Below are 57,671 nucleotides of genomic sequence, written 5' to 3'. Positions count from 1 at the left end.
GATTGAAGTCGTGGTCAGAAACTTTGCCGCCGGAAGCATGTCGAAACGCCTCGGCATCCCGGAAGGAACTGAGCTTCCGCAGCCGATTATCGAATTTTACTATAAAGACGACGCACTCGGTGATCCGCTCATTACCGAAGATCATATCTGGCTCTTGAAAGCGGCGGTTCCTGAGCAGGTCAAAACGATCAAATCGATTACAAAACAAGTGAATCCAGAACTTCAGCATATTTTTGAAGACTGCGGTGTCAGATTAATAGATTTTAAGCTGGAATTCGGCTTAGACGCAGAGGGACGGGTGCTTTTAGCAGATGAAATTTCTCCTGACACGTGCCGTCTGTGGGATAAAGACACGAACGAAAAGCTTGATAAAGATTTGTTCAGACAGAACCTGGGAAGCTTAACCGACGGATATGAAGAGATTTTCAAAAGACTGGGAGGCATTTCATCATGTATAAAGTGAAAGTTTATGTCAGCTTAAAAGAAAGTGTGCTCGATCCTCAAGGAAGCGCGGTGCAGCATGCATTGCACAGCATGACCTATAATGAAGTGCAGGACGTGCGAATCGGAAAATACATGGAGCTGACGATCGAAAAATCTGACCGTGATCTTGACGCGCTCGTGAAAGAAATGTGTGAGAAGCTCCTAGCCAATACAGTCATTGAAGACTACCGATATGAAGTTGAGGAGGTTGTCGCACAGTGAAATTTGCGGTGATTGTGTTACCCGGCTCCAACTGTGATATTGATATGTTCCACGCCGTGAAGGACGAACTCGGCGAAGAAGTCGAGTATGTCTGGCACGAGGAAACAAGCCTTGACGGATTTGACGGCGTGCTCATCCCCGGCGGCTTCTCTTACGGCGATTACCTGAGATGCGGCGCCATCGCCAGATTCGCAAACATCATGCCGGCGGTGAAAAAAGCGGCTGCTGAAGGCAAACCGGTTCTCGGCGTCTGCAACGGATTTCAGATTTTGCAGGAGCTCGGACTTCTGCCCGGCGCCATGAGACGCAACAAAGATTTAAAATTCATCTGCCGCCCGGTTGAATTAATCGTGCAGAACGGCGAAACAATGTTCACATCTTCTTATAAAGAGGGACAATCGATTACGATTCCGGTTGCCCACGGCGAAGGCAATTTCTACTGTGATGACGAAACGCTTGAAAGTTTAAAAGAAAACAATCAAATCGCCTTCACATACGGAAGCGATATTAACGGAAGCGTAAGCGGCATTGCCGGCGTCGTGAATGAGAAAGGCAACGTATTAGGCATGATGCCTCACCCGGAGCGTGCGGTCGATGAACTGCTCGGCAGCGCAGACGGTCTTGCATTGTTCCAGTCTATTGTGAAAAATTGGAGGGAAACTCATGTCGCTACTGCTTGAACCAAGTAAAGAACAAATAAAAGAAGAGAAACTCTATCAGCAAATGGGTGTCAGTGATGACGAGTTTGCACTGATTGAATCGATTATCGGAAGATTGCCGAACTATACGGAAATCGGGATTTTTTCCGTGATGTGGTCAGAGCACTGCAGCTATAAAAACTCAAAACCGGTTTTACGCAAATTCCCGACTAGCGGCGAACGCGTGCTGCAGGGTCCCGGAGAAGGCGCGGGAATCGTTGACATCGGTGACAATAAGGCGGTCGTGTTCAAAATTGAATCGCATAACCACCCGTCAGCGCTTGAGCCATACCAAGGTGCTGCGACGGGAGTGGGCGGCATCATCCGTGATGTTTTCTCAATGGGCGCCCGTCCGATAGCTGTATTAAACTCTCTTCGATTTGGTGAACTCACTTCACCTCGAGTGAAGTACTTGTTTGAAGAAGTAGTGGCGGGAATCGCGGGATACGGAAACTGTATCGGCATTCCGACCGTCGGCGGAGAAGTGCAGTTTGACGCAAGCTATGAGGGCAATCCGCTTGTCAATGCAATGTGCGTCGGCTTAATCGATCATAAGGATATTAAAAAAGGCCAGGCGAAAGGTGTCGGCAACACGGTCATGTACGTGGGCGCTAAGACGGGGCGCGACGGCATCCACGGCGCTACTTTCGCATCAGAAGAAATGTCTGATTCGTCTGAGGAAAAACGATCCGCGGTGCAGGTCGGCGATCCTTTCATGGAAAAACTTCTCTTGGAAGCCTGCCTTGAAGTCATTCAGTGCGACGCGTTAGTCGGCATTCAGGATATGGGGGCGGCCGGTCTGACCAGTTCAAGTGCGGAAATGGCAAGCAAAGCCGGCTCCGGCATTGAAATGAACCTTGACCTCATTCCGCAGCGGGAAACAGGTATGACCGCTTACGAAATGATGCTTTCCGAGTCTCAGGAACGCATGCTTCTCGTCATTGAACGCGGGCGTGAACAGGAAATTGTCGATATTTTTAATAAATATGATCTAGAAGCGGTTTCCGTGGGTCATGTTACGGATGATAAAATGCTCCGCCTCCGCCATAACGGAGAGGTTGTTTGCGAACTTCCGGTCGACGCGCTGGCGGAAGAAGCGCCTGTGTACCACAAGCCGTCAGCGGAACCCGCGTACTACCGAGAGTTTCAGGAAACGGAAGTTCCCGCGCCTGAAGTGAAAGATGCGACAGAGACGCTTTTTGCCCTGCTGCAGCAGCCGACAATCGCCAGCAAAGAGTGGGTGTACGATCAATATGACTACATGGTGCGTACAAACACGGTGGTCGCTCCGGGATCTGATGCGGGAGTGCTCAGAATCCGCGGCACAAAAAAAGCGCTGGCGATGACGACGGATTGCAACGCCCGCTATTTATATCTTGATCCGGAAGAAGGCGGAAAAATCGCTGTTGCCGAAGCAGCGCGCAACATCATTTGCTCAGGTGCAGAACCGCTTGCGGTCACAGACAACCTTAACTTCGGAAATCCGGAGAAACCGGAAATCTTCTGGCAAATCGAAAAAGCAGCCGATGGCATCAGCGAGGCGTGCAATGTGCTCAGCACACCGGTTATTGGCGGTAACGTATCACTTTATAATGAATCGAACGGAACGGCTATCTATCCGACGCCTGTTATCGGCATGGTCGGCTTAATTGAAGATACGGCTCATATTACGACACAGCATGTCAAAGCGGCCGGAGACTTGATTTACGTCATCGGTGAAACGAAGCCTGAGTATGCAGGCAGTGAACTTCAGAAAATGACCGAAGGAAAAATCTATGGCCGAGCGCCTGAAATTGATCTGGACGTTGAAAAAGCCCGCCAAACATCACTTCTTAACGCCATTAAACAAGGTCTGATCCAATCCGCCCATGACGTGTCAGAAGGCGGCTTGGGCGTGGCGATTGCGGAAATCGTCATGACGACGGAACACCTTGGCGCGAACGTGACTGTAGAAGGGGAAGCGGCGTTATTATTCTCTGAGTCTCAATCCCGCTTTGTCGTTTCCGTGAAGAAAGAAAACAAGGCGGCGTTTGAAGCGGCTGCGGCAGATGCCGTTCATATCGGTGAAGTGACAGGAGACGGACAGCTGACGATCCGAAGCCAAGAAGGACAACAATTGGTTCACGCGCAAACGAAAGAACTTGAGCGCGCGTGGAAAGGAGCTATTCCATGCTTGCTGAAATCAAAGGCCTGAATGAAGAATGCGGTGTGTTTGGCATCTGGGGTCATGAAGAGGCTCCGCAGATTACGTATTACGGCCTGCACAGTCTGCAGCACAGAGGACAGGAAGGCGCCGGCATCGTGGCGACCGACGGCGAAAAACTGACGGCGCATAAAGGGCAGGGGCTTATTACCGAGGTTTTTCAAAACGGCGAACTGAGCAAAGTGAAGGGAAAAGGCGCGATCGGCCACGTCCGCTATGCGACGGCCGGCGGAGGCGGATATGAAAATGTCCAGCCGCTCCTGTTCCATTCGCAAAACAACGGCAGCCTCGCGCTCGCCCATAACGGCAACTTGGTCAACGCTACACAATTGAAGCAGCAGCTTGAAAACCAAGGGAGCATCTTTCAGACTTCCTCCGATACGGAAGTGCTGGCTCATCTGATTAAACGCAGCGGCCACTTTTCGCTGAAGGATCAGATCAAAAATTCGCTGTCCATGCTGAAAGGCGCTTACGCCTTTTTAATCATGACAGAAACAGAGATGATTGTAGCGCTTGATCCGAACGGACTCAGACCGCTCTCGCTCGGCATGCTCGGCGACGCTTACGTCGTGGCATCAGAAACATGCGCATTCGATGTGGTCGGCGCGGCATACCTTCGCGAGGTAGAGCCGGGCGAAATGCTGATCATCAATGATGAAGGCATGAAATCAGAGCGTTTCTCCATGAATATCAATCGTTCCATCTGCAGCATGGAGTACATTTATTTCTCAAGACCTGACAGCAATATCGACGGCATTAACGTGCACAGCGCCCGGAAGAATCTCGGGAAAATGCTTGCCCAGGAGTCCGCAGTTGAAGCGGATGTCGTCACAGGCGTGCCTGATTCCAGTATTTCTGCCGCCATCGGCTATGCCGAGGCAACGGGCATTCCGTACGAACTCGGTCTCATTAAAAACCGTTATGTCGGCAGAACGTTTATCCAGCCGTCACAGGCTCTCCGTGAGCAAGGCGTGAGAATGAAGCTGTCGGCCGTACGCGGTGTTGTTGAAGGAAAACGGGTCGTCATGGTTGATGATTCCATCGTGCGCGGAACGACAAGCCGCCGGATTGTTACAATGCTCAGAGAAGCGGGAGCAACAGAGGTGCACGTCAAGATCAGTTCACCGCCGATCGCCCATCCGTGCTTCTACGGCATTGACACATCAACCCATGAGGAACTGATCGCTTCCGCCCATTCCGTGGAAGAAATCCGCCAGATCATCGGTGCCGACACGCTGTCTTTCTTAAGTGTAGACGGATTGTTAAAAGGAGTCGGCCGAAAATTTGAAGACACCAATTGCGGACAATGCCTCGCTTGTTTTACGGGCAAATATCCGACGGAAATTTATCAGGATACAGTGCTTCCTCACGTAAAAGAAGCGGTGCTGACAAAATAAAGTTTGAAAATGATATAAAGGCAGCGCGAGTTCAGGCTGCCTTTCTCTTTCTGCCTTTAAGGAGAAACGAATTGACAAGGAGTGATAGGGATGTCTGATGCTTATAAAAATGCCGGAGTCGACATCGAAGCCGGATATGAAGCCGTCAAACGAATGAAAAAACACGTGGAGCGCACGAAAAGGCTCGGCGTTATGGGAAGCTTGGGCGGTTTTGGCGGAATGTTTGATCTGTCAGAGCTCCCGTATCAAAAGCCCGTTTTAATTTCAGGAACAGACGGTGTCGGCACCAAGCTGAAACTCGCATTTTCAATGGATAAGCATGACACGATCGGCGTCGATGCGGTCGCGATGTGTGTAAACGATGTGCTCGCCCAGGGAGCGGAGCCGCTGTTTTTCCTTGATTATTTGGCAGTCGGCAAGGCCGATCCGGTGAAAATTGAGCAGATCGTTCAAGGTGTGGCAGACGGCTGTGAGCAGTCAGGATCAGCGCTTATCGGCGGTGAGACGGCGGAAATGCCGGGGCTGTATACAGCTGATGAATACGATATTGCCGGATTTTCAGTCGGTGTTGCGGAAAAAGACGAAATCGTCACCGGTGAACATATCGAAGAAGGGCATCTCTTAATCGGACTTACTTCAAGCGGCCTTCACAGCAACGGGTTTTCCCTTGTGAGAAAAGTGCTTCTTGATGATGGCGGACTTGATTTGGATACTGTCTATGAACCGTTTGCGCGGCCTCTCGGAGAAGAATTGCTGGAACCGACGAGAATATATGTGAAACCGGTGCTTGAGGCGGTGAAAAGCGGTAAGGTGGACGGCATGGCGCATGTGACAGGCGGAGGATTCATCGAGAACATCCCGCGGATGCTGCCGGACGGATTGAGCGCGGAAATTGATCACGGATCATGGCCGATCCCGCCGATTTTTCCGTTTTTACAGGAGCACGGCAAGCTGAAAGAAGAAGACATGTTCAATGTCTTTAACATGGGCATCGGTTTTGTCCTTGCCGTTAAAGAAGAGGACCTGACAGACGTTATCGAAACGCTTGAAGCTCAAGGCGAAAAGGCTTATTTGATCGGACGGGTCAAACGCGGCGAAGGCATTTCTTTCGGCGGTGCGGCTCTTTCATGAAGAAATTTGCGGTATTTGCTTCAGGAAACGGATCGAACTTTGAGGCCATTGCCAAACGTATGAGAGAAGAGAAGTGGGACGCGGAGCTCTCCCTTCTCGTGACGGATAAGCCCCAGGCAAAGGCTGCGGAAAGGGCGGAGGCTTTACATATCCCGTCATTCGCCTTTGAGCCGTCAGCTTTTGCAAACAAGGCCGCCTTTGAACGGGCCATTATTGAACAGCTTCGTCTGCACGGGGCGGAACTAATCGTTCTCGCCGGCTATATGAGACTGATCGGAAATACGCTCCTTGAAGCTTACGGAGGCCGCATTGTTAATATACATCCCTCGCTTCTTCCGGCATTTCCGGGAATTGACGCTGTCGGACAGGCGTATCGGGCCGGTGTGAAAGTGGCGGGCATTACCGTTCATTACGTCGACGAAGGCATGGACACCGGACCAATTATCGCGCAAAAAGCATTCGAGATACAGGAAAACGATACGCTTGAAGATATAGAACATACGATACACGAGCTTGAGCACAAATGGTATCCGAGCGTTGTGAAACAGCTGCTGGGACTAAATAACAGAGGTGAAAAGGCATGACAATCAAACGCGCACTAATCAGTGTTTCTGATAAAACAAATCTCGTACCTTTCGTAAAGGAACTGACAGAGCTCGGCGTCGAAGTCATTTCGACCGGAGGAACAAAAAAACTTCTCCAGGAAAACGGTGTGGATGTCATCGGCATTTCGGAAGTGACCGGATTTCCTGAAATCATGGACGGACGGTTAAAAACGCTCCATCCTAATATTCACGGCGGACTGCTTGCCGTAAGAGACAATGAAGAGCATATGGCGCAGATCAATGAGCACGGCATTGCCCCCATTGATCTTGTGGTCGTCAACCTTTATCCGTTTAAAGAAACGATTTCAAAAGAAGACGTAACATATGATGAAGCGATAGAAAACATTGATATCGGAGGCCCCGGCATGCTGCGCGCCGCATCGAAAAACCATCAGGATGTGACGGTCATCACAGATCCGGCCGATTACAGCTCAGTGCTCAATGAGATTAAAGAACACGGCGGCGTTTCGCTTAAAAGAAAACGCGAGCTTGCGGCAAAAGTATTCCGCCACACCGCGGCATACGACGCATTAATCGCTGATTACTTAACACGCGAGGCCGGTGAGAAAGACCCTGAGCAATTCACCGTTACATTTGAAAAAAAACAATCGCTCCGCTACGGCGAAAACCCTCACCAAGAGGCTGTTTTCTATCAAAGCGCACTGCCTGTCTCCGGCTCCATCGCGGCGGCAAAACAGCTTCACGGCAAAGAGCTTTCTTACAATAATATTAAGGACGCGGATGCGGCCGTTCAAATCGTCCGGGAGTTTGCAGAACCCGCGGCTGTTGCCGTTAAACATATGAACCCGTGCGGAGTCGGTACGGGAGCTTCAATTGAGGAAGCATTCAATAAAGCGTATGAAGCTGATAAAACGTCCATTTTCGGCGGCATCATCGCGCTGAACCGTGAAGTTGATCAGGCAACGGCTGAAGCTCTTCACGGCATCTTTTTAGAAATCGTTATCGCCCCTTCTTTCAGTGAAGAAGCGCTGAACGTGCTGACGGCGAAGAAAAATCTTCGTCTGCTCACGCTTGATGTGAACGCCTCAGGAAAGAAAGAAAAACAGCTGACTTCTGTACAGGGTGGTCTTTTGATTCAAGATTTAGACGTCCATGGATTTGATGACGCCGACATCAGCATTCCGACAAAAAGAGAGCCGAACGAGCAGGAGTGGGAAGATCTGAAGCTTGCCTGGAAAGTCGTTAAACACGTGAAATCCAACGCAATCGTTCTTGCAAAAGACCATATGACGGTCGGTGTGGGCGCAGGACAGATGAATCGCGTCGGTTCAGCCAAAATCGCCATTGAGCAGGCCGGAGAAAAAGCAAAAGGCAGCGTGCTCGGTTCAGACGCGTTTTTCCCGATGCCGGATACAGTCGAAGAAGCCGCAAAAGCGGGCGTCACGGCAATTATCCAGCCCGGCGGATCGGTTCGCGACGAAGATTCAATTAAAAAAGCGGATGAATACGGCATCGCCATGGTATTCACCGGCATCAGACATTTCAAACATTAAGGGGAGGAACGAAGCGTGAATGTATTGATTATCGGTAAAGGCGGCAGAGAGCATACACTGGCTTGGAAAGCAGCGCAAAGCCCGCTTGTTGACACGGTGTACGCCGCGCCCGCAAATGACGGTATGGCGGATTGCGCAACGCTGGTCAGCATCGAAGAAAGCGATCATGCCGCACTCATCGCCTTTGCGAAAGAACATCATGTCGGCCTGACGATTATCGGCCCCGAAGTTCCTCTGATCGAAGGGATAGCGGATGAGTTTGAAAAAGCAGGACTGCTTGTTTTCGGACCGTCCGAAAAAGCGGCAATCATTGAGGGAAGCAAACAGTTTGCCAAGGATTTAATGAAAAAATACAGCATTCCGACGGCGGAGTATGAGACATTTACTTCATTTGAAGAGGCGAAAGCTTATGTGCGGCAAAAAGGCGCGCCGATTGTCATTAAAGCCGACGGGCTTGCGGCCGGAAAAGGTGTAACGGTCGCGATGACGGAAGAAGAAGCGATCGAATGCCTGCACGATTTTCTTGAGGATGAGAAATTCGGCGAGGCGAGCGCATCTGTTGTCATTGAAGAGTTCCTCGCCGGCGAAGAATTTTCCTTAATGGCGTTTGTGAAGGGGGAGACCGTCTATCCGATGGTGATCGCCCAAGACCATAAGCGCGCCTTCGACGGAGACAAAGGGCCGAACACGGGCGGAATGGGCGCCTATTCACCGGTGCCGCACATTTCCGATGATATCGTCAAAAGCGCTGTCGAAACGATTGTGAAGCCGGCGGCAAAAGCAATGGTGAAAGAGGGGCGCTCCTTCACGGGCGTGCTGTACGCGGGGCTGATTCTAACGGAAAACGGATCAAAAGTCATTGAATTCAATGCGCGCTTCGGAGATCCGGAAACGCAGGTCGTCGTGCCGAGAATGGAATCAGACCTTATTCAGGTGCTTTTGGATCTGCTGCATGAGAAAGATGTTGACCTAAGATGGAAGGATACGGCCGCCGTCAGCGTTGTGCTGGCTTCTGAGGGCTATCCTGAAAGCTATGCGAAAGGCACACCGATCGGCAGTTTGACGGCCGCTGAAGACGGGATCGCCGTTTTTCATGCCGGAACGAAAAAAGCCGGCGGCCAATTTGTCACAAACGGCGGCCGGGTCGCCAATGTCACAGCATTTGCTGAAACATTTGAAGCGGCGAGGGATAAAGTGTACAGCGCCGTTTCAGGGCTGACAAAACCCGGACTGTTTTACAGAAGCGACATCGGCGCCCGTGCGCTGAAAGCTTCGCAGCGATAAAGAGGGAAACCCGCGTCATATAAGACGCGGGTTTTCTTCTGAAAGGACGACTAAGGTTGTTGATTTACTGTGAGAGATGATTCTTCTCGGAATAACAAGCCGTTGCGGCTTGTTATTTTTCTTGCTGATGGCTGTCATCCTGATTCATTCCGGCTTGGAACATATATGTCACCGGACAGAAGCGGAGGATGCCGGACGCCGCTTTCATCGCGCCCATCATCATACAGAAGAGATGCATCTTGCACCAAGGTTTCCTCGTATATTTCGCTGACGCAGCAGACAAAATGGTGAGGCCGCAAGTGATGCGCATAACGGCGTTCAATAAACTGATATTCGGTTTCATCATTTCAGCTCCCTTAGAAAAAGTTTTTTCGTTCATCTTCAATAATTTGTAACGTTTCAGCCGTGCGATAATTGTGCGGATGTGATACGATGGGTCTAATATAAGCGAAGGAGAGTATGTGAATGTCCGAACGTACCTTTAACTGGAAAAATAAAGACATCAGATCACAGGCGGATGTTGTAGACTCAAAGCTGCTTCCAACGCTGCTTTTACGGAACGCTCTCGTTTTAAATCCTTTTTTAAAACAATGGCTGAATAAGAATATCTGGATTTACGGAGACCGAATCGTATATGTTGGTGATGAGCTTCCTGATGCAGCAGAGCACATTCATACCATAAATTGTGAAGGAAAATACATTGTGCCAGGTTACATTGAACCGCATACACATCCTTTTCAAATATATAATCCCCAAACGCTCGCCGAATATGTGTCTCAATTCGGAACAACGACGTTTGTTAATGATAACTTGTTTTTTCTTTTGAACAGCGGTAAAAAGAAAGCGCTTACTATATTAGAGGAACTGAAAAAACAGCCGGTGCAATATTTCTGGTGGTCCAGATACGACCTGCAGACTGAAGTGCTGAATGAGGATCAGCTGCTTTCTTTTGATGTCCGCAAACAATGGATTGAGCACCCGGATGTCATTCAAGGCGGAGAATTGACCGGGTGGCCGCGTCTGATGGACGGCGATGACTTAATGCTTCATTGCATGCAGGCGACGAAAAAACTGCGCAAGCGGATCGAAGGGCATTTTCCCGGCGCTTCTGAGAAAACATTGACGAAGATGAAACTGTTTGGAGCTGATTCCGACCACGAGGCCATGAATGGTGACGAGGTGATGAGACGGCTTGAATTGGGCTACTATGTCTCACTCAGGCATTCATCCATCCGCCCTGATTTGAGAACGATATTGCAGGATCTCCATCAAAAAGGCTTCCGGCATTATGATCATTTCTTTTACACGACGGATGGGGCGGCGCCGCATTTTTATAAAGGCGGCATGACGAATGAATTGATCAAAATCGCTTTGGAAGAAGGGGTTCCGGCGATTGACGCCTACAATATGGCGTCTTTTAATATCGCGAAGTATTATCAGATGGATGACTTTCTCGGGGTGGTCGGTCCGGGACGGCTTGCCTCATTGAATATTCTCGACGACCCGATTGATCCGGACCCGGTCACGGTGATCTCCAAAGGCATCCTGCTGAGGGAAGACGGCCGAAATATGAAGGCGTTTACAAAAACGGATTGGAAAAGAGGCGGTCTTGTCCCTCTTGAGCTTTCATATGATATGACGATGGATGATTTACAGTTTTCAATGCCGATGGGTGTGAAAATGCGCAACGCGGTCATTATGGAGCCGTATATGATTGCGATTGATAATTCTGTTGACCAGCTTTCTTTTGATCATGATGAAAGTTACCTCACGCTTCTCGATAAGCATGGAAAATGGCGGGTCAATACAATGCTGAAAGGTTTTGCCGAGCGGGTGCAGGGCTTTGTCAGTTCTTACACGACAACCGGAGATATTATCGCAGCGGGAAAAAATAAGGAAGATATCCTGCTTGCTTTCTCACGGATGAAAGAAATCGGCGGCGGAATCGTGCTTGCCGAAAACGGGAAGATTCTTCATGAAATTCCCCTTGCCTTAAACGGTTCTGCATCTGCGGAGAGTTTTGAAGACGTCCTTGAAAAAGAGCATAAGCTGAGGACTTTGCTGGAGGAGCGGGGCTACCGATTCTGCGATCCGATCTATACGCTGCTCTTTTTGCAGAGCACACACCTGCCTTATATTCGCATTACGCCGAGAGGAATATTCGACGTGATGAAAAAAACTGTACTCTTTCCATCGATAATGCGTTAAAATATAAAAGCAGGGAGCCGACATATGAAAAGATGGAAAACCGTTTGTATGCTTTGTTTTGCGTTTTTGCTGCTTGCCGCCTGCCGGCAGAATGATGCCGATCAGGTGAAGCCGAAAGAGGCGGAAGCTCCTTTAACGGGGTTAAAAACTGACCGGAAACTTGCAGAACGCCGTCCGATTGCAGTGATAGTGAACAATCATCCGAAGGCAAGGCCCCAATCCGGGCTGTCAAAGGCGGATATTGTCATCGAAGCGCTTGCGGAAGGCAGGATTACGCGGTTTCTCGCGATTTTTCAGAGTGAGATGCCGGAAACGGTCGGGCCTGTGCGGAGCGCGAGGGAATACTTTGTCACCCTCAGCAGCGGGTTTAACAGCATATTTATCCATCATGGCTGGAGTCCCGGCGCTAAAAAGCAGCTGGAGTCCGGTGCTTACGATTATATAAACGGTTTGGATTTTGACGGAAGCCTGTTTTGGCGGGCCGATTTCAGCAAGCCGCCCCACAATTCCTACACGTCTTATGACAATATCAGAAAGGCGGCGGAACAAAAAGGATACAAGCTGAACGGAAAAACAAAACCGCTTCCATTTCAGACATCAGAAGCAAAACCTGGAAACGAAACCTACAATATTCAGATAGATTATGGAACACAAAACGTTACAAATCTTGTCGAATACGATTATGATAAAAAAGCTGATACTTATACAAGAAGCTCTGATGGTGTGAAAGCGACAGACCGGGAGACCGGAAAGCCTTTAGCCATGCGCAACATTTTTATTGTTGAAGCCGGCCATCGCATGACAGACAAAGATGGAAGGCGGGCCATCGATATTCAATCAGGAGGGAAAGGCCTCCTGATTCAGCACGGCGATGTTATTGAGTCAGACTGGGAATACAAAGACGGCCGTATTCTGCCCGTTAAAGGCGGTGAGATTCTTCCGTTTGTGCCGGGAAAGACATGGATTAATATCGTTCCTGATCTCGATGCAGCTTCCATTAGTAAAGGAGAAGGTGTTTGACGATGCAAATCGATAAATTACGCGGAAAAGAACTGGACCAGTTATTTTTATCTATTTTATCGCTGAAAGATCTGGAGGAATGCTATCGTTTCTTTGACGATCTTTGTACGATTAATGAAATTCAATCGCTGGCGCAGCGTTTGGAAGTGGCAAGAATGCTCCGCGAAGGAAATACGTATCACAAAATTGAAAGCGAAACGGGTGCTTCCACAGCGACGATTTCCCGAGTGAAGCGCTGCTTAAATTATGGAAATGACGCCTATGAAATGGCGCTTGACCGTGTAAACAAAGGAGAATCCTCCTCAGCAACGTAAAAAACCGACCTGCCGGTGACGGCAGGCGGTTTTTTTTATGCGTGCTGATCCATAAGGCTGGGAAGTTCCCTCAGGCTTCCGTCTTCCTCCCGGTATACGATGTGTTCAGCTGAGAAATGAATCGGCGAGCTGATGCCGGCTGCTGCGGCAAGGTGAAACAGCCCTTCACGCAGGGAAAGCACGTAGTTGCAGACGCGGTGCTGTTTGTCTTCGATACTGAGCGCGCGCTGAAGCTTCGGATCGGTTGTCGCTACACCGACAGGACAATGGTTGGTGTGGCATACTTGAGCGCGGATACAGCCGACTGAAAACATCATTCCCCGGGCAATATTGACAAAATCCGCGCCTAACGCGAGGGCGACGGCAATCTTATCCGGAGTGAGCAGCTTTCCGGATGCGAAAATTTTCAACTTATTTCTTATACCGTATGTCTTCAAAAGGCCGTCAACAAGGGGGAGGCCGGTCAGAATCGGCAGGCCGACGGAATCCGCCAGCTCATGGAAAGAAGCCCCGGTTCCCCCTTCACTGCCGTCAATCGTAATAAAGTCGGGATGCTTGCCTGATGAACTCATGCAGGAAATAAGGTCTTCAAGGTCTTTGCGGCTGCCGGGGACAATTTTAATGCCGACCGGTTTTTCACCGACAGTCCTTAATTTCTCAATGAAATCAAGCATGTCCGGAACATTTGAAAATTCGTTGAAGCGGTTGGGACTGTCAATGGATTGTCCGGGCTGCACATTCCTGATGGCGGCAATTTCTTCGGTCACCTTTGAGCCGTCAATATGCCCGCCTCTTGCTTTCGCCCCTTGGGCAAGCTTTAATTCAAAGGCTTTAATCTGCTTGAGACGGCTTTTTTTCTTAAATTCTTCCCATGAGAATTCTCCTTCTTCGGTGCGGACGCCGAACAGCCCCGGGCCGATTTGGCAAATAATATCCGCGCCGCCTTTCAGGTGATACTCTGACAGGCCGCCTTCGCCTGTATTCATCCATGTGCCTCCGGCTTGGTGCAGCCCTTTTGACAGGGCGGTAATTGCCCGGTCGCCAAGTGAGCCGTAGCTCATCGCTGATTGTCCGATTAATCCTTTTACATAAAACGGCTTTTTGCATGTGTCACGTCCGATTATTTGCACATCGTCCGGATGCAGGTAATAAGGGTCTGCTTTCGCTTTTTCACGGTGCTCGCTGCGCTTCAGCAGATTGTCCTTGTCAATTTTGTATACCATCGTCTCGATCTTCGGCGTCTGATCCGTGCGCAGTTCCTCCCTTTGTTTCGGGAAGAGGGCGTTACGGATATAATAGCCCGGCTTATCGAAATCCCGTTCTGATCCGAAGCCCATCATTCTGCTTTTATACTTTCCCGACAGGACTGTCTGTTCATATTCTCTCCGGGAAAACGGCTGTTCTTCATTATCATTGCTGAATAAATACTGCCGCAGCTCAGGTCCGATTTTTTCAAATATATAACGCAGCTTTCCCGTTACAGGATAATTGCGCAGCACTGAATGCTCTTCCTGCTTTTCGTCTCTTATGTATATCCAAAGAAACAATGCGGCGGGAACTAAAATAATCAAAATTAATATACAAATCAGTACGATAATGGCTTGTTCCATTGAAATCAGACTCCTTGCCTTTTTTCTCTTTGACATTCCACATTTTGTCTTTTTTGAAACATAGCCGTATCCCTGCAGGCGGAGCGCAATCTTTTTTTGTGAATCAGGTGAATGACGTCTTTTTCCGTTTTTCCGGGCCAAATGAATTTGTTATAATGTTTAAATGGCAAGAAACGAATGGAGGAACGAAAACGCATGTACGATGTTAACGAGTGGAAGCACGTTTTTAAACTCGATCCGAATAAAGATTTACCGGATGAACAGCTGGAACGGCTTTGTGAATCAGGGACTGACGCCATTGTGATCGGAGGAAGCGACAATGTCACCGAGGACAATGTGCTGAGGCTGATGTCAAAGGTGCGGCGGTTTTTAGTGCCGTGCGTACTTGAGGTGTCAACGATTGATTCCATTGTGCCCGGGTTTGATCTTTATTTCATTCCGAGTGTGCTTAACAGCAAAAATGCGGACTGGATTGTCGGCATGCACCACCAGGCGATGAAAGAATACGGCGAGCTCATGTCAATGGAGGAAATCGTGACCGAGGGCTATTGCATCGTCAATCCTGATTGTAAGGCGGCCGCTTTGACGGAGGCGGATACACATATAGAAACAGAAGATATTCTCGCCTATGCGCGGGTCGCGGAGAATTTGCTTCATCTCCCGATTTTTTATCTGGAATACAGCGGGATGCTGGCGGACATAGAAACAGTGGAGAAAACGAAGGCTGTGCTGGACAAGTCCGTCCTGTTTTACGGCGGCGGCATTAAAGACGCGGAAACGGCGGAACGGTTCGGCCGTCATGCCGATGTCATCGTTGTGGGAAATGCCGTATATGAAGATTTTGACCAGGCGCTCAAAACGGTGGCGGCTGTAAAGATAAAGTAGCCAAGCGGACGAATTTGATTTATGATAGAACATATGTTTGATAGGCGGTGAACGGATATGAATTACATTAGCAATCAATTATTAAGCGGATTAAATCCCGTTCAGCAGGAAGCGGTCAAGACGACGGACGGTCCGCTGCTTCTGATGGCAGGTGCGGGAAGCGGAAAAACACGGGTGCTGACGCACAGAATCGCGTACTTAATGGCGGAAAAGCACGTGGCGCCGTGGAACATTCTGGCGATTACATTTACAAATAAAGCCGCCAGAGAAATGAAGGAGCGGGTGGAGAGCATTCTCGGCCCCGGCGCGGATGAAATCTGGATATCCACCTTCCACAGCATGTGCGTGCGGATTCTGCGCAGGGACATTGACAGAATCGGCATCAACCGAAACTTCTCCATTCTTGATACGGCTGATCAGCTTTCCGTTATTAAAGGGATTCTGAAAGAGCGGAATATCGACCCGAAAAAGTTTGATCCGAGAAGCATTTTAGGCTCGATCAGCAGCGCAAAAAACGAGCTGATCGAACCTGAGGAATTCGCAAAAACGGCCGGCGGCTACTACGACCAGGTCACGAGTGACGTGTATACCGATTATCAGAAAAAACTGCTGAAAAACCAATCGCTCGATTTTGATGATTTAATCATGACGACGATCAAGCTTTTCGAGCGTGTGCCGGAAGTGCTTGAGTTTTATCAGCGCAAATTCCAGTACATTCACGTAGACGAGTATCAGGATACGAACAGAGCGCAATACCTGCTCGTTAAGCAGCTTGCGGCCCGTCTTGAAAATATCTGCGTCGTCGGTGACTCCGACCAGTCCATTTACAGATGGCGCGGGGCGGATATCGCGAATATCCTTTCCTTTGAAAAAGATTATCCGAGCGCAAACGTGATTCTGCTCGAACAAAACTACCGCTCAACAAAGCGGATTCTGCAGGCAGCCAACGAAGTGATCAAAAACAACTCAAACCGCAAGCCGAAAAATCTGTGGACGGAGAATGACGAAGGCGTCAAGCTTGCTTATTACAGCGGCGACAATGAATTCGGCGAAGGCCAATTCGTCGCGGGCAAAATTTATGAGCTGAACAGCTCAGGCCGGCGGAAGCTTTCCGATATCGCGATTTTATACCGGACAAACGCCCAGTCGCGCGTTATCGAGGAAACCCTTTTAAAAGCCGGTCTGAACTACAATATCGTCGGCGGAACCAAGTTCTACGACAGAAAAGAAATTAAAGACATTCTCGCGTATCTGCGCCTTGTGTCAAACCCGGACGATGACATCAGTTTTACACGGATCGTCAATGTGCCGAAACGGGGCGTCGGCGCCACTTCGCTTGAAAAAATCGCTTCATACGCGGCGATGAACGGCATGTCAATGTTCCAGGCGATCAAACAGATTGATTTCATCGGCGTCAGCGCGAAAGCGGCAAACGCGCTTGACGGCTTTGGCGCGATGATTGAAAATCTGACGAATATGCAGGATTACCTGTCCATTACGGAACTCACGGAAGAAATTCTCGATAAAACGGAATACAGAGAAATGCTCAAGGCTGAAAAGTCTATTGAGGCCCAGAGCCGTCTTGAAAATATCGACGAGTTTCTTTCTGTTACGAAAAACTTCGAACAAAAAAGCGAAGACAAGTCTCTCGTCGCGTTTCTGACTGATCTGGCGCTGATTGCGGATATTGACCAGCTCGACCAGAAGGAAGAGGAATCGGGCGGAAAGGATGCCGTCACGTTAATGACGCTGCACGCCGCTAAGGGGCTTGAATTTCCGGTCGTGTTCTTAATGGGCATGGAGGAAGGCGTATTCCCGCACAGCCGCTCCCTGATGGAAGAAGCCGAGATGGAAGAAGAGCGCAGGCTCGCATATGTAGGCATTACGAGGGCGGAAGAAGAACTGTACTTAACGAATGCCAAAATGCGCACCTTGTTCGGGCGCACCAATATGAATCCGGAATCACGCTTTATCAGGGAAATACCTGACGATTTATTGGAGAACCTAAATGAGAAGAAAACCCCGCGCATGCAGCCGGGAAGAAAAATGCAGCCGAAACGCGGGCCCGTATCCCGTCCTGTTTCCTACGCGAACAAAACAGGCGGCGACTCGCTCAGCTGGGCGGTCGGCGATAAAGCGGGCCATAAAAAATGGGGCACCGGAACGGTTGTCAGCGTAAAAGGAGAAGGCGAAAGCACGGAGCTTGATATCGCATTCCCGAGCCCAGTCGGCGTGAAACGTCTGCTGGCCGCCTTTGCCCCGATTGAAAAGCAGTAACCTGAAGAGGAAAGGAAGAACATGATGGACAAAGAAACAGCGAAACACCGGGCAGAAGAATTGCGCCGCACCATCGATCAGTACAGTTACGAATACTACACCCTAGATGAACCGAGCGTGCCGGATTCCGAGTACGACAGACTGATGCAGGAGCTGATGGCCATAGAAGAAGAGCACCCGGAGCTCAGAACGCCTGATTCGCCCACACAGCGGGTCGGAGGAGCGGTGCTTGAGTCGTTTCAAAAGGTGCAGCACGGCACGCCGATGCTCAGTCTCGGCAACGCATTTAACGATGACGATCTTCGCGATTTTGACCGCCGCGTCCGTCAGGCTGTCGGCGACGGCGTCGCTTACAATGTAGAGCTGAAAATAGACGGTCTTGCTGTTTCTCTCCGTTATGAAGACGGCTATTTCGTCAGAGGCGCGACAAGAGGAGACGGAACGACGGGCGAAGATATTACGGAAAACTTAAAAACGATCCGAAACATTCCGCTGAAAATGAAACGGAACCTCTCCATAGAAGTGCGCGGAGAGGCGTACATGCCGAAACAGTCATTCGAAGCACTCAACGAAGAACGGCTGAAACATGAAGAAGAGCCGTTTGCCAATCCCCGGAATGCGGCTGCGGGCTCACTCCGACAGCTCGATCCGAAAATTGCAGCGAAACGAAATCTTGACATCTTCGTCTACAGTATAGCGGAGCTTGACGAAATGGGTGTGGAAACACAGAGTCAAGGCCTGGATTTTCTGGATGAGCTCGGTTTTAAAACAAACCAGGAACGGAAAAAATGCGCCACGATAGATGAAGTGATTGAAATGATCGAAGAGCTGCAGGCGAAGCGGGCCGATCTCCCGTATGAAATTGACGGAATCGTCATCAAGGTGGATTCGCTCGATCAGCAGGAAGAGCTCGGGTATACGGCAAAAAGCCCGCGCTGGGCGATTGCTTATAAATTCCCGGCAGAAGAAGTCGTGACAAAACTGCTCGATATCGAACTGAATGTCGGAAGAACGGGCGTCATTACGCCGACTGCCGTCCTGGAGCCGGTAAAAGTCGCGGGGACGACGGTCTCAAGAGCATCCCTTCATAACGAAGATTTAATTAAAGAGAAGGACATCCGCATTCTCGATAAAGTGGTCGTCAAAAAAGCGGGCGATATCATCCCTGAGGTCGTCAATGTCTTAGTTGAACAGCGGACCGGAGAAGAAAAAGAATTCAATATGCCGACCAGCTGCCCTGAGTGCGGAAGCGAACTTGTCCGCATTGAAGGAGAGGTCGCGCTGCGCTGTATCAACCCGGAATGCCCGGCGCAAATCAGAGAAGGCCTGATTCATTTTGTCTCACGCAACGCGATGAATATTGACGGCCTCGGAGAACGTGTCATCACACAGCTTTTCCGTGAACATCTCGTCCGTAATGTCGCTGATTTATATAAGCTGACAAAAGAACAGGTCATCCGGCTTGAGCGGATGGGGGAAAAATCAACTGACAATCTGATCAGCTCCATCCAAAAGTCGAAAGAGAATTCGCTGGAACGGCTGCTGTTCGGTCTCGGCATCCGTTTTATCGGCTCAAAAGCGGCCAAAACACTGGCCATGCATTTTGAAAGCCTGGAAAATCTGAAACAAGCCACAGAGGAAGAGCTGCTTGCAGTAGACGAAATCGGTGAAAAGATGGCTGATGCCGTCATCACCTACTTCCGAAAAGAAGAAATGCTTGAGCTTTTGAATGAACTGGAAGAGCTCGGTGTGAACACACTCTATAAAGGCCCGAAAAAAGTAAAAGCGGAGGACAGCGACTCTTATTTTGCCGGAAAAACCATCGTGTTAACCGGAAAGCTTGAAGAGCTGTCCAGAAATGAAGCCAAAGCGCAGATCGAAGCGCTCGGCGGAAAGCTGACGGGATCTGTCAGCAAAAAAACAGACTTGGTGATCGCCGGAGAAGCGGCCGGAAGCAAGCTGGAAAAAGCGCAGGAATTAAACATTGAAGTATGGAATGAAGCACAGCTATTGGGAGAGCTAAAGAAATAAGAGGAGTGTTTTCTATTGAAAAAGATGTTGGCATTGGCGGCGACGGCGACGGCGACCGCGGCAGTATTGATGCTGTCAGCCTGTTCGCCGAGTTTCGGAGGAAAAAAAGAGGAAGAGATCACACAGAAAACCGCAAAGTCTTCTGAAAAAGCGATCATACCGAAATATAATATCTCTGATTCCTACTATAAGATGGTGCTTCCGTTTAAGGCCGGAAAAGCGCGCGGCCTGACCGCGGACCGGCTGAATACGAGGCTGGACATCGATGAATTCGAGACGGGGCTGATGCGGCTCGCCCAAGACACGTTCCCGACGGATGATTATTTGTATCAGGAAGGCCAGTATTTAGATGAGGATACGGTACTCAGCTGGCTTGACCGTAAAAAAGAAGGCAGTGATCTGAAAAAGGCGAAAAAAGCAGACGCCAATTTCCAGAATCTCGGCTTAAACCCGGTGCTGCCAAGTTCGGGATCGGCAAAAGAGAAAAACGAAAACAGCCCGATTTACTTAGCGTCTATGCTTGAACAGGATTACTTAGTAAGAAAAGATAAAAATTCCATCCAGCTTGGCGGTGTCATGATCGGTCTCGCTCTCAACTCTGTTTACTATTACCGCGAAAAAACCGGTGATCCGCAGCAGGAAGTAGAGCTCAGCGACAAAACGATCCGCAGCCACGGTGAAGAAATCGCCCAGGAAGTCGTTAACCGTCTCCGGAAAATGGATAACCTGAAAAATGTGCCGATTACCGTCGCCCTTTATAAACAAGCGCCGAAAACATCAATCGTACCGGGGAATTACATTGCAAAAACAGAAGTCAAAGCCGGCTCATCCACCATTTCAAACTGGGATGATGTCAAAGAAAAATACGTGTTCTATCCGGCGGATACAGACACGGCAAAGAAATACCCTGACGATTCCGAAGTGTTTAAACGCTTCAAAAACGCGATCGACAGCTACTTCCCGAACTACACCGGAGTAGTCGGAACGGCGATGTACGAAAATGATGAAATGAGAAAAATGAAAATAGAAATTCCGATGCAATTTTACGGGAAAAGCGAAGTCATCGCCTTTACCCAATACTTAACGGGTGAGCTCATGGATTATTATTCAAAAGGCTCAGTCGATGTTGAAATCAATATCACCTCATCAGACGGCCAGGAAGCGCTGATCGTCCGCAATGCGGGTGACAAAGAACCGACCGTCCATATTTACGATTAATTAAGCGCCCTTGTTCATTTCTTTATGAGCAAGGGTTTTCTTGTATATATCGTTGGTGAGAGCAGTGACGTATGTTAAGATATTTGTATAAATAAGGATTAACAGGAAAAACTTTTTTGTTTATAGGCGGATGTTACTAATCTGTTAGGAATAAAAAGAAGGGCGGGATGTTGATGAATGACTTATGCTGAGTACACATATCACTGCCAAAAGATATGAAGAGGGTGAATCAGCATGCATAAAGATATTAAAGCGGTTTTTGAGGAAGATAAGGTGCTCGCTAAAGCCGGTGAAATATACGGCTTTACCAAGTTTCAATTTATCGCAGACGCAGAGAACTACGTATATGAAATTGTGAAAGATAACGAACCTTATATCTTGAAAATTACGCATACGATCCGCAGAACACCGGAATATATTCTGGGAGAAATGGAATGGCTTCATCATCTCACAAAGGGAGGGCTTTCAGCAGCAAAACCGATTCCTTCATTAAATGACAGAGATGTCGAAGAAGTGCCGGATGGAAAAGGCGGAGCGTTTTTATTAAGAGTCTATGAAAAAGCGCCGGGCCATAAAGTAGAAGAATCAGACTGGAACGGAACTCTGTTTTATGAGCTTGGCAAGTATACGGGGCACATGCATCGGCTGACGAAAAGCTACCGTCTGAGCGACCCGAAATATAAAAGACAGGAATGGGACGAAGAGGAGCAGCTGAAGCTGAGAAAATACGTGGCCGCAGATCAGCATCTCGTATTCGAGCGGGCGGATGCTTTAATGGAGGAACTGCGGAAATTGCCGAAGAACCCGGAAAGCTACGGTTTGGTGCACGCCGATTTGCACCATGGCAATTTCAACTGGGACAACGGAAAAATTACTGCCTTTGATTTTGATGATATCGGCTACAATTGGTTTGTGAATGATATCAGTATTTTGTTGTACAACATGTTGTGGTATCCGGTCATCCCGTATGAAGACAAGGCCGCGTTTACGGGTGAATTCATGACACACTTTATGAAAGGCTACAGGGAAGAAAATGACCTTGATCCCGTATGGCTTGAAAAAATCCCGGATTTCCTCCGGCTGCGCCATATGCTGATTTACGGATTATTGCATCAGGCGTTTGACCTAGACTCACTCGGAGATGAAGAGCTTGAGATGCTGAAAGGCTTCAGACGCGATATTGAAAACGAAACACCGATTACTGAATATCATTTTTCTGCATTCGTATAAATAGAAAAACGCCGGATGACATCAGTCCGGCGTTTTTTTATAACGTATCGCATTTCACTCCGACGACACCCTGAATTTCTTTAATATCATAATACACGTCCGTGGTGTAGCGGTTTTTATGAACGCTGATTTTCACTTCCATAATCGGAAATTCTTTTTCATGCAGATCATCTATCCGGACGGAGTGAATGCGGAGCTGTTTGCTTTTCATTTCCTTTAAAATCTCGGTCATTTTGTCTTTGTCGGAAAGAGACATCCTCACGCGGATATCTTTCTCCTTCAAGCGGTTGGGGCCGATTTTTCTGATCAGCCATGGAAGAAACTCGACGCTGATCAGGATAAACAAGAGGCTTGCGAACGCCTCCTTATAAAAGCCGGCGCCTGTGGCCAGACCCAATCCGGCTGCACCCCAGATGATAGCCGATGTCGTCAAGCCGGAAATGACGTCATTGCTTTTACGCAGAATTACGCCCGCTCCGATAAAGCCGACGCCGGAAATGATTTGGGCGGGAAGACGGAGCGGGTCCATCATGATACGGTAATATTTCGGAAAATGATAGGCCGCATTAATGCTGACGATCGTCAGCATACAGGAGCTGACGGCGATGACGATACAGGTTTTCAGTCCGAGCGGTTTATTTTTCAGCTCGCGCTCAAGCCCGATGATCATCCCGATCAGCGTGGCAATGCCCAGTTTTAATAAAATGTCCGGATCGATAGGCCAGCTCAATTTGCACAGCACCTCCGCAGTTTTTCTTATAGTAAATTGATATGATTTTCTCACAGTATTTATAGCAGGACAAGTGCGGAAGAAAAAAGCCGTCAGGAATAAAATCTGACGGCTTTTTGTCTATTTCTTCTTTTTCAAAAGAGTTTCCATCCGGCTGAACAGCTGATAAGAAGCATCGGCCGGTTTTTTGGTCAGCAGACTGACGGCAATACCGGCAATCAGACTGAGGAAGAACCCCGGAATGATTTCGTATATGCCGGTTGAAGCGGCAAGCCCTGTCGTAATCCAGATTAGAACGGCCGCAGCTCCGGTAATCATCGCCGCAAGCGCTCCCCATTCATTCATCCGTTTCCAGTACAGACTGAGAAGGAGCGCCGGACCGATGGCCGAACCGAAGCCTGCCCACGCATATCCGACCAGATCAAGAATGGTGCTGTTCGGATTCATGGAAAGCAGGATGGCGATCACGGCCACGATTAATACCGACAGGCGTCCGGTCATGACCAATTCTTTATCGCTCGCTTCCCGTCTGAAAAAGGCGCGGTATAAATCTTCCGTAATGGCGCTTGCCGTTACGAGAAGCTGTGAGGAGATAGAACTCATAATCGCCGCTAAAATCGCGGACAGCAGGAAGCCCGTAATCAGCGGATGGAACAAGATTTTAGAAAAAATAATGAAAATCGTTTCCGGATCTTTTACGGAGACCCCGAAGTGATGAGAATACGCAACCCCGATAATCCCGGTCAGCAGTGAACCGACAACTGAAATAACCATCCAGCTCATCCCGATTCTGCGGGCGGGTTTTAAATCCTTCACTTCTTTAATCGCCATAAATCGTACGATGATATGAGGCTGGCCGTAATAGCCGAGTCCCCATGCCAAGTAAGAAATAATGCTAATGACGCTCGCGCCTTTAAAGATATCCAATAGTTTCGGGTTTACGGCGTTGATCGAATCAATCGTCGTTGAAACGCTCCCGAGCTGGGTAAAAGCAACGATCGGCACAAGCACTAATGCCGCAAACATGATCGCTCCCTGTACGAAGTCAGTCAGACTGACAGCAAGGAAACCGCCAAACAGTGTGTAAAGCACAACAACACCGGCCGTCAAAAACAAACCGAATTTGTAGTCGGCGCCGAATGCCGATTCAAATAACCTGCCTCCGGATACCATTCCGGACGATGTGTACAGTGTGAAAAAGATCATAATAATCACGGCGGAAACAATTTTCAGCAATGATGACGAATGGCGGAAGCGTTTATCGAAGAAATCGGGAATCGTAATCGCATCATCCGCAACTTCCGTATAGGCGCGCAGCCTCGGAGCAAGCAGCAGATAATTTGAATATGCGCCGATCGTCAAACCGAGCGCCAGCCATAAGGTCGATAATCCCGTTGCGAACATTGCGCCGGGAACTCCCATCAGCATCCATGCGCTCATGTCCGCCGCACCTGCGGACAGCGCCGTTACGAACGGGCCGAGTCCTCTTCCGCCCAGCATGTAATCATTAATATTCGTTGTCTTTCTGAATGCGTACCAGCCGATTAACAGCATGGCAGCAAAGTAAATGCCAAGAGATATAATTAATTCAATACTCACGTTTCTGGACCCTCTCTTCTTTTAAGTAAATGTTGCATCACCTCTGCAGATTAGTAGTGCCGGACTTTTGCGCCGGCGGCAAGCCTTTAGTTATCATGACATGCCGAATGCATGATTTTGTGCAGGCTATGGTTACTAAACCTAACAAAGTATCCCCGATCAATCAACTCTCGAAACCTGGCCCATTCAAGGAAAAAATCCCCGGCAACATAGAACAGCTTAAAGATGAAAACGCTACCAATAAATTATAAAAGTAAAAATTTTCTGACATATAATTCGTTTCTCTTTCTCCCCGATTTAGGATAAAATAGAGAGGATTTCATCATGCCACAGGAGGCGGCGTTTTGTTGCTTTAGAGGGCTCGTTTTTGATATGATCAGTATTATATGACGAAACGGAGAATTATGCGGAGGTGGATCTTATGTCACGAATTTCTATAGAAGAAGTAAAACATGTCGCTCATTTGGCGAGACTCGCCATTACAGATGAAGAAGCTGAAATGTTCACAGAACAGCTTGACAGCATTATCTCGTTTGCCGAGGAGCTTAATGAAGTGGACACGGATAACGTGGAACCGACAACACACGTGCTGAAAATGAAAAACGTAATGAGAGAAGATGAAGCGGGTAAAGGCCTTCCGGTCGAGGATGTCATGAAGAATGCTCCCGATCATAAAGACGGCTATGTCCGTGTGCCATCTATTCTGGATTAAAGGAGGGAGACAGTATGTCATTATTTGATCACAAAATCACAGAACTGAAACAAATGATACATAATAAAGACATCAAGATTTCCGATCTTGTTGACGAATCTTACAAACGGATCGCATCCGTGGATGATAAGGTGCAGGCGTTTTTGCAGCTTGACGAAGAAAGAGCCCGCGCTTACGCGAAAGAGCTTGACGAAGCGGTTGACGGCCGGTCTGAACACGGTCTTCTTTTCGGAATGCCGATCGGCGTCAAAGACAACATCGTGACAAAAGGGCTTCGCACCACATGCTCAAGCAAAATCCTCGAAAACTTCGATCCGATTTACGATGCGACGGTAGTGGAGCGCCTTCAGGCCGCTGAAGCCGTCACGATCGGAAAGCTGAATATGGACGAGTTCGCGATGGGTTCTTCTACTGAAAACTCCGCGTACAAAGCGACGAAAAACCCTTGGAATCTTGATACGGTTCCCGGCGGATCAAGCGGCGGTTCCGCAGCTGCGGTTGCGGCCGGCGAAGTGCCGTTTTCACTCGGATCTGATACGGGCGGCTCCATCCGTCAGCCGGCTTCTTTCTGCGGCGTCGTCGGATTAAAACCTACATACGGACGCGTGTCACGTTACGGTTTGGTCGCTTTTGCATCTTCATTAGACCAGATCGGACCAATCACAAGAAACGTAGAAGATAACGCATTCCTGCTTCAGGCGATTTCAGGCGCGGACAAAATGGACTCTACGAGCGCCAATGTCGAAGTGCCGGACTTTCTTTCTTCATTAACTGGCGACATTAAAGGCTTAAAAATCGCCGTGCCGAAAGAATACCTCGGGGAAGGCGTCGGCAAAGAAGCAAAAGAATCGGTTTTAGCCGCTTTAAAAGTGCTTGAAGACCTTGGAGCGACATGGGAAGAAGTATCTCTGCCGCACAGCAAATACGCGCTTGCGACGTATTATCTGCTGTCATCTTCCGAAGCGTCTGCAAACCTTGCGCGCTTTGACGGCATCCGCTACGGATACCGCTCAGACAATGCGGACAACCTGATCGACCTTTATAAACAGACACGCTCAGAAGGCTTCGGCAACGAAGTGAAGCGCCGCATCATGCTCGGCACCTTCGCGCTCAGCTCAGGCTACTATGACGCGTATTACAAAAAAGCGCAAAAAGTGCGCACGCTCATTAAAAAAGATTTTGAAGACGTCTTTGAGAAATACGATGTCATCGTCGGACCGACAACGCCGACACCGGCTTTCAAAATCGGCGAAAAAACCAGCGATCCGCTCACAATGTACGCCAACGATATTTTAACGATCCCTGTCAATCTCGCGGGTGTGCCGGGAATCAGCGTGCCGTGCGGATTTGCAAACGGACTGCCGCTCGGACTGCAAATCATCGGAAAACACTTCGATGAAGGCACTGTATACCGTGTCGCTCATGCTTTTGAGCAGGCAACAGATCATCATAAAGCGAAACCTGAACTGTAAGGGGTGAAATGAAGTGAACTTTGAAACGGTAATCGGACTTGAAGTCCATGTGGAATTAAAAACAAAATCTAAAATTTTCTCAAGCTCACCGACGCCATTCGGAGCGGAAGCGAATACCCAAACGAGCGTCATTGACCTTGGGTATCCCGGCGTGCTGCCTGTTTTAAACAAAGAAGCGGTCGAATTCGCGATGAAAGCCGCAATGGCTTTGAACTGCGAAATCGCAACGGATACGAAGTTTGACCGGAAAAACTATTTCTACCCGGACAACCCGAAGGCATATCAAATTTCTCAATTTGACAAGCCGATCGGTGAAAACGGCTGGATCGAAATCGAAGTCGGCGGAAAAACGAAAAAAATCGGCATTACCCGTCTTCACCTTGAAGAAGATGCGGGAAAACTGACGCATACGGGCGACGGCTATTCCCTCGTTGACTTCAACCGCCAGGGCACGCCGCTTGTCGAGATTGTATCTGAGCCGGATATCCGTACACCGGAGGAAGCTTACGCATATCTCGAAAAGCTGAAATCAATTATCCAATACACAGGCGTGTCTGACTGTAAAATGGAAGAAGGTTCACTGCGCTGTGACGCCAACATTTCTCTCCGTCCGATCGGCCAGGAGAAATTCGGCACAAAAACGGAGCTGAAAAACCTGAACTCCTTCGCATTCGTGCAAAAAGGCCTTGAGCATGAAGAAAAACGCCAGGAGCAGGTGCTTCTGTCAGGAGGCGTCATTCAGCAGGAGACGCGCCGCTACGATGAAGCGACGAAAAAAACCATTTTGATGCGTATCAAAGAAGGTTCGGATGACTATCGTTATTTCCCAGAGCCTGACCTTGTCGAGCTCTACATTGATGACGAATGGAAAGAACGCGTAAGAGCAACCATTCCTGAGCTTCCGGATGAGCGCCGCAAACGTTATATCGAAGAGCTTGGCCTGCCGGCTTATGACGCAATGGTTCTGACGCTCACGAAAGAAATGGCTGATTTCTTCGAAGAAACGGTCAATAAAGGCGCAGAAGCCAAGCAGGCATCTAACTGGCTGATGGGTGAAGTGTCAGCTTACCTGAACGCCGAACAAAAAGAGCTTGAGGATGTCGCACTGACGCCTGAAGGCCTTGCCGGCATGATTAAGCTGATTGAAAAAGGGACCATTTCGTCTAAAATCGCGAAGAAAGTCTTCAAAGAATTAATTGAAAAAGGCGGAGACGCTGAAAAAATCGTCAAAGAAAAAGGCCTCGTGCAGATTTCTGACGAAAGCGTGCTTCTGAAGCTTGTGACAGATGCGCTTGACAGCAACCCGCAGTCAATTGAAGACTTCAAAAACGGAAAAGACCGCGCGATCGGCTTCCTTGTCGGGCAGATTATGAAAGCCTCAAAAGGACAGGCCAACCCGCCGATGGTCAACAAAATCTTACTTGAAGAAATCAAAAAACGATAAAAAAAGCAGCCGCCTGTAAAGGCGCTGCTGACACGGAGACCGGTATGCGCCGGTCTCTTTTTTTTATAAGCTGAAATAGGTTTCAATGGAAGCACGCAGCGTTTCAATCTGTTTATTTCCGCTGCCTGCCAAATTAGACAGCATACCTTTAATAATCGGTTTTCGCGGCTCTTCCTTTGCGCTTTCTTCTTCAATGACTTCCAGCGAAACGAGAACGTCCTCAGGCAGCCCCTGCTGAGCTTTTGCCATTTGAATATCCGCGAGCAGTCTCTTTCTGTCCGCCGCGGGCTGAGTGAAAATATCCTCAGGCAAAAGCGGATCAGGATTGTCTTTTATCAGTCCGGTAATCAGATCATCGATCCTGGCGATCAGAAAGGGGGCCACGTTTTCCGTCCGGAATGCCGTATTTTCATTGAAAATCAAGAAATGAATATAAGAGCTCACAATTCCTTGGGCCATAACGGATGCGTCCGCTAAAAACGGTATGACGGCATCTCCGTAAACGGAAAGCAAAGCATCCCGGTACAGCATGTTAAATTGAATATTCGCCTCATGAAAGTATTGTTTTACCTTTTGATTTTCTGGGATGACCTTTTCGCTCAGCAAGAGAATGATAAAGTCCTTATGCTCCATAAATTCCTGGAATTGATATGCGATTTGTTTTTGGAATACGTCCTTAGGCGGTTTATGCTGATGTTCTGTTTTGATCTTCTTTATTTCTTCCATAGACATGCCGATGTAATACTCACATGCGGACAGCAAAAGGTCTTCTTTTGATTTGAAATGGAGATAGAAGGCTCCTTTTGAAATTCCGCATTCACCGGCGATTTCCTGAATGGTTGTTGAAGAAAACCCTTTTTTGGCAAATAAATGGATGCCTGTTTTTATGATTTTCTCTTTTTTTTCGTTCATGACGTGCTTCCCCTTAATCCTGAAAAATTTAGAAAAATTTACTGCCTTATTAGTTGACGATGTTGAGTTATACCGTTTAGTATTATATAGAATGACCAGTCAGTCAATAAAAAATAACGGAGGACATGATGAACCACATTATTAACTTTGTACTGAAGAACAAATTCGCAGTTTGGCTGATGACGATTATCGTTACTGTAGCAGGGCTGTATGCCGGTCTGAATATGAAACAGGAATCCATACCGGACGTCAACATGCCTTACCTTTCAGTAAATACGACTTATCCCGGAGCTGCTCCGAGTCAAGTTGCGGATGACGTGACGAAACCAATTGAGCAGGCGGTGCAGAATTTAGAAGGAGTGAGCGTCGTATCGTCCACATCCTCTGAAAACGTCTCATCGGTTACGATTGAATATGATTACAGCAAGGATATGGACAAGGCGAAAACTGAAGTCGCTGAAGCGCTGGACAGTGTCAGCCTTCCTGACGACGCGAAAAAACCTGACATTTCCCGTTACAGCATCAACTCTTTCCCGATTTTGACGCTCAGTGTGACAAGCGGCAAAAGCTCGCTTGAAGATCTGACCAAAAATGTGGAAAACACTCTCGTTCCTAAGCTCAAAGGCATCCAGGGCGTCGCGTCCGTGCAAGTTTCCGGACAGCAGGAAGAGCAGGTGGAATTCTCTTTCAAAGACAAAAAAATGAAAGAGTACGGACTTGATGAAGATACCGTCAAGAAAGTGATCCAAGGCTCTGACGTCAATACGCCGCTTGGATTGTACACGTTCGGCAACAAAGAAAAATCAGTTGTCGTTAACGGAAATATTACGTCAATTAAAGATCTGAAAGATATGAGAATTCCGGTCACATCTTCTTCTGCCGCTCAAGGTCAAGCGGGCGGAGCTGGTGCGGCATCCGCGGCGGACGCTCAGGCTGCGCAGCAGGCACAGCAAAGCGCATCAGCAGGGGTGCCGACAGTCAAGCTTTCTGACATTGCCGACATTAAAGATGTGAAAAAAGCAGAATCCATTTCCCGCACGAACGGAAAGGACAGCATCGGAATTAATATCGTAAAGGCCAATGACGCCAACACGGTGGAAGTGGCCGATGCGATTAAAGATGAACTGAATCAATACAAAAAAGACCACAAAGGGTTCAAGTACAGTTCGACTCTTGATATGGCAAAGCCGATTACAGAGTCAGTGGAGACGATGTTAAGCAAAGCGATTTTCGGCGCGATTTTTGCGGTCGTGATTATTCTCTTATTCTTAAGAGATATTAAATCAACGATGATTTCTATCGTTTCCATCCCGCTGTCACTGCTGATTGCGCTTCTGGTGCTGAATCAGCTCGATGTCACATTGAACATTATGACACTCGGCGCGATGACGGTCGCTATCGGACGGGTAGTCGATGATTCCATTGTCGTTATCGAAAACATTTACCGCCGCATGAGGCTGAAAGATGAGCCTTTACGCGGGAAGCAATTGGTGCGTGAAGCGACAAAAGAAATGTTTAAACCGATCATGTCATCAACGATCGTAACCATTGCCGTATTCCTTCCGCTTGCCATGGTCGGCGGACAGATCGGCGAACTGTTTATGCCGTTTGCCCTAACAATCGTTTTCGCGCTTGCCGCATCATTGTTGATTTCCATCACACTGGTGCCGATGCTTGCGCACAGTTTATTCAAAAAATCGCTCACAGGCGCGCCTGTTAAAGCGAAAGAGCATAAGCCGGGCAGATTGGCCAATTTCTATAAAAAAGTGCTGAATTGGTCATTAAGCCATAAATGGATTACATCTATTATCGCGGTTCTGATGCTTGCCGGCAGTTTGTTCCTCGTACCTCTGATCGGCGCGAGCTACCTGCCTGCGCAAGCGGACAAAACGATGCAGCTCACATACACGCCTGAACCGGGCGAAACGAAAAGCGAAGCTGAAAAAGCTGCGCAAAAAGCGGAAGACATGCTGCTTAAACGCAAACATGTCGATACCGTCCAGTATTCATTAGGCTCGCAAAGCCCGCTCGGCGGAAGCTCAAACGGGGCATTGTTCTACGTGAAATACGAGGATGACACGCCTGATTTTGACAAAGAAAAAGACAATGTCTTAAAAGAAGTCAAAAAAACATCCGGCCGCGGCGAATGGAAATCACAAAATTTCAGCTCGTCAGGCAACAACAACGAATTAACGTACTATGTGTACGGAGATTCAGAGTCTGATATTAAAGGCACGGTCAAAGACATCGAAGGCATCATGAAAAAGCAGAAGGATCTGAAAGACGTCAACTCAGGCCTTTCAAGCACATATGATGAGTACACGTTCACCGCTGACCAGGAGAAGCTCAGCAAGCTGGGCCTGACGGCTTCGCAAATCTCCCAAGCCTTGATGCCGCAAACGTCACAGTCTCCTTTGACAACGGTGAAAAAAGACGGCAAAGAGCTTGACGTAAACATCAAAACAGAAAAAGACCAGTATAAGAGTGTAAAAGAATTAGAGGATAAAACCATCACATCGCCTGCAGGCCAAGAAGTAAAAATCGGCGATGTGGCGAAAGTGAAAAACGGCACGACATCTGATACCATTTCCAGACGCGACGGCAAAGTGTACGCTGACGTAACGGCAACCGTCACATCTGACAACATCACGAAGGTGTCATCTGCCGTTCAAAAGAAAGTAGACAAACTGGATAAGCCGGACAATGTATCTATTGATACCGGCGGTGTATCAGCCGATATTGCTGATTCCTTTACGAAACTCGGTTTAGCGATGCTTGCCGCAATCGCCATCGTATACCTCGTGCTTGTGATCACGTTCGGCGGAGCATTAGCGCCGTTTGCGATTCTGTTCTCTCTGCCGTTTACAATCATCGGCGCATTAGCCGGACTGTATGTATCCGGAGAGACGATCAGTCTGAATGCCATGATCGGTATGCTGATGCTGATCGGAATCGTCGTTACAAACGCGATTGTCTTAATTGACCGCGTCATCCATAAAGAAGCGGAAGGCTTATCGACGAGAGAAGCGCTCCTTGAAGCCGGCTCTACGAGATTGCGTCCGATTCTGATGACGGCGATCGCGACAATCGGCGCCCTGCTTCCATTGGCATTGGGCTTTGAAGGCGGAAGCCAGGTCATTTCTAAAGGACTCGGTGTCACCGTTATCGGCGGTTTAATCAGTTCGACTCTGCTTACCCTTCTGATTGTGCCGATCGTATATGAAGTATTGGCGAAATTCCGTAAGAAAAAACCAGGAACAGAAGAAGAGTAAGACAGCGGGCCTTGGCTCCTTAAAAGGAGCCGAGGCCTTTTTTCTTCTGGCAATTCCTGTACATATTGTTGCGATTTTCTCAAGTCATAGTATAATTAAAGGTTGTTAGTGTTAATAATGGATCGGATACTCTTAAGTAGGATGATGAGATAATGAAACGTGCACGCATAATATACAATCCGACTTCAGGACGGGAGCTTTTTAAGAAAAATCTTGCCCAGGTCCTGCAAAAATTTGAACAAGCCGGTTATGAAACCTCCACCCATGCCACCACATGCGCGGGGGATGCCACTCACGCCGCAAAAGAAGCCGCTTTGCGGGAGTTTGACCTGATTATCGCAGCCGGCGGAGACGGAACGATTAATGAAGTCGTCAACGGCCTTGCGCCGTTAGACAAACGCCCGACACTCGGCATCATTCCGGTCGGCACGACAAATGACTTCGCCAGAGCGCTGGGCATTCCGAGAGAGAGTATACTGAATGCCGCTGATACCGTCATTAACGGCGCAGCCCGCCCGATCGACATCGGCCAGGTGAACGGTCAGTACTTCATCAACATCGCCGGCGGAGGCCGTCTGACGGAGCTGACGTACGATGTGCCGAGTAAACTGAAAACGATGCTCGGCCAGCTTGCTTATTATTTAAAGGGAATGGAAATGCTGCCTTCACTTCGACCGACAGAAGTCGAGATTGAATATGACGGCAAGCTGTTTCAAGGCGAAATTATGCTGTTTTTAGTGACGCTGACCAACTCGGTCGGCGGATTCGAGAAGCTGGCCCCTGATTCCAGCCTGAATGACGGCATGTTTGATTTAATTATTTTGAAAAAAGCCAATCTCGCGGAGTTTATCAGAGTCGCGAGCATGGCGCTCAGAGGCGATCATATTAACGATCAGCACATTATCTACACAAAAGCGAACCGTGTGAAAGTAAATGTATCAGAAAAGATGCAGCTGAACCTGGACGGCGAATACGGCGGCATGCTGCCCGGCGAATTCGTGAATCTGTATCGGCATATTCACGTCATCATGCCGAAGGAGAAAGCGGAACAGCTGGATGATTAATACGCGGACAAAATCCTAAAACAGTATTCGTTTTAGGATTTTGTCATCTTTTCAGCGTGATCGGAAACCTTTGAAGGCCTGAATTTGAAGGTTTGCCAGCACGCTGAAACAAGGCTATTGGTAAAACTAGAGGTGATTATAGATGAAAATGAAACCCCCGGTAGAAAAAAATGAATACTATGACGTGACATTTGAGGATTTGACGCACGAAGGAGCGGGCGTCGCAAAGGTTGAGGGCTTCCCGATCTTCGTGCCGAACGCCCTGCCTGAGGAAAAAGCGCAAATCAAAGTGACACGCGTCAAAAAAGGCTTCGCTTTCGGCCGCTTGATTGAGCTGAAGGAAGAAAGCCCGCACAGAACGGATGCTCCGTGCCCAATCTACAAGCAATGCGGCGGCTGCCAGCTTCAGCACATGACCTATGAAGGCCAGCTATTATTTAAACAGAAACAAGTCAAAGACGTCTTAGAACGGATCGGCAAGCTGGATCTCTCTAAAGTCACCGTGCACCCGACGCTCGGCATGGAAGACCCGTGGAACTACAGAAACAAAGCACAGGTGCCTGTCGGTGAAAGAGAAAGCGGACTCGTCGCCGGATTTTATCAGCAAAGAAGCCATGACATCATCGACATGAGCGCCTGCCTGATTCAGCAATCCAAAAACGACGAAGCCGTCCAAGCCGTCAAAGACATCTGCGCAAACTACGGTGTCAAAGCCTACAACGAAGAACGCCACAAAGGCTGGCTCCGCCATATCATGGTCAGATACGGCGTCGTCACGGGCGAAATGATGATCGTCTTCATCACAAGAACAAACGACTTCCCGCACAAAGCGAAGATCATCGAAGACATTACGGCGCAATTCCCGCACGTCAAATCAATCGTGCAAAACATCAACCCAAATAAAACAAACGTGATCTTTGGGGACGAAACAAACGTCATCTGGGGCGAAGAGTATATCTATGACCTTATCGGAGACGTCAAATTCGCCATCTCCGCCAGATCGTTCTATCAGGTTAATCCAGAGCAAACGAAAGTGCTCTACGACAAAGCGCTTGAGTACGCGGAGCTTAAAGGGGAAGAAACCGTCATCGACGCCTACTGCGGCATCGGAACGATTTCTCTCTTCTTGGCGAAGCAGGCGAAAAAAGTGTACGGCGTCGAAATCGTGCCGGAAGCCATCGAGGATGCGAAACGCAACGCTGAGCTGAACGGCATCACAAACGCGGAATTCGCGGTCGGAGAAGCAGAAACCGTCATTCCAAAGTGGTACGAAGAAGGCATCACGGCAGATACACTAGTCGTCGACCCGCCAAGAAAAGGCTGTGACGAAGCGCTGTTGCGCACAATCATCGACATGAAACCGAAGCGGGTGGTGTACGTGTCCTGCAATCCAGGAACGCTTGCAAGAGACCTGAAGGTACTTGAGGATGGCGGGTATGCGACGCTCGAAGTGCAGCCCGTGGATATGTTCCCGCATACGAATCATGTGGAGGTGACAGTGAAGCTTGTTTCAAAAGGTACAGTTGATTATACAGTACCTAGTTAAGAGAAAAATGAGGGGGAAAGATTGTAATGTATTTTAATCTTTCCTTCCTTATAAACTTCTATCTTGTTAATAAGTTGTTCTAAAACTTGCTTTAAGACCTGTTCGTCATCAATGTCAAGGTTAGAAAAAGCGTTCCACTTCTTTCTTAAGTATTGTAATTCTTCTGTGGTATCTTTTCTAGTTGATAGAGCGGATTGAAGTTCAACTTTTTTGATTGCAAGTTTTTTTGTTGTTGGGCTATTCGTTCATTTTGAGCCTTGAATTGCTCTATTGTGATATCCCCTCAGTATGCAACGTGAGGATATTATCAAACCTTTTATTTACTTCTTTAATTTGTCTTTCTGTTTGCTTCATTTCCTTTTCAAAGTTTGAACTTACAAAACTAGCTTTCTTTTCTGCAATACCGTAAAGCTTTTCAAGTTTAAGATTATCTTTAATTAATCCTTTTAGGTCATCTTTAATAGTTTGTAAGAGAATACTTTCCTTCAATATTGAATGTGAATAAAAGAATTAGCCTAGTAAGACAAATTTTTCAAGCTTTTATTTATATAAATAGTAAAGGAGTCTTACATAGGGATATAAGTACAAAGAAAATTCTAATCAAAAAATATGAGGGAGTAGATATCATAAAAGTTTCTGATTTTGGTTTGGTGAAAATCCCTGATAGTACTTTGACAAGTAAGAACACTGAGTTTAAAGGCTCTTTAAATGATCCTAAGTTAGAAGTCATTGGATTTGATAAATATGAAGCAATACACGAGACATATGCACTAACAAGATTAATTTATTTCGTAATGACTGGAAGAAGAACAATAGGTTCATTTAATAGTGAAGAGTTCGAAAACTTTGTCATGAAAGGTATTTCGGATAATATTGATGAGCGATATAAAGACGTTGAGGAACTCCGTAATAATTTTGTTAAGATAAAAGATTTTAATTAGCAGCTAGCCGCCGCTGGGTATTTAGTGAATTAAATAATTGTTATTTATTGTGATGACATAGATGAATAGGAAGGGGGAGAAACATGAATAAAAAATTACAGATTTTTGTTTCTTCAACATATTTAGATTTAAAAGAGGAAAGACAAAAAGCAGTTGAAGGTATTTTAAGAGCAGGACATATTCCCGCAGGAATGGAATTATTCACTGCTGCTAGTAAAAGTCAATGGCATGTTATAGAAGAATGGATAAAAGAGTCTGACATCCTAATGTTAATACTGGGAGGAAAGTATGGTTCTATCGAGCCTGAAAGTGTTAAAAGCTATACACAATTGGAATACGAATTTGCTTTAAAACATAAGATACCTGTTTTTGCTATTGTGTTAAGCGATCAATACTTAATCAATAAGAAAGCTGGAAATATAACACTTGAATTATTTGAGCGAGAAGTCAGGGAACCACAGATAGAAAAATATGATGGTTTTAAAAAATTAGTTCTATCTAACTTAGTACGGTTTGTCGATAACATAAGTGAAATAGCCACCGAAGTTTCTTATTCATTACAAGATTTTATTAAAAAAGACAAAACTGAATACAAGTTTCGAGGCTGGATTAGAGGTACAGAGTTTGACCAAAACACCCCTATAGTGCAAAGTACTCAAAACGATAAGTTGTTTGAAATGGATGAAAATTTGTTATACGAAGTTATTGATACTCTTGAGAAAGAGAATTTTATAGATACAATTGAGTACATATCTGCTTATTGTTCTTATAAGTCTGAAACTAGGCAAAAGATAGATGATTTTGTTTATACTTATTCTCAACCATCCAAAAGGTTTTTTTATGAGGAATTACAAAATCTATTCAGAAAATTATTAAAGTCTCTTGATGACTATACAAACCATTTAGTGGGTAATTTTTTTCCAAGGAATGAGAGACTATACTTATATCCAGACTTAAATATTGACTTTAATTGGGTGGATGAAAAGGGGATAGAACTTTACGATAAGCATTTAAGAAAGTTATCCCAGATCTCAAGAGAAACTATAGATGAGATTAGAGACTTTGTACATGACTCTAGGGTTACACTTTATAAATAAGAACTAATGTCACTCCTGTATACAGAATCAATTCAACACATGTGGAGTGTGTGGCAATGCTGGAATTAAGAGTAGGCAACTAATTCTGTTAGGGATGGTTGCCTTTTTTCAATCCATATATAATAACGGGTGCAAAAGATTGTATCAGCTGGTATATCTTGCGAATAAATCAGTTGACGTTTTTCTGGTGGCTTGAAGTGAAAGAGAAGCATGGTAGAGTCATCTAATACTTCTGCATAAAGATATATTTTTGCCCATTCACAAGGTATGATGTCATTTAATTCTCTGGTACAAATCTTGCGTTTTTTTAGTTTCCAACCTTTTTCACCCTCAATCGTCGAGAGATCCTAGTTATAAAAAATAGCCCAGCAGTAAAGCGCTGAGCCATTATAGATTTATAGATCGAAGTAGCTTATTAAAAATTCTTTATCATCCTCATCTTTAGGCAATATCCCTAAATTTTGATATTTCCAAACATCGCGTCTTTGAAGGTCATCAAGTTCAGAGGATAAAACATCATCATAATTATAATCAATTGAAAACTTTCCGGTGTTTTCAAATTTTAAAGTGAGATTTGTCCAAATATCTTGATTGCCTAGTTTAAATTCTTCTTTTAGTTCTTCAAATAGCTCTTGAAGTTCAATCAGCAGTTGATCGTAAATCTCTTCGCTTACATTAAATTGTTCAGGTATATAATGAGAATATAAGTAATCACCATTATTTGGTGTTGTGAAATAAAAGTATATATCCGCTGAGTCATCAAGTATTTCAGCATATAAAACGATCTTTTCCCATCGAGATGGAATCATTTCATTTAGATGTTCAGCAATCTTTTGATATAATTCACCCATTTTTTCATTGTTCATTTAGATATTGTTCAAGGAACTTTCTGCTGCTCTCGCTTATTGGCGTAATTCCCAAGTGCTTATATTCCCAAATTACTTGTCGCTCAGTATCAGTATATTTTGAAGCGAGTACATCTTCATAATCATAATCAATTGAGAATTCACCGTTTCTATCTAAATTTAGTGTGAGGTTAGTCCAAATATCTGAGGATTGCTTTTTAAATTCATCCCTTAATTCATCAAATAAATCTTGAAGGTCTAGCAGCATATTTTTGTAAATTCGATTACTTACTTGAAAATGTTCTGGAATATCGTGTGAATAAATATATTCTTCGTCTTCATGTGTGTTAAAGAAAAAATAAACTTCTCTGGAATCATCTAAAATTTCAGCGTATAGAGTAACCCTCATCCATTCGGAGGGAATCATATCATTTATTTTTTCAGCAATCATTTGATATAGTTGTTCCATTTTTGTAGTTTCCATTTTCATCAGCCCCCAATTTGGTTTCTAATTGTTATGCTCTTTGTTCTTTCTTCTCCAATTTTATATGTTATATCAAATAAAGTGGGTCTTAACGAATCGCTTTCATACACATTTTCAATTGTGACCGTAACCTTCTTTGGAGGTTCTTCTTTAAGCGCCTGCGACCATGCCTGTTCTAACTTATACCATTTCCCGCCGCTCCTATTAATCTGAGAGTTCATTGGCACGATATTGTCGAATTGGCCTGAGCCTTTGAATTGGGTGGCGATTAGGTGGCCTCCGTCGTCATCTGTCAGACGGTCAGGTTTACCTGCTTTTGACTGTGCATATTGGTTGCGTTTTGCTTCTCCCAGCTGCAAGTCTGCTTTGACACTTGTAATTCTACCATAGTTGTCAGTGGTGTACGTGTAGCCTTCTTTTGTTTTGTAGATGACATTCGGCTTCAATACTTTCTTTCTGGTCCATTTCGCAAAATGCTCGCCGTATTTGACCGTTACCGGCGGTACATGCGGTGCCGGTGTCCGTCTGCCGCTTGCGGAGGTTCCATACGGTTTCGGCAGGATGACCTTAGCGAATTTCTGAAGTCCTTCTTTAAGTGTGACCCCGTTGACAGCATTGTAAGGCACGCCCGCCGGCACTAAGTCGTGACGCGGATGATACGGGAGAAAATCAGCCAGAGTGAGATCTCCGATTTGATTCAACTTGGTTTTGACACGTTTTTTTGATACTTCCATGCCTGTGTTGACCTTTTGCTTGATGTGGTCAACGGTTTGTTTTGAGACCGTTATCGCTTTTTGAGCTGTGGCGGATTTGCTTGCTGCTGTTTTGACTTTGGTCGTCACTTTGGCGGCTGTGCCTGTTTTTGAGACGGCGCCGACGCCTTTTGTACCGACAACTGATGTCACAACTGTGCCCACTGCATATGACACCCATCTTGCTCTTGAGTAGGTGTCGCCATTCACCATGTCTTTTTGGTACGATTCTTCGATTGCCGCTGAAATCGCTTCATACGTTTTGATCGGGTGAGCCACCGCTCCTGTAATGGCTTCAACCGTTTCGCCTGGATCTGTGACCATATCCCACAGGCCGGTGACCGCGTCTTTTCCGGAATCATAAAGGCCGACGGCAACGCCTTTGAAACCGTCTGTGAGTTCACGCGTGTTTTCAATTTGAGTGAAGTAGCGCTGCTGTTCTTTTGTCAGGTTTTTATAGCCAATCGTTTTGGCCATTGAATAGAATTCATCGGCATTTGCATAATCGTAGTTTTTCAGTCTTTCTTTCAGTTTTTCAATCTCCCGCTCTTTCGCTTCTTCCTTTTTAATCGTCAAATAAGCATCCGAATGTCTTGCGATATCGCCTTTTTTCTTATGGATGTCGCTTTCTCGGTACGCTTTGGCATTGTAGTGAAGCGGCGTGGCGCTTTTTCCTTTGCCTGTGGCGTTTTGGAGCTGCTGAAAGTCGGCTTGGATGAACTGTTCGTTTGCTTCGGTTTCTGCGTATTCTTTCGTTAGATCGTGATCAAGCTTGCCGAGCTTATGTATTGTTTCGTTTCTCTTTTTGTCGGCTGATTGGAGCTTGTGATCCACGCTTTCGGTCGAAAAGAGATCAAGCGAGATGATGTCATTGATCTCACCGAGGATGGAGCGCATGTCCTTTTTTTGCTCTTCCATAATCGCCTTTGATTTACTAAGGGCGTGGGTGAGCTCGTGCTCCAGAAACGATTCCTCCACATGCGAATTGGAAAGTCCGGCGTCTTCAATTTTGCCGGGAAGGCTTGTGAGAAATGCGATTTTCATATCGATCAGATCAAGCCAGCTGTCTGTGACGCCGGCGTGGTCTTGGAAAAAGGCTTTGATGTTGTCGGCGCCCCGGCCTGAGAAATCATTGTCCCCAAGATCAGCCATGACTTGAAACGCTTTTTTCAGGTTGACCATCTGACCGCGCAGTTTTTTGTATTCACCCGCGCGCTGTTTGGCAGCGGACAGCAGGCTGTTTGCTTCGAAAACTTTCATGACCATATCCTTTCTTTTGTTCGATATCAAAATTTTACCACGTGAGTCGGGGTATACAGTGTAGGAAATAGGTAATGAGAACAAAATAAATCTTTTGGCTTGCGACTTCCTTCCTGTATGAAGGATTGTACAATAACCCTCAAATTCGGCTTAGTGCGCGCGGTGATTTTGAGCGTGCCTGTTTTTTCTAATGTCTTACACTCGAAACAACCCAATCGCTGAGGTATAATAGAAACAGAGTATTTAATCATACAGATTCAATTCGTGAAAGAGAGTGGAACAAAATGGGCCGTAAGTGGAACAATATTAAAGAAAAGAAAGCATCAAAGGACGCAAATACGAGCCGGATTTACGCGAAGTTCGGACGTGAGATTTATGTGGCGGCAAAACAGGGCGAGCCTGATCCAGAATCGAACCAGGCGTTAAAAGTGGTGCTTGAGCGCGCGAAGACGTACAGTGTGCCGAAAAACATTATTGAGCGTGCGATTGAAAAGGCGAAAGGCGGCGCGGAGGAGAACTTTGACGAGCTGCGTTACGAAGGTTTCGGGCCGAACGGTTCAATGATCATCGTGGATGCGTTAACGAATAATGTAAACCGCACGGCGCCTGAAGTGCGCGCCGCATTCGGGAAAAACGGCGGAAATATGGGTGTGAGCGGGTCTGTCGCTTACATGTTCGATGCGACTGCCGTTATCGGCGTTGAAGGCAAGACGGCGGATGAAGCGCTGGAATTGCTGATGGAGGCTGATGTGGACGTTCGCGATATTTTGGAAGAGGATGACAGTGTGATCGTGTATGCCGAGCCTGATCAATTCCATGCTGTACAAGAGGCATTCAAAAATGCCGGCGTTGAAGAGTTCACAGTTGCGGAGCTGACGATGCTTGCGCAAAATGAAATCGAGCTTCCCGAAGATGCGAAAGCTCAATTTGAAAAGCTGATCGATGTGCTGGAAGACCTGGAAGACGTACAGCAGGTTTATCACAATGTAGATTTAGGCGAATAAAGACAAAAAGGCCGGGACTGCTTATGTTCCGGCTTTTTATTTTGCCCGTGCGTTCAGCCTGTATTGCAATCCGTAAAGCTATAATTGATTAATTCGCCAAAACTGGGCGGCTGCCCATACGTTTCCCTCCGAATGTCATAAACTGGACTGTAACCTATGTGAAGGAGCGATAAATCATGGATGAAAGAAGACCGATTTACGGCGGCGGCTATGGAGGGTTTGGAGGCTATCCGGGGCACGGCTTTGGCGGTTACGGAGGCTTCGGAGGCTATCCGGGGTACGGCTTCGGCGGAGGCTTCGGAGGCTATCCGGGGTACGGCTTCGGCGGAGGCTTCGGAGGCTACCCGGGATACGGTTTTGGCGGTTACGGAGGTTACGGCGGCTTTGGCGGCTTTGGCGGCCATGGCGGCTTCGGAGGCTATCCGGGGTACGGTTTTGGCGGCTATGGCGGAGGCTACGGCGGTTACCCGTTCCATCATCGGGACAGTCAATATATCTGACCATTCGGGAAAAAGCACTCTTGGACAGCAAGAGTGTTTTTTTTTGTGACCGTTTCTAAGCGCCGGGCTTTTTTCATTTCTTGCGGGGCATAAATCCCGTTACGGGTTCATACCTATTAAGGTCATGTGTTTAGGAAAGGAGGATCGTAATGAAAGAAAATCAGCCGTTTACACCGGTTAAATCTTATAAGCCCTTCCACAGCCGGTTTGATCCCTGCCCGCCGATCGGGAGAAAATACTACAGAACGCCGCCGCATCTTTATATGCGGTTTCAGCCGTATCACTTGGAGCAGTTTTCTCCGATGGAGGCATTGAGAAAAGGGACCCTTTGGAAGGATCTTTACGATTTCTATGATAATCCTTATCGGGGGGGAATCGAATATGGCGAAAAAGATTGATGATGAATACTATCGGCTGCTGGAGCAAATCCAGGCGGCGGACTTTGTCTTAGTGGAGCTGACGCTTTATCTGGATACGCATCCCCATGACCGTCTCGCGCTTCAGCAGTTTCATGAATATTCCCGGTACTCAAGGCAGCTGAGAAAGCGGTTTGAGCCTGAGTACGGACCGCTTCTGCAATTTGGCGTGAGTCAGGTCGGCGCGCAGTGGGATTGGGGCCGCGGTCCTTGGCCGTGGCAAGTATAAGGAGGGATCTGTAAATGTGGGTATATGAAAAAAAGCTGCAGTATCCGGTTAAAGTGAGCACATGCAACCCGATGCTGGCTAAGTTTTTGATTGAACAATACGGCGGGGCTGACGGCGAATTAGCCGCCGCGCTCCGGTATTTAAACCAGCGCTACACGATTCCCGATAAGGTGATCGGCCTGCTGACGGATATCGGCACGGAGGAGTTTGCCCATTTGGAAATGATTGCGACGATGATTTATAAGCTGACAAAAGATGCAACCCCGCAGCAGCTGCGTGATGCAGGGCTCAGCGACCATTATGTCAACCATGACAGCGCGCTGTTTTATCATAATGCGGCCGGAGTTCCGTTCACGGCGTCTTACATACAGGCGAAGGGAGACCCAATCGCTGATTTATATGAAGATATCGCGGCTGAAGAGAAGGCGAGAGCGACGTATCAATGGATTATTGATATTTCCGATGACCCTGACCTGAATGATTCACTCCGTTTTCTGCGTGAGCGTGAAATCGTTCACTCCATGCGTTTCAGGGAAGCGGTTGAGATTTTAAAAGAAGAACGTGATAAGAAGAAAATTTTTTAAACGGCCCTCAAACATGACGGCTGTTTTTTTCCTTTCTGCGTTTGGTCTATAATGAAGGTGTCGAATATTCTGATTACGGGAGGATTTTATGACACCATTTACGATTACGGAAGAGACGGCGGGAGCCTTCCGGGTCACCCCCGCCCGGAAGGATGATACAAAAGAGGTGATGGAGCTGCTCGTGTCAGCGGCGGAATGGCTTCGGGATAAAGGATCAAACCAGTGGAGCGGGCTTTTGCAAGGGGAAGATACCCACAATATGCGGGAGGCGATTGCCAAAGGACATGTTTTTTTATTCAGGCAGAAAGCAGAGCTGGCCGGTGTCGTCATGCTGCTTCCCGAAGCAAGCGAGTGGGACAGACGTCTATGGGGCAATGAAGGACATGGAGAATCCGTATATCTGCATCGGCTAGCGATTAACAGGCGGTTTGCAGGCGCGGGACTCGGCCGGACGATCATGACATGGGCGGAGACGGGGGTGTCTTGTCCGGGAAAAACGAAAATCCGGCTCGATTGCGTGTCTGACAACAAGGCGCTTCAGTCGTTTTACAGCGGGATGGGATACGAATCAAAAGGATTTGCATCAGGTTATCATTTGTTTGAAAAAGAGATGAGCAAATAAAAAGCTCCTCATGACGGAGGTGCAAGAGACATGGGATATTTTTATCTGATCTGTCTGGCCGCGTTTTGTCTTAATTTTGCCGTATCGGCTGTTCTCCGTAAAAAATGGCCGAAAAAGATGTGGCCTGAATGCCTTTTGGCGGTTCTGGGCCTTGCTGCATTCGGTACGGTTGTTTACAGCATTTTCGGTGTCGGCGGCTGGGAAGGGATGGGCGTGGGCCTTGCTGCGATGTTTGCCGGTTTCGGAGCGGCCGTCGGTTATGTCGCTGAGACGTGCGTTCGGATCGTGAGATCGAATCAAAAACATTAAACAGAGAAACGCGGCTGCGGCTGCGTTTTTTGTGTTTTCGGCCGCTGTATAGAAAACAGGCGGATGTCCATAATGGTAATGACTTTTAAGAAGAAGGTGCAGATATGGGACATTTATTTACAGTGGCTTGGGAATTAGTATGCGGTTTGGGTATTTTATTTGTGATTTTAAAATTGCTCGGAAAAACTCAATTCTCACAGATTACGCCATTTGATTTTATTTCGGCGCTTATCCTCGGCGAATTGGTCGGAAATGCGGTGTATGATAAAGGCGTCAGGATCGTTGAAATCATTTTTGCTTCTCTGTTATGGGGGATTTTAATCTATTTCATCGAACTGATTACGCAGAAAGTGAAAAGCTCCAGAAAGCTGTTGGAAGGCGAGCCGAACATTGTCATCCATAAAGGAAAACTGAAATATGATGTGCTGAAAAAGAATAAATTGGACATAAATCAGCTGCAGAGCCTTCTCAGACAGGCGAACTGCTTTTCCATACAGGAAGCGGAATATGCGATTTTAGAAACAAACGGGATGGTCAGCGTCCTGCCGAAATTTCCGTACGACACGACGAAAAACGGAGACATGCAAATCAAGCCGAAGCAGGTCTCCTTACCGGTCACACTGATTATTGATGGTGAAGTGCTGCACGAAAATCTGAAAGAAGCCGGGGTGGAAGAAGAACAGCTGATGCAAGACCTGAAAAAGCAAAACATCAAAAAAACGGAGGACGTGTTGTATGCGGAATGGAAGCCCGATAAACCGCTGTTTGTCCTGCCGTATGAGGAGAAAAAATAAAAAGAGCTTTGCCCTGGGGCAAACGCTCTTTATTATTTTCCATGTACGCCTGTTTTAACGGCTTTGACATGATACATACCGACGTCCGTCCCAAGCATGTAATCAGGTTTCGGCTTGCCTTGGTTTGCTTTGTGGGCCGCGATGTGGTCTTCGCTTTTTTCCCATTGTTTCCAATGGTCTTCTGACTCCCAGCGGATTAACACGACGACTTCTTCATCACCGCGGCGGACTTTTTTCTCCAGGACTGTTACGTCAATCAAGCCTTCCTGCTTTTCGATTACGCCTTCTGAGCTGAAGCGTTCGATCACTTTATCGGCATGTCCTTCTTTTACGGTCATTTTTCTGATTTGCACGAACATCTGGCATCTCTCCAATCCTTTTCACGCTTTATTCAACATCTTAAATGAAAATGATTCTCAAAGTCAATTGAGATGCCTGACGGATTACGATTTCAGGAGAAAGACATGACCATCCTCATCTTTAAATTGCACGAAGCTTCCCCATTCCATTTGTTTCGGTTCATCTAAAAAGGTGATGCCGTTCTTTTTCATCTGTTCGTATGCGGCAAAGACATCTTCGCATTCAAATACGATTGAAGCCTTCATATGCTCGGCCCCTTTCATCATCGCTTTCGGATAGATAACCAAATGAGTCTCGGCTCCTTTTGGCGCTACTTCAAGCCAGAAGGCATTCGGGCCCATCGGATGTTCGGCGACGGTTTCAAATCCCGCTTTTTCCGTCCAGAATGTTTTTGCTTTTTGCTGATCGTCAGTGTATACGGCGACTGTCGCGATTTTTTTGATCATCTTACTGACCTCCTGTTTCATTTCTTTTATAGTGTGTCCTGCAGGCGAAAAAAGCAACCGAAAGCTTTAATGTGCCGGCTTTTTTTTATTTCTCTAGTACGATCGGCAATTCCGATTTATAATTTAGACAAAAGGACATATTCTTGAAAGAGGAGACGGCAGTGAACAAAGACCAATTACTTCATGATTATATTATTACACATTCGGCCGAGCTGACGGAAAAATGGCTCAAGCTGAGACGGAAGCTGAGAGGGCATTTTTATTCTGCGGATCAATTAAGTGAGGAAATGAAACGGCTGCTGATCGAGCAGCATACCTTTACGAACACGGCCGTCGCAAGCGCTTTTTTGGAAGACCCGGCTGTTTTTCAGCATAACAAAGAAAAATGGGCCGCACAGGTAGCGAAAAGCAGAGTGGAGCAGGACGCGCAGGTTCATGAGGTCGTTGAAGCGATCGGCAATTCAAGAACCGTCTTTTGGGAAGCGGTCACCCGTTTTATAGATGAGAATCCGGATATCGTAACAAAAGAGGATGTCCGCCGCTGGAATCATCTTGTTAACGGCTCATTTGATCAGCTGATGACGGATTTTACTGAACAGTATCAGACATTAATGATCGCGAGGCTGTCATCTCAGCAGGAGCTAATTTCCGAATTGAGCTGTCCGGTTATTTTGATCGCGGATACGATCGGCACTCTGCCGCTCATCGGCGCGATTGATACGAGACGGGCGCGCGTGATATTGGAGACGGTGCCGGAAAACTGTGTCGCTAAACGGATCACAAACCTTGTGATTGATCTGTCCGGTGTGCCCATTGTCGATACGATGGTGGCGCAGCAATTGTACATGCTGTCGAAAACGTTATTTCTCCTCGGCATCAGAACCGTGTTTTCCGGCATTCGGCCTGATGTGGCACAGACTTCTATCCAATTGGGGCTTGATTTTTCAGCGTATCAAACCTACGGCTCTCTGGAGCAGGCGCTCGCCAGCATGGGTGTCACATGTACTATTGAGGAAACAAAAGCATAGAAAAAAAGTGCTCCGGCCAGAGGCGGGGCGCTTTTTTTGTCAGCGGGAAACAAGTACGATTATTCGGTCAATTGAAGGCATATTATGTTCCTTTTTTAAAAAGGAGATCATATGCCTTTTTTTATGCAGAGAAAGAGAAAAGAAAACATATCCAAAAATCGTGTAAATGTTATTGATTTTTGGAGGGAAACATAATAGTATAATTGTATATTTCTTATCAGAATAGTATGAATTAAAAACCATTGTCTTCAAGACGAACGGCCAGACATAAAGGGGGAGCATGATGACGTCCAAAGGAAACGTAGATCCGCATGTGGTTGAAAAGATTATCAGTGCGCTGGAAACGATCGATTTCGGGACTGTTCAGATTACGGTTCATAATTCCCAAGTGACACAAATTGATAAGGTGGAGAAATATCGATTTTCCCTGAAGAGCAAAGAAGTAAAGCAATCTTAAAAAACGGCCAATGACAGGAGGCGGTACATATGAAGCATTCAACTGTTCCTTTCCGGGAGAGCCGGTATCTGCACCTGCCCGAAGTGCGCTTTCTGCATTGGTGCACGAAGCAGTACGGCATAAATAAAGGCGTGCTGAATACAATTGACGGCTGGTTTTATGATGCGGGCATCATTCCCATTCCCGTCAGGCGCCTTTATGTGCTGGCGTTTCTCGATTATGCGAAAACGCCGGGACAGAAGGGGAATATCCGATTCGGGCACGGCGGATTGACGAAAAAACTGTATGATTTCATGAATATGCAGGAGTGTGCAGCAAAACGCCAGGCCTGATATCCTTAAAATTTTCTTAAAATCATGCAAATTTCTCCCATTTTATTTATAATAGACCTATTACGATCAATTTTTGGGAGGACTTTTGACATGCAAACTGCTGCTTATGAGAGCAAACAATCTATTATGCAGCGCATTATAACGGTATTTGTGTTTACGCTGTTAGTTGCGACAATCGGCCTGTATACCGGCCAGTTCATTCCGCCGGCATTGATGCTGCCGCTGTCGATCTTAGAGGTCGTCATGATCTTCGCGGCGTTTTGGCTGCGCCGAAAAAAAGCCGTCGGATATGCGTTTGTGTTTTCATTCGCTTTTATTTCCGGAGTGACGCTGTTTCCGATTATCAGCCATTATGCGTCCGCAGCGGGCGCCTATGTCGTATTGGAAGCATTCGGTTCTTCGTTTGTGATTTTTGCGGTGCTCGGCACGATCGGCGCTAAGACGAAAAAGGACTTGTCGTTTTTATGGTCCTTCTTGCTTGTCGCTGTTATCGCGCTTCTCGCGGTGGGGATCTTTAATATTTTCAGCCCGCTGAATTCCGCCGCTATGATGGCGTATTCCGTCATCGGAACGATTGTGTTTTCAATGTACATCTTATACGACCTGAACCAGATCAAACACCGTGACATCACGGCGGATCTGATCCCTTTGATGGCATTGACGCTTTATATCGACTTTATCAACCTGTTTATCAACCTGCTTCGATTTTTCGGGATTTTAAACAGTGATGATTAACCGCGCGAAAAAGGCGCCCTTCTAAAGGGGCGCCTTTTATGTTCTGCCGCCGGAAAACAGCAGAATCTTATCAAATAATACTTCAAGCATTTTTGTGAAGGCCGCTTTTTCTTCAGCGGTGAAGTTTTCCATGACACCTGAAATTTTAGAAAAGTGGCCGGGGAGGAACAGCATCAGCTTTTCTTTTCCTTCCTTTGTGAGCTCGATGCTGATTTTTCGTCTGTCGCCGGTATGCCGGCTGCGGTTTACAAAGCCGTCCCGTGCGAGTCCGTCGATCAATCCGGTGATGGTCGCTTTGGTGACGTTGGATTTTTTCGCCAGCTCCGTCGGACTCAGGCTGCGGCCGGGTGCGTCAAACAGAAACATTAAAATTTTGAATTTGCCTTCTGACAATCCGTGACTTGAGAAATAATGCTCCATGACATGATTCATTTTTTTCGCCATATCAAATAAAGTCAAAAATGTTTTCAATGAGTCAGCGTCCATATCGGCGTAAATCTCAGCGTGTCCGGCAATCTGCGAGTAATCCGGCAAATCTCTCAATTCCATTTTGTAAGCCTCCGTACATTTTTGTGATTCAAAGTATAAGCTTGCCGGATTCAAAAGGCAACTTATAAAGATTGACAGTTTTTCAGCCTATATAGTAAGGTGGCTAATAGTTAATGGATAGTAAACAAATAGAGAAGGCGGTATCGTGATGAACCATGAAGTGAAGAAGATCATCATAGCGGGCGGAGGGATCGGCGGCTTGTCTGCAGCGATTTCTCTCGGGAGAGCGGGTTTTGAAGTGACCCTCTGCGAGGCGGCGTCCGATATGCGAAAAAGCGGAGCGGGCATTCTTCAGCCTCAAAATGCGCTGCGGGTGCTGAGGGAAATCGGTGTGTATGAAGAATGCTGCCAACACGGCTTTCAAACGGGATGGCTGAAGCAGCATGATGAAAACGGAACGCTGCTGTTTAAAGTAAGTGAGGCGTTTTTAGATGATTCATTGCCTGGGAGGAATAATATACTTCGGCAAGCCTTAAATGATGTCCTCAGAAAGCATGCTGAAGCGGCAGGGGTTACGATTCTGCTGGGGAAAAGAGTCGTATCTTACGAAGAAACGGCGGATGAAATAACGGTGCATTTCGCAGACGGAACCGCGCTGACGGCTGACATTCTCGCCGGTTTTGACGGCATCCGCTCTGCTGTCCGCGATCAAATGCTGCAAAGAGAAGTGAAAACGGAGTATCTCGGCATGGGGGCGCACAGATTTTACATCTCTTTTCCCGAGCCGATATTCCATGATTCGACACTGATGTATAAAAAAGGGCAGACACAGGTCGGGGTCGTGCCGCTGTCCGAAAAAACAGGATACGTATTTATCATCCGGCCGTATGACGCTGACTTCAGGGATGATGAAGACACACGTTTTGAACGGGTGAAAGACTTGCTGCGCGGAATTCCGGGAGTGAAGTTTGTGACAGATCATATGTCAAAGGAATATCCCGTTTTGTTTCATAAGGTTGAGCAGATGGCGGTCAAAGAGCCGTGGCACAGAGGCCGCGTCGTTCTGGGCGGGGATGCCGTCCATGCAGGAGCACCGACATTGGCGCAGGGCGCGGCGATGGCGATTGAAGACGCGATCGTGCTTAGTGAAGAACTGCAAAAGCACAAAAACCATGAAACTGCTTGTCAAGCATACTTCGAACGACGGGCGGAGCGGGCTTTACGGGTGCAGAATCTCTCATCTGAAATCGTCCGCCGCGAGATTAAGGGAACGACCGGCATCCAAGACATCATCGGTGAATGCTATCGATTGCTCAGAGAGCCTTATTAAATAGAGAAAGTCCAGAACATGGCGTCTGGACTTTTGTCAGTCTTGTTCAGATTTATTCCGTATCCGCTCAATCACCTCATGCAGCCCCTCAGGCTTGTGAAACTCCACCGGCGAACTGCCTTTTTCAAACGAGATCGTCTCCGCTTCAATGAGCGCGACATATCGCCCGTTTACTTTCGCAAGATGGATGGATTCGCCGAAATCGGCCAGCAATCCTTTAATCTCTGTTTCTCCGACTTTCATTTTCAGCTCGGCTTCCGGCGTATGTTCAATGATCTGGGCAGATGCCTCGATGACTTGATGGGTGTCGAGGCGCTCCTGAATTTCCCGCTTTTCACTCGCTTCCCAAATTTCAATGTCGTGCTCAAACTGCTGAAGCTCTTCGCTGTTTTCTTCAAAAGTTTCATACACGTGCTCCTGCACCATGTTCATGACTTGGTTTTTCATGATTTCCGGCATCGATTCGCTGTATTCGACAAATTTGAGAAAGTCCTCAAAATAACGGGCATGCGAGGCTTGATGGATTTTCAGCTCGTGCTCTTCCGTCATGCCTTCTTCGGGCATATACGGATATTGAATGCTTTTCATGTTTTTTGTTGTGATGGCCATTTCGACCTTTTTAATGAGAGATGAAGCGTCTGAGATCCGGGCGACTTTCGGCTCGAAATCGCATTTCATCATAAAGACGAACTTGTCCTCAAAATATTTACGCGGCACGGCCGATGCCACGATAAAAACACCGCCGCGAACGGCGCTCGTGTCCAGATAAGTGCGGACGAACTGCTCGCTTGCTTCGATAAATGCGTCCTTCGTATCCGCAAGTCTGGCGCGGTTGAAAAGGTTGTAATTCGGATTTGAATCAAGCTCATGGCCCGGCTCCGTGATAAAATGGCCGATTTTTGTGGGGACTTGCTCGGATTGCGGATGCCGTTCGGCTTTCCGTTTGACGATTTTCTTCAATTCCCCGTCCAGGAAATCCTTCAGCTCGCTTTCTTCAAATTCTTCCGTATCAAGCGTCTGGAAATGTTTGAACTGTTTGTTTGCCTGTTCGTCTTTTCCTTCCACTTGAATGACATAAAACGATAAAAACTTGATTTCAAAATCCATATATGAACTCACCTTATTTCTGTATTTGACAAGCCTCTCCAGTATAGAAAAAACCGTTAATGATCGTCAATGAGGATTGCCCGCTCTGGCGGATAATCGGCGGGTGAAAAGGGCACTGTAGTTGGAAGAAACGCATTCCGTTTAAGAAAGGGTGTTATTCATGAAGGAAACAAGTCCGATTCCGCAGCCGAAGACGTTCGGCCCGCTCGGAAATCTTCCTTTGCTTGATAAAGACAAGCCCACCATGTCGCTTCTCAAACTGGCAAATGAGCAGGGGCCTATTTTTCAGCTGCATACGCCGGCGGGTACGATTATCGTCGTGTCCGGCCATGAACTGGTGAAAGAGGTGTGTGATGAAGAACGGTTCGATAAAAGCATTGAAGGGGCTTTGGAGAAAGTCCGCGCGTTTGCCGGTGACGGGCTGTTTACAAGCTGGACGCATGAGCCTAACTGGCGAAAGGCACATCATATTCTGATGCCGACCTTCAGCCAGCGCGCGATGAAAGATTATCATGCGATGATGACGGATATCGCAGTGCAGCTGATTCAAAAATGGGCAAGGCTGAACCCGGATGAGGCCGTTGATGTGCCTGCCGATATGACCCGGCTGACGCTCGATACGATCGGGCTGTGCGGTTTTAACTATCGGTTTAACAGCTATTACAGGGAAACGCCTCATCCGTTTATCAACAGCATGGTGCGCGCCCTTGATGAAGCGATGCACCAAATGCAGCGCCTTGATGTTCAGGATAAGCTCATGATCAGAACGAAGCGCCAATTTCATCATGACATTCAGGCGATGTTTTCGTTAGTAGACAGTATTATCGCAGAGCGTAAGTCAGACGGCGGCCGGGATGAAAAGGATCTGCTGGCCAGAATGCTGAATGTGGAAGACCCGGAAACAGGCGACAAACTTGACGATGAAAATATCCGGTTTCAAATCATCACGTTTTTAATTGCCGGCCATGAAACGACAAGCGGCCTGCTTTCTTTTGCCATCTACTTTCTGCTGAAGCATCCCCGTGTTTTGGAAAAAGCCTATGAGGAAGCCGATCGGGTATTGACCGATCCCGTTCCTTCATATAAACAAGTGCTGGATCTTACTTATATCCGGATGATTTTACAGGAGTCATTGCGCTTATGGCCGACCGCGCCTGCGTTCAGTCTTTATGCGAAAGAGGATACGGTGATTGGCGGGAAATATCCGATCACGGCAAAAGACAGAATCTCCGTCTTAATTCCTCAGCTTCATCGTGATAAAGAGGCGTGGGGAGACAATGCGGAGGAATTTTATCCGGAGCGGTTTGAAGATCCGGATCAAGTGCCCCACCATGCGTACAAGCCGTTCGGAAACGGTCAGAGGGCGTGTATCGGTATGCAGTTCGCCCTGCACGAAGCAACTCTTGTTCTGGGGATGATTCTCCAGCATTTTACCTTTACAGACCACACCGATTATGAGCTCGATATTAAACAAACATTAACGCTCAAGCCCGGCGATTTTCATATTCGGGTGCGGCCGCGAAACAAAGAAGCCGTTTCGGCTGCTCTCCCGGCGGCTGAAAAAGCGGGGGAAGGCGTCAAAAAAGAAAAACAGGAGACAAAAGGCGCTTCCATTATCGGACTTGATAACCGTCCGCTTCTGATTCTGTACGGCTCAGATACGGGAACTGCAGAAGGCGTGGCGCGGGAGCTTGCCGATACTGCCGGGATGCACGGCGTCCGGACTGAAACAGCGCCCTTGAATGACCGGATCGGAAAACTGCCGAAAGAAGGAGCGCTCTTGATCATTACATCCTCTTATAACGGAAAGCCTCCGAGCAACGCGGGGCAATTCGTGCAATGGCTTGAAGAAGTCAAACCCGGGGAACTGAAAGGCGTCCGATATGCCGTCTTCGGCTGCGGTGACCATAACTGGGCGGCGACATATCAGGCCGTTCCGAGACTGATTGATGAAAAACTTGCCGAAAAAGGAGCGGAACGCTTTTCTTCCCGCGGCGAAGGGGATGTCAGCGGCGATTTTGAAGGAAAGCTTGATGAATGGAAAAAAAGGATGTGGGCGGACGCCATGAAAGCGTTCGATCTCAAGCTGAATGAAAATGCCGAAAAAGAGCGGAGTACGCTGGGCCTTCAATTTGTGAGCGGGCTTGGCGGCTCCCCTTTGGCACAGACGTATGAAGCGGTTTACGCATCCGTTGCGGTAAACAGGGAGCTTCAGGCGCCGGAAAGCGGCCGAAGCACAAGGCATATTGAAATCATTCTGCCGAAAGAGGCTGCTTACAATGAGGGGGATCATCTCGGCGTGCTGCCTGTAAACAGCAAAGAGCAGGTCGGCCGTGTTCTCCGCCGGTATAATCTGAACGGGAACGACCAAGTGCTGCTGACGGCCAGCGGACAGAGCGCGGCTCATCTCCCGCTCGATCGGCCGGTCAGGCTGCACGATCTTCTGAGCAGCTGTGTCGAATTGCAGGAAGCAGCATCAAGGGCGCAAATCCGGGAAATGGCCGCTTATACGGTCTGCCCGCCGCACAAACGGGAATTGGAAGATTTACTCGGAGAGGGCGTCTATCAGGAGCAAATCTTAACATTGCGCGTCTCAATGCTCGATCTCCTTGAAAAATATGAAGCGTGTGAACTGCCGTTTGAGCGATTTCTGGAGCTTTTGCGTCCGCTGAAGCCGCGTTATTATTCGATTTCCAGCTCACCGCGGAAACATCCCGGACAGGCTTCAATTACCGTCGGCGTCGTTCGCGGCCCCGCCCGGAGCGGTTTGGGGGAGTATCGCGGAGTCGCTTCGAATTATTTGGCGGAACGCAGACCTGATGATGGTATCGTGATGTTTGTCCGCACTCCGGAAACAAGATTCCGGCTGCCCGAAGACCCGGAAAAACCGATTATTATGGTCGGTCCCGGCACAGGAGTCGCCCCCTTCCGCGGATTTCTGCAGGCACGCGCGGCGTTAAAAGAAGAAGGGAAAGAGCTGGGGGAAGCTCATCTGTATTTCGGATGCAGAAACGATCATGATTTTATTTACCGTGATGAGCTTGAAGGTTATGAAAAAGACGGAGTCGTGACGCTTCATACGGCGTTTTCACGCAAAGAAGGCGTGCCGAAAACGTATGTGCAGCACGTCATGACGGAGGATGCCGAAGCTTTAATTTCGATCCTTGACCGGGGAGGGCATCTATACGTATGCGGCGACGGAAGCAAAATGGCGCCTGATGTAGAGGCAGCACTGCAAAAAGCGTATCAGTCGGTCCACGAAACAGATGCACGGCAAGCGCAAGAATGGCTTTTGGATCTCCAAACAAAGGGCATTTACGCAAAAGATGTCTGGGCCGGCATTTGACCGATTTGATGAAAAGGACTGGATGACTCCAGTCCTTTTTTGCATCGGCGGAAAAAAATATTCAAGTTTTTCAATCCCTTTGCATACAATAACTTCAGCCCGCCTGTCGGGCGGCTGCCTTTGATATTCATTTTTCGTTTTTAAGTAGTTTGTGTTATTCTTATATTTGGTATCTCCTAGTTTCAGACCGAGTCTGAAACGGTACCTTTTAATGCCAGAAAAAAATGTGAAACGAAGAACGGATATCCTGCGTCTAATGGCTGGCGGGATAAGATGTTCAATGGGCATGACACGAATGATAAATATATCGTTTATTAAAATGGTGTGTTTATGGGGCTGTGTGATGCTTTCGTTTTGCTCGGAAAGCAGGAATTGAAGCAAAAAGTAAGAATACAGATTTAAAGTGTTTAGGAAAGTAGAGGTTGCCATGAAGAAATTATTTTCTTACAGACTTAGTTTTTTTGTACTGGCTATTATTTTGTTTTGGGCCAAAACGTATTTAGCCTATCATGCTGAATTCAACCTTGGGGTGAAGGGGCCGACGCAGCAGTTTCTGCTAGTGATCAATCCGTTCTCAAGCGCCATTTTCTTTTTAGGACTGGCATTGTTTGCGAAAGGCCGCAAATCAGCGATTATCATGGTGATTATTGATTTCATCATGACGTTTATTTTGTATGCAAATATCCTATTCTATCGATTCTTCGATGATTTCTTGACATTCCCTAACTTAAAGCAATCCGGTAATGTCGGAAATATGGGAGACGGCATCTTCAGCATTATGTCCGGCCATGATATTTTGTACTTTGTTGACATTATTATTTTAATCGCACTTCTGGTGTGGAGACGTGAGCTGAAGGAATTCAAGCTGAAAAAACGGTATACGTCTTTAATTATCGTGACGGGTATTGTTTTGTTCTTTGTTAACTTGGCGATTGCCGAAGAGGACCGCCCGGAGCTGCTGACAAGAACGTTTGACCGCAATTACATTGTAAAATACTTAGGTCTTTATAATTACACGATTTATGACGGCGTGCAGACGGCGCAGACGGAAACGCAGCGGGCATATGCAAGCAGCGATGACCTGACGAGCGTTGAGAACTACACATCGTCGCATTATGCGAAGCCGAACGCCGAGTATTTCGGCAAGGCCAAAGGCAAAAACATCATTAAGATTCACTTGGAAAGTTTCCAATCGTTTTTAATCAACTACAAACTTGACGGAAAAGAAGTCACGCCGTTCCTGAATAAACTCGCCCGCGGCGGTGAGGACATGACGTACTTTGATAACTTTTTCCACCAAACAGGCCAAGGTAAAACATCTGACGCCGAGCTGATGATGGATAACAGCCTGTTCGGACTGCCTGAAGGGTCAGCCTTCGTGACAAAAGGGGAAAACACGTATCAATCGCTTCCTGCCATCCTTGACCAAAGTGAAGGCTATACAAGCGCCGTTTTACACGGTGACTACAAATCATTCTGGAACCGTGACCAGATTTACAAACATATCGGCTATGACAAATTCTTTGACGCCAGCACATACGATATGTCTGATGACAACCTTGTCAATATGGGACTGAAGGATAAACCGTTCTTCAAAGAATCCATTCCGAAGCTTAAATCGCTGAAACAGCCGTTCTATGCGCATTTGCTCACGCTGACGAACCATTATCCGTTTACGCTTGATGAAAAAGATGCAACGATTGAAAAAGCGAAAACAGGCGATGCAACTGTAGATGACTATTTCCAGACGGCGCGTTATCTCGACGAAGCGCTTGAACAGTTCTTTAAAGATCTGAAGTCATCCGGTTTATATGACAACTCGGTGATTATGATTTACGGAGACCACTACGGAATCTCTGAAAACCATAACCGCGCGATGAAAGAAATTCTCGGCAAAGAAATTACGCCTTATCAAAACGCGCAGAACCAGCGTGTGCCGCTTATGCTTCACATCCCTGGCAAAAAAGGCGGAGTGAACCATACATTCGGCGGTGAAATGGACGTTGTGCCGACGATCCTTCACTTGGAAGGCATTGATTCTAAGAAATATATTAATTTCGGAACCGATCTCTTCTCGAAAGACCATGATGATACGGTGACGTTCCGTAACGGAGACTACGTCACGCCGAAATATACTTCTATCTCCAATGTCGTATACGATACGAAGACAGGAAAAGAACTGAAAGGCAATCAGGAAACGAAAAATCTGAAAGCCAGAGTCACAGAGCAGCTGAAGCTGTCTGACAGCGTGATGTACAAAGACCTGCTCAGATTCCACAAATTGAGCGACTTTACGCCGGTTGATCCGTCTAAATATCATTACGGCAAAGAAAAGCTTAATGAGGATAATAAATAATAGAAAGAGCCTTACGGAATTTCCGTGAGGCTCTTTTTTTGTGTGTATCTTCACCAATCTGAAAAAAGAGAGAGCTTTCGATCACAAAGGGCGCCAATCTCTCATATCTTACAGTAGATTTTGAAACCGGTGATAGAGAATCGGACAAATTATCCGGTTGGGTTTCTCTTATACGGGCGGTTTCGAATCCAATATTCACAGAGAAGAGGGGTAGAGATGAAAGCAGTCATTCTCTGCGGCGGAAAAGGAACGAGAATGAGCGAAATCACCAATGAACGTCCCAAACCGCTCGCCATGATAGGCGAAAAACCGATTCTATGGCATATTATGAAACTCTATCAATACTATGGCGTGAACGAATTTATCCTGCTTCTTGGTTTCAAAGGAGAGATGATTAAGGAATATTTCTTAGATTATGACTGGAAGAATCATAGTATGACGCTCGACAGCTCTACCGGAGAAGTGCGGATATTGGGAAAATCCGAGCCGTGGAAAATCACTTTTTTAGACACGGGGGAACACACGCAGACAGCGGGGCGGCTTTTACAGGCAAAGGACATCATCGGTGATGAAACCTTTCTCATGACATACGGAGACGGACTGGCCAACATCAACCTGTTTCACCTGATCAGCTATCATCAATCAAAAGGGGCTGCGGCAACCGTCACCGGTATTGAAAAGACCTCGCAATTCGGGACGCTGACAGTCGAAGACGGCATGGCGAAAAGCTTTTCTGAAAAAACCTCGAGTGACGGCATCATCAACGG

Annotated in this window: 53 protein-coding genes and 1 pseudogene (2 of these 54 cut by a window edge); 41 read left to right on the top strand and 13 right to left on the bottom strand. The window is 47.2% G+C overall.

The genetic code is table 11. The features are described 5' to 3' along the window. From purC to purD, 9 genes are all read left to right on the top strand, one after another. On the top strand, window positions 1-463 hold the 3' portion of the coding sequence (gene purC / locus AUL54_RS07355) for a phosphoribosylaminoimidazolesuccinocarboxamide synthase (RefSeq protein WP_060963400.1). It extends 269 nt beyond the left edge of the window; only the last 463 of its 732 coding nucleotides appear in the window; its start codon lies beyond the left edge, outside the window; the stop codon is at window positions 461-463. Next, complete coding sequence (gene purS, locus AUL54_RS07350) at window positions 451-705, top strand: phosphoribosylformylglycinamidine synthase subunit PurS (protein ID WP_003155758.1); 255 nt, start codon at window positions 451-453, stop codon at window positions 703-705. The genes purC and purS overlap by 13 nt, the downstream gene beginning before the upstream one ends. Continuing rightward, on the top strand, window positions 702-1,385 hold the full coding sequence (gene purQ, locus AUL54_RS07345) for a phosphoribosylformylglycinamidine synthase subunit PurQ (RefSeq protein ID WP_060963399.1): 684 nt from the start codon (window positions 702-704) through the stop codon (window positions 1,383-1,385). The genes purS and purQ overlap by 4 nt, the downstream gene beginning before the upstream one ends. Further along, window positions 1,369-3,597 carry a phosphoribosylformylglycinamidine synthase subunit PurL gene (purL, locus tag AUL54_RS07340; protein WP_060963398.1) on the top strand — a complete coding sequence of 743 codons (2,229 nt, stop codon included), beginning with the start codon at window positions 1,369-1,371 and terminating at the stop codon, window positions 3,595-3,597. The genes purQ and purL overlap by 17 nt, the downstream gene beginning before the upstream one ends. Next, window positions 3,573-5,003 (top strand): amidophosphoribosyltransferase, encoded by a 1,431-nt coding sequence (gene purF / locus AUL54_RS07335; protein WP_060963397.1) that lies wholly within the window; start codon window positions 3,573-3,575, stop codon window positions 5,001-5,003. Before purL ends, purF begins: the two co-directional genes overlap by 25 nt. A gap of 90 nt (window positions 5,004-5,093) precedes the next feature. Beyond that, entirely contained in the window at window positions 5,094-6,134 is a 1,041-nt protein-coding gene (purM, locus tag AUL54_RS07330; RefSeq protein ID WP_047476378.1) for a phosphoribosylformylglycinamidine cyclo-ligase, read from the top strand. Further along, entirely contained in the window at window positions 6,131-6,718 is a 588-nt protein-coding gene (gene purN, locus AUL54_RS07325) for a phosphoribosylglycinamide formyltransferase (protein WP_049628026.1), read from the top strand. The genes purM and purN overlap by 4 nt, the downstream gene beginning before the upstream one ends. Continuing rightward, window positions 6,715-8,253 (top strand): bifunctional phosphoribosylaminoimidazolecarboxamide formyltransferase/IMP cyclohydrolase, encoded by a 1,539-nt coding sequence (gene purH / locus AUL54_RS07320; RefSeq protein ID WP_060963396.1) that lies wholly within the window; start codon window positions 6,715-6,717, stop codon window positions 8,251-8,253. Before purN ends, purH begins: the two co-directional genes overlap by 4 nt. A gap of 15 nt (window positions 8,254-8,268) precedes the next feature. Continuing rightward, complete coding sequence (gene purD, locus AUL54_RS07315) at window positions 8,269-9,537, top strand: phosphoribosylamine--glycine ligase (RefSeq protein ID WP_060963395.1); 1,269 nt, start codon at window positions 8,269-8,271, stop codon at window positions 9,535-9,537. A gap of 112 nt (window positions 9,538-9,649) precedes the next feature. Here the strand turns inward: purD and AUL54_RS07310 are convergent, their stop codons facing one another. Beyond that, window positions 9,650-9,880 carry a YgaP family membrane protein gene (locus tag AUL54_RS07310; RefSeq protein ID WP_003155749.1) on the bottom strand — a complete coding sequence of 77 codons (231 nt, stop codon included), beginning with the start codon at window positions 9,878-9,880 and terminating at the stop codon, window positions 9,650-9,652. A gap of 122 nt (window positions 9,881-10,002) precedes the next feature. Between AUL54_RS07310 and AUL54_RS07305 the strand changes: the two genes are divergently transcribed. The 3 genes from AUL54_RS07305 to AUL54_RS07295 are packed head-to-tail and all read left to right on the top strand — an operon-like array spanning window position 10,003 to window position 13,079. After that, window positions 10,003-11,745 (top strand): adenine deaminase, encoded by a 1,743-nt coding sequence (locus tag AUL54_RS07305; protein ID WP_060963394.1) that lies wholly within the window; start codon window positions 10,003-10,005, stop codon window positions 11,743-11,745. Between the two features lie 24 nt (window positions 11,746-11,769). Further along, window positions 11,770-12,765, top strand: a complete 996-nt coding sequence (locus AUL54_RS07300) for a DUF3048 domain-containing protein (protein ID WP_060963393.1) — start codon at window positions 11,770-11,772, stop codon at window positions 12,763-12,765. A gap of 2 nt (window positions 12,766-12,767) precedes the next feature. Beyond that, entirely contained in the window at window positions 12,768-13,079 is a 312-nt protein-coding gene (locus AUL54_RS07295; RefSeq protein WP_003155745.1) for a YerC/YecD family TrpR-related protein, read from the top strand. A gap of 35 nt (window positions 13,080-13,114) precedes the next feature. Here the strand turns inward: AUL54_RS07295 and AUL54_RS07290 are convergent, their stop codons facing one another. Beyond that, window positions 13,115-14,689, bottom strand: coding sequence for an FMN-binding glutamate synthase family protein (locus AUL54_RS07290; protein WP_060963392.1), 1,575 nt, complete (start codon window positions 14,687-14,689; stop codon window positions 13,115-13,117). A 195-nt stretch (window positions 14,690-14,884) separates the two neighbouring features. On the opposite strand from AUL54_RS07290, the gene AUL54_RS07285 reads away from it, so the two are divergent. The 5 genes from AUL54_RS07285 to AUL54_RS07265 all read left to right on the top strand — a co-directional run bounded on the left by AUL54_RS07285 (window position 14,885) and on the right by AUL54_RS07265 (window position 22,330). Further along, window positions 14,885-15,574, top strand: a complete 690-nt coding sequence (locus AUL54_RS07285; protein WP_060963391.1) for a heptaprenylglyceryl phosphate synthase — start codon at window positions 14,885-14,887, stop codon at window positions 15,572-15,574. Between the two features lie 57 nt (window positions 15,575-15,631). Next, window positions 15,632-17,851, top strand: a complete 2,220-nt coding sequence (gene pcrA, locus AUL54_RS07280) for a DNA helicase PcrA (protein WP_045926642.1) — start codon at window positions 15,632-15,634, stop codon at window positions 17,849-17,851. Window positions 17,852-17,875: 24 nt separating this feature from the next. Continuing rightward, the gene (gene ligA, locus AUL54_RS07275; protein WP_016937003.1) at window positions 17,876-19,882 is read left to right on the top strand and encodes an NAD-dependent DNA ligase LigA; all 2,007 of its coding nucleotides are present in this window, start codon (window positions 17,876-17,878) and stop codon (window positions 19,880-19,882) included. A 15-nt stretch (window positions 19,883-19,897) separates the two neighbouring features. Continuing rightward, window positions 19,898-21,100 carry a CamS family sex pheromone protein gene (locus AUL54_RS07270; protein WP_060963390.1) on the top strand — a complete coding sequence of 401 codons (1,203 nt, stop codon included), beginning with the start codon at window positions 19,898-19,900 and terminating at the stop codon, window positions 21,098-21,100. Between the two features lie 234 nt (window positions 21,101-21,334). Further along, entirely contained in the window at window positions 21,335-22,330 is a 996-nt protein-coding gene (locus tag AUL54_RS07265; protein ID WP_060963389.1) for a phosphotransferase enzyme family protein, read from the top strand. A 37-nt stretch (window positions 22,331-22,367) separates the two neighbouring features. Here the strand turns inward: AUL54_RS07265 and AUL54_RS07260 are convergent, their stop codons facing one another. Together AUL54_RS07260 and putP are read right to left on the bottom strand one after the other, a co-directional pair. After that, window positions 22,368-23,000 carry an MgtC/SapB family protein gene (locus AUL54_RS07260; RefSeq protein ID WP_231595077.1) on the bottom strand — a complete coding sequence of 211 codons (633 nt, stop codon included), beginning with the start codon at window positions 22,998-23,000 and terminating at the stop codon, window positions 22,368-22,370. 180 nt (window positions 23,001-23,180) lie between these two features. Continuing rightward, window positions 23,181-24,659 (bottom strand): sodium/proline symporter PutP, encoded by a 1,479-nt coding sequence (gene putP, locus AUL54_RS07255; RefSeq protein WP_016936999.1) that lies wholly within the window; start codon window positions 24,657-24,659, stop codon window positions 23,181-23,183. 421 nt (window positions 24,660-25,080) lie between these two features. On the opposite strand from putP, the gene gatC reads away from it, so the two are divergent. Genes gatC through gatB form a run of 3 tightly spaced genes read left to right on the top strand, consistent with a single transcriptional unit; the run spans window position 25,081 to window position 28,287 of the window. Beyond that, window positions 25,081-25,371: an Asp-tRNA(Asn)/Glu-tRNA(Gln) amidotransferase subunit GatC gene (gatC, locus tag AUL54_RS07250; protein WP_003155732.1), complete on the top strand. Its 291-nt coding sequence runs from the start codon at window positions 25,081-25,083 to the stop codon at window positions 25,369-25,371. A 14-nt stretch (window positions 25,372-25,385) separates the two neighbouring features. Then, on the top strand, window positions 25,386-26,843 hold the full coding sequence (gatA, locus tag AUL54_RS07245; protein ID WP_049628035.1) for an Asp-tRNA(Asn)/Glu-tRNA(Gln) amidotransferase subunit GatA: 1,458 nt from the start codon (window positions 25,386-25,388) through the stop codon (window positions 26,841-26,843). A gap of 13 nt (window positions 26,844-26,856) precedes the next feature. Further along, window positions 26,857-28,287, top strand: a complete 1,431-nt coding sequence (gene gatB / locus AUL54_RS07240; protein ID WP_016936997.1) for an Asp-tRNA(Asn)/Glu-tRNA(Gln) amidotransferase subunit GatB — start codon at window positions 26,857-26,859, stop codon at window positions 28,285-28,287. 63 nt (window positions 28,288-28,350) lie between these two features. Here the strand turns inward: gatB and AUL54_RS07235 are convergent, their stop codons facing one another. Further along, window positions 28,351-29,199, bottom strand: coding sequence for a TetR/AcrR family transcriptional regulator (locus AUL54_RS07235; protein WP_060963388.1), 849 nt, complete (start codon window positions 29,197-29,199; stop codon window positions 28,351-28,353). 128 nt (window positions 29,200-29,327) lie between these two features. Between AUL54_RS07235 and AUL54_RS07230 the strand changes: the two genes are divergently transcribed. The 5 genes from AUL54_RS07230 (at window position 29,328) to AUL54_RS07205 (ending at window position 37,119) form a co-directional block, all read left to right on the top strand. Continuing rightward, on the top strand, window positions 29,328-32,471 hold the full coding sequence (locus AUL54_RS07230; RefSeq protein ID WP_060963387.1) for an efflux RND transporter permease subunit: 3,144 nt from the start codon (window positions 29,328-29,330) through the stop codon (window positions 32,469-32,471). Between the two features lie 152 nt (window positions 32,472-32,623). Beyond that, on the top strand, window positions 32,624-33,535 hold the full coding sequence (locus AUL54_RS07225) for a diacylglycerol kinase (protein WP_060963386.1): 912 nt from the start codon (window positions 32,624-32,626) through the stop codon (window positions 33,533-33,535). Between the two features lie 142 nt (window positions 33,536-33,677). After that, the gene (rlmD, locus tag AUL54_RS07220) at window positions 33,678-35,081 is read left to right on the top strand and encodes a 23S rRNA (uracil(1939)-C(5))-methyltransferase RlmD (protein ID WP_060963385.1); all 1,404 of its coding nucleotides are present in this window, start codon (window positions 33,678-33,680) and stop codon (window positions 35,079-35,081) included. Window positions 35,082-35,578: 497 nt separating this feature from the next. Continuing rightward, complete coding sequence (locus AUL54_RS07210; protein WP_235588415.1) at window positions 35,579-36,022, top strand: protein kinase domain-containing protein; 444 nt, start codon at window positions 35,579-35,581, stop codon at window positions 36,020-36,022. An 83-nt stretch (window positions 36,023-36,105) separates the two neighbouring features. Further along, window positions 36,106-37,119, top strand: coding sequence for a DUF4062 domain-containing protein (locus AUL54_RS07205; RefSeq protein WP_060963382.1), 1,014 nt, complete (start codon window positions 36,106-36,108; stop codon window positions 37,117-37,119). Window positions 37,120-37,265: 146 nt separating this feature from the next. Here the strand turns inward: AUL54_RS07205 and AUL54_RS20605 are convergent. The 4 genes and pseudogenes from AUL54_RS20605 to AUL54_RS07190 all read right to left on the bottom strand — a co-directional run. Beyond that, window positions 37,266-37,415: pseudogene (locus tag AUL54_RS20605) on the bottom strand (immunity protein YezG family protein); the annotation flags it as partial. A 99-nt stretch (window positions 37,416-37,514) separates the two neighbouring features. Beyond that, window positions 37,515-37,985 (bottom strand): TIGR01741 family protein, encoded by a 471-nt coding sequence (locus tag AUL54_RS07200; protein ID WP_060963381.1) that lies wholly within the window; start codon window positions 37,983-37,985, stop codon window positions 37,515-37,517. Next, window positions 37,975-38,448 carry an antitoxin YezG family protein gene (locus AUL54_RS07195; RefSeq protein WP_060963380.1) on the bottom strand — a complete coding sequence of 158 codons (474 nt, stop codon included), beginning with the start codon at window positions 38,446-38,448 and terminating at the stop codon, window positions 37,975-37,977. The genes AUL54_RS07200 and AUL54_RS07195 overlap by 11 nt, the downstream gene beginning before the upstream one ends. 5 nt (window positions 38,449-38,453) lie before the next feature. Next, window positions 38,454-40,460 (bottom strand): T7SS effector LXG polymorphic toxin, encoded by a 2,007-nt coding sequence (locus AUL54_RS07190; protein WP_060963379.1) that lies wholly within the window; start codon window positions 40,458-40,460, stop codon window positions 38,454-38,456. 284 nt (window positions 40,461-40,744) lie between these two features. Between AUL54_RS07190 and AUL54_RS07185 the strand changes: the two genes are divergently transcribed. The 8 genes from AUL54_RS07185 to AUL54_RS07150 all read left to right on the top strand — a co-directional run bounded on the left by AUL54_RS07185 (window position 40,745) and on the right by AUL54_RS07150 (window position 44,918). Next, window positions 40,745-41,464: a YebC/PmpR family DNA-binding transcriptional regulator gene (locus tag AUL54_RS07185; protein ID WP_014469866.1), complete on the top strand. Its 720-nt coding sequence runs from the start codon at window positions 40,745-40,747 to the stop codon at window positions 41,462-41,464. A gap of 176 nt (window positions 41,465-41,640) precedes the next feature. Next, entirely contained in the window at window positions 41,641-41,964 is a 324-nt protein-coding gene (locus AUL54_RS07180) for a hypothetical protein (protein WP_060963378.1), read from the top strand. Between the two features lie 149 nt (window positions 41,965-42,113). Further along, the gene (cotJA, locus tag AUL54_RS07175) at window positions 42,114-42,362 is read left to right on the top strand and encodes a spore coat-associated protein CotJA (RefSeq protein ID WP_003155704.1); all 249 of its coding nucleotides are present in this window, start codon (window positions 42,114-42,116) and stop codon (window positions 42,360-42,362) included. Further along, window positions 42,346-42,609, top strand: coding sequence for a spore coat protein CotJB (gene cotJB / locus AUL54_RS07170; protein WP_007408934.1), 264 nt, complete (start codon window positions 42,346-42,348; stop codon window positions 42,607-42,609). Before cotJA ends, cotJB begins: the two co-directional genes overlap by 17 nt. Before the next feature lie 14 nt (window positions 42,610-42,623). Next, window positions 42,624-43,193, top strand: coding sequence for a spore coat protein CotJC (gene cotJC / locus AUL54_RS07165; protein WP_013351314.1), 570 nt, complete (start codon window positions 42,624-42,626; stop codon window positions 43,191-43,193). Between the two features lie 88 nt (window positions 43,194-43,281). Beyond that, window positions 43,282-43,815, top strand: coding sequence for a GNAT family N-acetyltransferase (locus AUL54_RS07160; RefSeq protein WP_060963377.1), 534 nt, complete (start codon window positions 43,282-43,284; stop codon window positions 43,813-43,815). A 30-nt stretch (window positions 43,816-43,845) separates the two neighbouring features. Then, window positions 43,846-44,124, top strand: a complete 279-nt coding sequence (locus tag AUL54_RS07155) for a YesK-like family protein (RefSeq protein ID WP_060963376.1) — start codon at window positions 43,846-43,848, stop codon at window positions 44,122-44,124. Between the two features lie 104 nt (window positions 44,125-44,228). Beyond that, window positions 44,229-44,918, top strand: coding sequence for a YetF domain-containing protein (locus AUL54_RS07150; RefSeq protein WP_045927133.1), 690 nt, complete (start codon window positions 44,229-44,231; stop codon window positions 44,916-44,918). A gap of 32 nt (window positions 44,919-44,950) precedes the next feature. On the opposite strand, the gene hmoA is transcribed toward AUL54_RS07150, so the two are convergent. Together hmoA and AUL54_RS07140 are read right to left on the bottom strand one after the other, a co-directional pair. Continuing rightward, window positions 44,951-45,277, bottom strand: a complete 327-nt coding sequence (gene hmoA / locus AUL54_RS07145) for a heme-degrading oxygenase HmoA (protein ID WP_016936945.1) — start codon at window positions 45,275-45,277, stop codon at window positions 44,951-44,953. An 84-nt stretch (window positions 45,278-45,361) separates the two neighbouring features. Then, the gene (locus tag AUL54_RS07140) at window positions 45,362-45,724 is read right to left on the bottom strand and encodes a VOC family protein (protein WP_060963375.1); all 363 of its coding nucleotides are present in this window, start codon (window positions 45,722-45,724) and stop codon (window positions 45,362-45,364) included. 161 nt (window positions 45,725-45,885) lie between these two features. Here AUL54_RS07140 and AUL54_RS07135 point away from each other — a divergent pair, with 161 nt between their 5' ends. The 4 genes from AUL54_RS07135 (at window position 45,886) to AUL54_RS07125 (ending at window position 48,276) form a co-directional block, all read left to right on the top strand. Further along, window positions 45,886-46,752, top strand: a complete 867-nt coding sequence (locus AUL54_RS07135; RefSeq protein ID WP_060963374.1) for an STAS domain-containing protein — start codon at window positions 45,886-45,888, stop codon at window positions 46,750-46,752. 283 nt (window positions 46,753-47,035) lie between these two features. Continuing rightward, complete coding sequence (locus AUL54_RS20600; RefSeq protein ID WP_082761615.1) at window positions 47,036-47,209, top strand: YezD family protein; 174 nt, start codon at window positions 47,036-47,038, stop codon at window positions 47,207-47,209. A gap of 29 nt (window positions 47,210-47,238) precedes the next feature. Further along, window positions 47,239-47,541, top strand: a complete 303-nt coding sequence (locus AUL54_RS07130) for an FMN riboswitch-binding regulator RibR (RefSeq protein ID WP_060963373.1) — start codon at window positions 47,239-47,241, stop codon at window positions 47,539-47,541. Window positions 47,542-47,631: 90 nt separating this feature from the next. Beyond that, entirely contained in the window at window positions 47,632-48,276 is a 645-nt protein-coding gene (locus AUL54_RS07125) for a Bax inhibitor-1/YccA family protein (protein WP_060963372.1), read from the top strand. A 36-nt stretch (window positions 48,277-48,312) separates the two neighbouring features. On the opposite strand, the gene AUL54_RS07120 is transcribed toward AUL54_RS07125, so the two are convergent. Next, a complete protein-coding gene (locus AUL54_RS07120; protein ID WP_060963371.1) occupies window positions 48,313-48,825 on the bottom strand; it encodes a MarR family transcriptional regulator in 513 nt (170 codons plus the stop codon). Between the two features lie 148 nt (window positions 48,826-48,973). Here AUL54_RS07120 and AUL54_RS07115 point away from each other — a divergent pair, with 148 nt between their 5' ends. Continuing rightward, the gene (locus AUL54_RS07115; protein WP_060963370.1) at window positions 48,974-50,095 is read left to right on the top strand and encodes an FAD-dependent oxidoreductase; all 1,122 of its coding nucleotides are present in this window, start codon (window positions 48,974-48,976) and stop codon (window positions 50,093-50,095) included. Between the two features lie 36 nt (window positions 50,096-50,131). Here the strand turns inward: AUL54_RS07115 and AUL54_RS07110 are convergent, their stop codons facing one another. Then, complete coding sequence (locus AUL54_RS07110; RefSeq protein WP_060963369.1) at window positions 50,132-51,202, bottom strand: DUF3900 domain-containing protein; 1,071 nt, start codon at window positions 51,200-51,202, stop codon at window positions 50,132-50,134. Window positions 51,203-51,362: 160 nt separating this feature from the next. Between AUL54_RS07110 and AUL54_RS07105 the strand changes: the two genes are divergently transcribed. From AUL54_RS07105 to AUL54_RS07095, 3 genes are all read left to right on the top strand, one after another. Beyond that, window positions 51,363-54,548: a bifunctional cytochrome P450/NADPH--P450 reductase gene (locus tag AUL54_RS07105; RefSeq protein WP_060963368.1), complete on the top strand. Its 3,186-nt coding sequence runs from the start codon at window positions 51,363-51,365 to the stop codon at window positions 54,546-54,548. Between the two features lie 427 nt (window positions 54,549-54,975). Further along, a complete protein-coding gene (locus tag AUL54_RS07100; protein WP_016936959.1) occupies window positions 54,976-56,904 on the top strand; it encodes a lipoteichoic acid synthase in 1,929 nt (642 codons plus the stop codon). Between the two features lie 216 nt (window positions 56,905-57,120). Further along, on the top strand, window positions 57,121-57,671 hold the 5' portion of the coding sequence (locus AUL54_RS07095) for a glucose-1-phosphate cytidylyltransferase (RefSeq protein ID WP_060963367.1). The gene runs 214 nt beyond the window's last position; only the first 551 of its 765 coding nucleotides appear in the window; its start codon is at window positions 57,121-57,123; the stop codon falls past the right edge of the window.

It is taken from the genome of Bacillus sp. SDLI1 (assembly GCF_001553895.1).
Lineage (GTDB): Bacteria > Bacillota > Bacilli > Bacillales > Bacillaceae > Bacillus > Bacillus siamensis.
Note: the sequence above shows the minus strand (reverse complement) of the source record. Positions and strands in the feature narration are given on the sequence as shown.

Bases quoted from the DNA above. Each gene is read 5' to 3' on its own strand.
- AUL54_RS07300 (WP_060963393.1), top strand. From the start codon at position 11,770: ATGAAAAGATGGAAAACCGTTTGTATGCTTTGTTTTGCGTTTTTGCTG.
- pcrA (WP_045926642.1), top strand. From the start codon at position 15,632: ATGAATTACATTAGCAATCAATTATTAAGCGGATTAAATCCCGTTCAG.
- AUL54_RS07120 (WP_060963371.1), bottom strand. From the start codon at position 48,825: ATGGAATTGAGAGATTTGCCGGATTACTCGCAGATTGCCGGACACGCT.
- AUL54_RS07205 (WP_060963382.1), top strand. From the start codon at position 36,106: ATGAATAAAAAATTACAGATTTTTGTTTCTTCAACATATTTAGATTTA.
- AUL54_RS07230 (WP_060963387.1), top strand. From the start codon at position 29,328: ATGAACCACATTATTAACTTTGTACTGAAGAACAAATTCGCAGTTTGG.
- AUL54_RS07155 (WP_060963376.1), top strand. From the start codon at position 43,846: ATGGGATATTTTTATCTGATCTGTCTGGCCGCGTTTTGTCTTAATTTT.
- AUL54_RS07140 (WP_060963375.1), bottom strand. From the start codon at position 45,724: ATGATCAAAAAAATCGCGACAGTCGCCGTATACACTGACGATCAGCAA.
- AUL54_RS07305 (WP_060963394.1), top strand. From the start codon at position 10,003: ATGTCCGAACGTACCTTTAACTGGAAAAATAAAGACATCAGATCACAG.
- AUL54_RS07100 (WP_016936959.1), top strand. From the start codon at position 54,976: ATGAAGAAATTATTTTCTTACAGACTTAGTTTTTTTGTACTGGCTATT.
- purN (WP_049628026.1), top strand. From the start codon at position 6,131: ATGAAGAAATTTGCGGTATTTGCTTCAGGAAACGGATCGAACTTTGAG.
- AUL54_RS07225 (WP_060963386.1), top strand. From the start codon at position 32,624: ATGAAACGTGCACGCATAATATACAATCCGACTTCAGGACGGGAGCTT.
- purH (WP_060963396.1), top strand. From the start codon at position 6,715: ATGACAATCAAACGCGCACTAATCAGTGTTTCTGATAAAACAAATCTC.
- AUL54_RS07295 (WP_003155745.1), top strand. From the start codon at position 12,768: ATGCAAATCGATAAATTACGCGGAAAAGAACTGGACCAGTTATTTTTA.
- AUL54_RS07190 (WP_060963379.1), bottom strand. From the start codon at position 40,460: ATGAAAGTTTTCGAAGCAAACAGCCTGCTGTCCGCTGCCAAACAGCGC.
- AUL54_RS07150 (WP_045927133.1), top strand. From the start codon at position 44,229: ATGGGACATTTATTTACAGTGGCTTGGGAATTAGTATGCGGTTTGGGT.
- AUL54_RS07195 (WP_060963380.1), bottom strand. From the start codon at position 38,448: ATGGAAACTACAAAAATGGAACAACTATATCAAATGATTGCTGAAAAA.
- purF (WP_060963397.1), top strand. From the start codon at position 3,573: ATGCTTGCTGAAATCAAAGGCCTGAATGAAGAATGCGGTGTGTTTGGC.
- purL (WP_060963398.1), top strand. From the start codon at position 1,369: ATGTCGCTACTGCTTGAACCAAGTAAAGAACAAATAAAAGAAGAGAAA.
- AUL54_RS07260 (WP_231595077.1), bottom strand. From the start codon at position 23,000: ATGATCATCGGGCTTGAGCGCGAGCTGAAAAATAAACCGCTCGGACTG.
- ligA (WP_016937003.1), top strand. From the start codon at position 17,876: ATGGACAAAGAAACAGCGAAACACCGGGCAGAAGAATTGCGCCGCACC.
- purM (WP_047476378.1), top strand. From the start codon at position 5,094: ATGTCTGATGCTTATAAAAATGCCGGAGTCGACATCGAAGCCGGATAT.
- rlmD (WP_060963385.1), top strand. From the start codon at position 33,678: ATGAAAATGAAACCCCCGGTAGAAAAAAATGAATACTATGACGTGACA.
- AUL54_RS07185 (WP_014469866.1), top strand. From the start codon at position 40,745: ATGGGCCGTAAGTGGAACAATATTAAAGAAAAGAAAGCATCAAAGGAC.
- AUL54_RS07265 (WP_060963389.1), top strand. From the start codon at position 21,335: ATGCATAAAGATATTAAAGCGGTTTTTGAGGAAGATAAGGTGCTCGCT.
- AUL54_RS20600 (WP_082761615.1), top strand. From the start codon at position 47,036: ATGACGTCCAAAGGAAACGTAGATCCGCATGTGGTTGAAAAGATTATC.
- AUL54_RS07310 (WP_003155749.1), bottom strand. From the start codon at position 9,880: ATGAAACCGAATATCAGTTTATTGAACGCCGTTATGCGCATCACTTGC.
- hmoA (WP_016936945.1), bottom strand. From the start codon at position 45,277: ATGTTCGTGCAAATCAGAAAAATGACCGTAAAAGAAGGACATGCCGAT.
- AUL54_RS07180 (WP_060963378.1), top strand. From the start codon at position 41,641: ATGGATGAAAGAAGACCGATTTACGGCGGCGGCTATGGAGGGTTTGGA.
- gatA (WP_049628035.1), top strand. From the start codon at position 25,386: ATGTCATTATTTGATCACAAAATCACAGAACTGAAACAAATGATACAT.
- AUL54_RS07125 (WP_060963372.1), top strand. From the start codon at position 47,632: ATGCAAACTGCTGCTTATGAGAGCAAACAATCTATTATGCAGCGCATT.
- AUL54_RS07160 (WP_060963377.1), top strand. From the start codon at position 43,282: ATGACACCATTTACGATTACGGAAGAGACGGCGGGAGCCTTCCGGGTC.
- AUL54_RS07110 (WP_060963369.1), bottom strand. From the start codon at position 51,202: ATGGATTTTGAAATCAAGTTTTTATCGTTTTATGTCATTCAAGTGGAA.
- AUL54_RS07285 (WP_060963391.1), top strand. From the start codon at position 14,885: ATGTACGATGTTAACGAGTGGAAGCACGTTTTTAAACTCGATCCGAAT.
- gatC (WP_003155732.1), top strand. From the start codon at position 25,081: ATGTCACGAATTTCTATAGAAGAAGTAAAACATGTCGCTCATTTGGCG.
- AUL54_RS07235 (WP_060963388.1), bottom strand. From the start codon at position 29,199: ATGAACGAAAAAAAAGAGAAAATCATAAAAACAGGCATCCATTTATTT.
- AUL54_RS07130 (WP_060963373.1), top strand. From the start codon at position 47,239: ATGAAGCATTCAACTGTTCCTTTCCGGGAGAGCCGGTATCTGCACCTG.
- AUL54_RS07105 (WP_060963368.1), top strand. From the start codon at position 51,363: ATGAAGGAAACAAGTCCGATTCCGCAGCCGAAGACGTTCGGCCCGCTC.
- AUL54_RS07290 (WP_060963392.1), bottom strand. From the start codon at position 14,689: ATGGAACAAGCCATTATCGTACTGATTTGTATATTAATTTTGATTATT.
- cotJB (WP_007408934.1), top strand. From the start codon at position 42,346: ATGGCGAAAAAGATTGATGATGAATACTATCGGCTGCTGGAGCAAATC.
- cotJC (WP_013351314.1), top strand. From the start codon at position 42,624: ATGTGGGTATATGAAAAAAAGCTGCAGTATCCGGTTAAAGTGAGCACA.
- AUL54_RS07115 (WP_060963370.1), top strand. From the start codon at position 48,974: ATGAACCATGAAGTGAAGAAGATCATCATAGCGGGCGGAGGGATCGGC.
- AUL54_RS07200 (WP_060963381.1), bottom strand. From the start codon at position 37,985: ATGAACAATGAAAAAATGGGTGAATTATATCAAAAGATTGCTGAACAT.
- purS (WP_003155758.1), top strand. From the start codon at position 451: ATGTATAAAGTGAAAGTTTATGTCAGCTTAAAAGAAAGTGTGCTCGAT.
- cotJA (WP_003155704.1), top strand. From the start codon at position 42,114: ATGAAAGAAAATCAGCCGTTTACACCGGTTAAATCTTATAAGCCCTTC.